The organism is Streptomyces albus subsp. albus (assembly GCF_000725885.1).
In the GTDB taxonomy this organism is placed as follows: Bacteria; Actinomycetota; Actinomycetes; order Streptomycetales; family Streptomycetaceae; genus Streptomyces; species Streptomyces albus.
In genome coordinates this window covers 1-57,671 of the sequence record NZ_JODR01000007.1, presented here as the reverse complement: position 1 = coordinate 57,671, position 57,671 = coordinate 1, and the positions used below count along the sequence as shown (strand labels likewise).

49 protein-coding genes (1 of these 49 running past the window's edge) are annotated in these 57,671 nt (G+C 75.0%); 28 read left to right on the top strand and 21 right to left on the bottom strand.

Annotated elements, in window-relative coordinates:
* The 7 genes from IO40_RS0108565 to IO40_RS0108535 form a co-directional block, all read right to left on the bottom strand.
* Positions 1-1,197, bottom strand: the 5' portion of a protein-coding gene (locus tag IO40_RS0108565) for an FAD-dependent oxidoreductase (RefSeq protein ID WP_031175191.1). It extends 303 nt beyond the left edge of the window; only the first 1,197 of its 1,500 coding nucleotides appear in the window; the start codon lies at positions 1,195-1,197; its stop codon lies off the left edge, out of view.
* Complete coding sequence (locus IO40_RS39660; RefSeq protein ID WP_201777349.1) at positions 1,194-1,949, bottom strand: (2Fe-2S)-binding protein; 756 nt, start codon at positions 1,947-1,949, stop codon at positions 1,194-1,196. The genes IO40_RS0108565 and IO40_RS39660 overlap by 4 nt, the downstream gene beginning before the upstream one ends.
* Positions 1,946-3,172, bottom strand: coding sequence for an NAD(P)/FAD-dependent oxidoreductase (locus IO40_RS0108555; protein ID WP_016468367.1), 1,227 nt, complete (start codon positions 3,170-3,172; stop codon positions 1,946-1,948). Before IO40_RS0108555 ends, IO40_RS39660 begins: the two co-directional genes overlap by 4 nt.
* Before the next feature lie 104 nt (positions 3,173-3,276).
* Positions 3,277-3,897 (bottom strand): helix-turn-helix domain-containing protein, encoded by a 621-nt coding sequence (locus tag IO40_RS0108550; RefSeq protein ID WP_199813901.1) that lies wholly within the window; start codon positions 3,895-3,897, stop codon positions 3,277-3,279.
* A 130-nt stretch (positions 3,898-4,027) separates the two neighbouring features.
* Positions 4,028-6,205, bottom strand: a complete 2,178-nt coding sequence (locus tag IO40_RS0108545; protein WP_031175189.1) for an ABC transporter permease — start codon at positions 6,203-6,205, stop codon at positions 4,028-4,030.
* 137 nt (positions 6,206-6,342) lie between these two features.
* Positions 6,343-7,134 (bottom strand): molybdate ABC transporter substrate-binding protein, encoded by a 792-nt coding sequence (gene modA / locus IO40_RS0108540; protein WP_031175188.1) that lies wholly within the window; start codon positions 7,132-7,134, stop codon positions 6,343-6,345.
* 76 nt (positions 7,135-7,210) lie between these two features.
* Complete coding sequence (locus IO40_RS0108535; protein WP_016468363.1) at positions 7,211-7,606, bottom strand: TOBE domain-containing protein; 396 nt, start codon at positions 7,604-7,606, stop codon at positions 7,211-7,213.
* 285 nt (positions 7,607-7,891) lie between these two features.
* Between IO40_RS0108535 and IO40_RS0108530 the strand changes: the two genes are divergently transcribed.
* From IO40_RS0108530 to IO40_RS0108490, 9 genes are all read left to right on the top strand, one after another.
* Positions 7,892-8,668: an SAM-dependent methyltransferase gene (locus IO40_RS0108530; RefSeq protein ID WP_016468362.1), complete on the top strand. Its 777-nt coding sequence runs from the start codon at positions 7,892-7,894 to the stop codon at positions 8,666-8,668.
* A 95-nt stretch (positions 8,669-8,763) separates the two neighbouring features.
* Entirely contained in the window at positions 8,764-10,029 is a 1,266-nt protein-coding gene (locus IO40_RS0108525; protein ID WP_031175187.1) for a pentapeptide repeat-containing protein, read from the top strand.
* 100 nt (positions 10,030-10,129) lie between these two features.
* Positions 10,130-11,602 carry a tetratricopeptide repeat protein gene (locus tag IO40_RS0108520; protein ID WP_030406209.1) on the top strand — a complete coding sequence of 491 codons (1,473 nt, stop codon included), beginning with the start codon at positions 10,130-10,132 and terminating at the stop codon, positions 11,600-11,602.
* Between the two features lie 506 nt (positions 11,603-12,108).
* Complete coding sequence (locus IO40_RS0108515; RefSeq protein WP_106963686.1) at positions 12,109-13,146, top strand: thiopeptide-type bacteriocin biosynthesis protein; 1,038 nt, start codon at positions 12,109-12,111, stop codon at positions 13,144-13,146.
* Between the two features lie 355 nt (positions 13,147-13,501).
* Positions 13,502-16,924 carry a lantibiotic dehydratase gene (locus tag IO40_RS0108510; protein ID WP_051719245.1) on the top strand — a complete coding sequence of 1,141 codons (3,423 nt, stop codon included), beginning with the start codon at positions 13,502-13,504 and terminating at the stop codon, positions 16,922-16,924.
* Between the two features lie 16 nt (positions 16,925-16,940).
* A complete protein-coding gene (locus IO40_RS37935; RefSeq protein ID WP_016468357.1) occupies positions 16,941-17,096 on the top strand; it encodes a hypothetical protein in 156 nt (51 codons plus the stop codon).
* A gap of 267 nt (positions 17,097-17,363) precedes the next feature.
* Positions 17,364-19,229, top strand: coding sequence for a lanthionine synthetase LanC family protein (locus tag IO40_RS34795; protein ID WP_016468356.1), 1,866 nt, complete (start codon positions 17,364-17,366; stop codon positions 19,227-19,229).
* Positions 19,230-19,326: 97 nt separating this feature from the next.
* On the top strand, positions 19,327-20,289 hold the full coding sequence (locus IO40_RS0108495; protein ID WP_031175184.1) for an urea transporter: 963 nt from the start codon (positions 19,327-19,329) through the stop codon (positions 20,287-20,289).
* A gap of 268 nt (positions 20,290-20,557) precedes the next feature.
* Positions 20,558-21,550: an alpha/beta fold hydrolase gene (locus IO40_RS0108490; protein ID WP_033228556.1), complete on the top strand. Its 993-nt coding sequence runs from the start codon at positions 20,558-20,560 to the stop codon at positions 21,548-21,550.
* 73 nt (positions 21,551-21,623) lie between these two features.
* On the opposite strand, the gene IO40_RS39390 is transcribed toward IO40_RS0108490, so the two are convergent.
* From IO40_RS39390 to IO40_RS0108480, 3 genes are all read right to left on the bottom strand, one after another.
* Entirely contained in the window at positions 21,624-21,914 is a 291-nt protein-coding gene (locus tag IO40_RS39390; RefSeq protein ID WP_240467699.1) for an amidohydrolase family protein, read from the bottom strand.
* Complete coding sequence (locus tag IO40_RS33345; protein WP_262070664.1) at positions 21,818-22,801, bottom strand: amidohydrolase family protein; 984 nt, start codon at positions 22,799-22,801, stop codon at positions 21,818-21,820. The genes IO40_RS39390 and IO40_RS33345 overlap by 97 nt, the downstream gene beginning before the upstream one ends.
* A gap of 318 nt (positions 22,802-23,119) precedes the next feature.
* On the bottom strand, positions 23,120-23,563 hold the full coding sequence (locus tag IO40_RS0108480) for an Rrf2 family transcriptional regulator (RefSeq protein WP_016468351.1): 444 nt from the start codon (positions 23,561-23,563) through the stop codon (positions 23,120-23,122).
* 361 nt (positions 23,564-23,924) lie between these two features.
* Here IO40_RS0108480 and IO40_RS0108475 point away from each other — a divergent pair, with 361 nt between their 5' ends.
* From IO40_RS0108475 to IO40_RS34790, 14 genes are all read left to right on the top strand, one after another.
* A complete protein-coding gene (locus IO40_RS0108475) occupies positions 23,925-25,772 on the top strand; it encodes a glycoside hydrolase family 15 protein (RefSeq protein WP_016468350.1) in 1,848 nt (615 codons plus the stop codon).
* A gap of 312 nt (positions 25,773-26,084) precedes the next feature.
* Entirely contained in the window at positions 26,085-27,866 is a 1,782-nt protein-coding gene (locus IO40_RS0108470) for a fatty acyl-AMP ligase (protein ID WP_016468349.1), read from the top strand.
* Positions 27,866-29,698, top strand: a complete 1,833-nt coding sequence (locus IO40_RS0108465) for an acyl-CoA dehydrogenase family protein (protein WP_016468348.1) — start codon at positions 27,866-27,868, stop codon at positions 29,696-29,698. The genes IO40_RS0108470 and IO40_RS0108465 overlap by 1 nt, the downstream gene beginning before the upstream one ends.
* Entirely contained in the window at positions 29,692-31,503 is a 1,812-nt protein-coding gene (locus IO40_RS0108460) for an acyl-CoA dehydrogenase family protein (protein ID WP_016468347.1), read from the top strand. Before IO40_RS0108465 ends, IO40_RS0108460 begins: the two co-directional genes overlap by 7 nt.
* 10 nt (positions 31,504-31,513) lie before the next feature.
* Positions 31,514-31,876 (top strand): acyl carrier protein, encoded by a 363-nt coding sequence (locus tag IO40_RS0108455; RefSeq protein WP_016468346.1) that lies wholly within the window; start codon positions 31,514-31,516, stop codon positions 31,874-31,876.
* A gap of 2 nt (positions 31,877-31,878) precedes the next feature.
* The gene (locus IO40_RS0108450; protein ID WP_031175182.1) at positions 31,879-34,890 is read left to right on the top strand and encodes a type I polyketide synthase; all 3,012 of its coding nucleotides are present in this window, start codon (positions 31,879-31,881) and stop codon (positions 34,888-34,890) included.
* Complete coding sequence (locus IO40_RS0108445; RefSeq protein WP_031175181.1) at positions 34,890-35,939, top strand: beta-ketoacyl-[acyl-carrier-protein] synthase family protein; 1,050 nt, start codon at positions 34,890-34,892, stop codon at positions 35,937-35,939. The genes IO40_RS0108450 and IO40_RS0108445 overlap by 1 nt, the downstream gene beginning before the upstream one ends.
* Positions 35,932-37,872, top strand: a complete 1,941-nt coding sequence (locus IO40_RS0108440) for an HAD-IIIC family phosphatase (RefSeq protein ID WP_031175180.1) — start codon at positions 35,932-35,934, stop codon at positions 37,870-37,872. Before IO40_RS0108445 ends, IO40_RS0108440 begins: the two co-directional genes overlap by 8 nt.
* Complete coding sequence (locus IO40_RS0108435; RefSeq protein ID WP_030406220.1) at positions 37,851-38,078, top strand: acyl carrier protein; 228 nt, start codon at positions 37,851-37,853, stop codon at positions 38,076-38,078. The genes IO40_RS0108440 and IO40_RS0108435 overlap by 22 nt, the downstream gene beginning before the upstream one ends.
* Positions 38,075-38,941, top strand: coding sequence for a 2-oxo acid dehydrogenase subunit E2 (locus tag IO40_RS0108430; protein ID WP_063830979.1), 867 nt, complete (start codon positions 38,075-38,077; stop codon positions 38,939-38,941). The genes IO40_RS0108435 and IO40_RS0108430 overlap by 4 nt, the downstream gene beginning before the upstream one ends.
* A complete protein-coding gene (locus IO40_RS39655) occupies positions 38,838-40,175 on the top strand; it encodes a 4'-phosphopantetheinyl transferase superfamily protein (RefSeq protein WP_324604491.1) in 1,338 nt (445 codons plus the stop codon). Before IO40_RS0108430 ends, IO40_RS39655 begins: the two co-directional genes overlap by 104 nt.
* Complete coding sequence (locus tag IO40_RS0108420; protein ID WP_031175177.1) at positions 40,165-41,433, top strand: FAD-dependent monooxygenase; 1,269 nt, start codon at positions 40,165-40,167, stop codon at positions 41,431-41,433. The genes IO40_RS39655 and IO40_RS0108420 overlap by 11 nt, the downstream gene beginning before the upstream one ends.
* Entirely contained in the window at positions 41,430-42,560 is a 1,131-nt protein-coding gene (locus IO40_RS0108415) for an alpha/beta hydrolase (RefSeq protein WP_031175176.1), read from the top strand. The genes IO40_RS0108420 and IO40_RS0108415 overlap by 4 nt, the downstream gene beginning before the upstream one ends.
* On the top strand, positions 42,557-42,934 hold the full coding sequence (locus IO40_RS34790; RefSeq protein WP_016468337.1) for a DUF4260 family protein: 378 nt from the start codon (positions 42,557-42,559) through the stop codon (positions 42,932-42,934). The genes IO40_RS0108415 and IO40_RS34790 overlap by 4 nt, the downstream gene beginning before the upstream one ends.
* 100 nt (positions 42,935-43,034) lie before the next feature.
* Here the strand turns inward: IO40_RS34790 and IO40_RS0108405 are convergent, their stop codons facing one another.
* Positions 43,035-44,285 carry a cytochrome P450 gene (locus IO40_RS0108405; protein WP_051173454.1) on the bottom strand — a complete coding sequence of 417 codons (1,251 nt, stop codon included), beginning with the start codon at positions 44,283-44,285 and terminating at the stop codon, positions 43,035-43,037.
* Positions 44,286-44,444: 159 nt separating this feature from the next.
* On the opposite strand from IO40_RS0108405, the gene IO40_RS0108400 reads away from it, so the two are divergent.
* Positions 44,445-45,050 carry a response regulator transcription factor gene (locus IO40_RS0108400; RefSeq protein ID WP_016468335.1) on the top strand — a complete coding sequence of 202 codons (606 nt, stop codon included), beginning with the start codon at positions 44,445-44,447 and terminating at the stop codon, positions 45,048-45,050.
* A gap of 21 nt (positions 45,051-45,071) precedes the next feature.
* On the opposite strand, the gene IO40_RS0108395 is transcribed toward IO40_RS0108400, so the two are convergent.
* The 3 genes from IO40_RS0108395 to IO40_RS0108385 form a co-directional block, all read right to left on the bottom strand.
* Positions 45,072-46,229 carry a sensor histidine kinase gene (locus IO40_RS0108395; RefSeq protein ID WP_157846433.1) on the bottom strand — a complete coding sequence of 386 codons (1,158 nt, stop codon included), beginning with the start codon at positions 46,227-46,229 and terminating at the stop codon, positions 45,072-45,074.
* A 132-nt stretch (positions 46,230-46,361) separates the two neighbouring features.
* Positions 46,362-48,677 carry a TOMM precursor leader peptide-binding protein gene (locus tag IO40_RS0108390; protein WP_031027312.1) on the bottom strand — a complete coding sequence of 772 codons (2,316 nt, stop codon included), beginning with the start codon at positions 48,675-48,677 and terminating at the stop codon, positions 46,362-46,364.
* A gap of 26 nt (positions 48,678-48,703) precedes the next feature.
* Entirely contained in the window at positions 48,704-49,078 is a 375-nt protein-coding gene (locus IO40_RS0108385) for a hypothetical protein (protein WP_030406225.1), read from the bottom strand.
* A gap of 297 nt (positions 49,079-49,375) precedes the next feature.
* On the opposite strand from IO40_RS0108385, the gene IO40_RS0108380 reads away from it, so the two are divergent.
* The 3 genes from IO40_RS0108380 (at position 49,376) to IO40_RS0108370 (ending at position 52,192) form a co-directional block, all read left to right on the top strand.
* The gene (locus IO40_RS0108380) at positions 49,376-50,239 is read left to right on the top strand and encodes an AfsR/SARP family transcriptional regulator (RefSeq protein ID WP_016468331.1); all 864 of its coding nucleotides are present in this window, start codon (positions 49,376-49,378) and stop codon (positions 50,237-50,239) included.
* A 112-nt stretch (positions 50,240-50,351) separates the two neighbouring features.
* The gene (locus IO40_RS0108375; RefSeq protein ID WP_016468330.1) at positions 50,352-51,176 is read left to right on the top strand and encodes a thioesterase II family protein; all 825 of its coding nucleotides are present in this window, start codon (positions 50,352-50,354) and stop codon (positions 51,174-51,176) included.
* A 143-nt stretch (positions 51,177-51,319) separates the two neighbouring features.
* Complete coding sequence (locus IO40_RS0108370; RefSeq protein ID WP_016468329.1) at positions 51,320-52,192, top strand: AfsR/SARP family transcriptional regulator; 873 nt, start codon at positions 51,320-51,322, stop codon at positions 52,190-52,192.
* A 781-nt stretch (positions 52,193-52,973) separates the two neighbouring features.
* Here the strand turns inward: IO40_RS0108370 and IO40_RS0108365 are convergent.
* Complete coding sequence (locus tag IO40_RS0108365) at positions 52,974-53,207, bottom strand: DUF6087 family protein (RefSeq protein ID WP_234029747.1); 234 nt, start codon at positions 53,205-53,207, stop codon at positions 52,974-52,976.
* 190 nt (positions 53,208-53,397) lie between these two features.
* Here IO40_RS0108365 and IO40_RS0108360 point away from each other — a divergent pair, with 190 nt between their 5' ends.
* Positions 53,398-53,607 carry a DUF397 domain-containing protein gene (locus IO40_RS0108360; RefSeq protein ID WP_016468327.1) on the top strand — a complete coding sequence of 70 codons (210 nt, stop codon included), beginning with the start codon at positions 53,398-53,400 and terminating at the stop codon, positions 53,605-53,607.
* A gap of 123 nt (positions 53,608-53,730) precedes the next feature.
* Here IO40_RS0108360 and IO40_RS0108355 read toward each other — a convergent pair whose 3' ends face one another.
* The 6 genes from IO40_RS0108355 to IO40_RS0108330 all read right to left on the bottom strand — a co-directional run bounded on the left by IO40_RS0108355 (position 53,731) and on the right by IO40_RS0108330 (position 57,507).
* Positions 53,731-54,186, bottom strand: coding sequence for an anthrone oxygenase family protein (locus IO40_RS0108355; RefSeq protein WP_016468326.1), 456 nt, complete (start codon positions 54,184-54,186; stop codon positions 53,731-53,733).
* A gap of 11 nt (positions 54,187-54,197) precedes the next feature.
* Positions 54,198-54,578, bottom strand: a complete 381-nt coding sequence (locus IO40_RS0108350; RefSeq protein ID WP_016468325.1) for a SchA/CurD-like domain-containing protein — start codon at positions 54,576-54,578, stop codon at positions 54,198-54,200.
* Positions 54,578-55,354, bottom strand: coding sequence for an SDR family NAD(P)-dependent oxidoreductase (locus tag IO40_RS0108345; protein ID WP_041969158.1), 777 nt, complete (start codon positions 55,352-55,354; stop codon positions 54,578-54,580). Before IO40_RS0108345 ends, IO40_RS0108350 begins: the two co-directional genes overlap by 1 nt.
* Positions 55,351-55,611 (bottom strand): acyl carrier protein, encoded by a 261-nt coding sequence (locus tag IO40_RS0108340; RefSeq protein WP_016468323.1) that lies wholly within the window; start codon positions 55,609-55,611, stop codon positions 55,351-55,353. Before IO40_RS0108340 ends, IO40_RS0108345 begins: the two co-directional genes overlap by 4 nt.
* On the bottom strand, positions 55,608-55,946 hold the full coding sequence (locus IO40_RS0108335) for a TcmI family type II polyketide cyclase (protein WP_030406242.1): 339 nt from the start codon (positions 55,944-55,946) through the stop codon (positions 55,608-55,610). Before IO40_RS0108335 ends, IO40_RS0108340 begins: the two co-directional genes overlap by 4 nt.
* Before the next feature lie 145 nt (positions 55,947-56,091).
* Positions 56,092-57,507, bottom strand: a complete 1,416-nt coding sequence (locus tag IO40_RS0108330) for a multicopper oxidase family protein (RefSeq protein ID WP_031175175.1) — start codon at positions 57,505-57,507, stop codon at positions 56,092-56,094.
* Between the last annotated feature and the right edge of the window lie 164 nt (positions 57,508-57,671).

The following is a 57,671-nucleotide window of genomic DNA, read 5'->3' as shown; positions in this document are numbered from 1 at the left end:
CACCACGGTCTCCGCACGCAGCCAGCCGGACCAGGCGGCGCCGACGGGGTGCGCGCGGGCGAGCCGTTCGGCGAACGCGCGGCCCGCGTCCCGGCTGCGGCGCAGCGCGCGCAGCGGACGCGCCGCCGGATCGCCGCCGGCGGCGGCCCAGCCCGCCACGGCACCCTCGGCGCGGGCCGCCGGGGCACCGGCGATCCCGGTGATCTCCCCCGCGGCGAACACTCCCGGCACACTCGTGCGCTGGTCGTCGTCGACCCGGACGAAGGCGCCCGGCGGACCGCCGGCCACCTCGCCGCGCAGGACGCAGCCGGCCGCCAGCGGCAGCTCCAGCTGCGGGGAGAAGCCGTGGCCCACGCACACCGCGTCGACGGGCACCGTGCGCGCGCTGCCGGGCACCACCGACCAGTCGGGGCGCAGCCGGGCCGTGACGACCTCCTCCACCCGGCCCTCGCCACGTGCCTCCACCACCGTGCGGCCCAGGCGGTACCGCACCCGGTGGCGGGCCAGCAGCGCGACGTACCCGGCGAGTTCGCCCGCCTTGCCGGTGTGCGGGACCAGCTCCCAGGGACGGCGGCCCCATCCGCGGGCCAGCGTGGCCGGGCCGGCGGCCTCCAGCACCTCCAGCACCCGTGAACCGGCCTCCAGCAAGGAGGCGGCCACCGGGAGGAGGAACGGGCCGGTGCCCGCCACCACCACACGGTCGCCCACCACGACCCGCTCGCCCTTGGCCAGTGCCTGTGCGGCGCCCGCCGTGAAGACGCCCGGCAGGTCCCAGCCGGGGAAGGGCAGCACCCGGTCGTGTGCGCCGACCGCCAGGACGACGGCGTCCGCGTCGAGGGTCCGCCGTGCGCGGCCCGAACCGTCGGCCGGGCCGCCGCACAGCAGATGCACCCGCGGCGGTCCGGCCGGCTCGGGGGCGGGAGGCTCCAGCATCCACACCGCGCTGTCCGGCATCCAGGTGCAGCGCGGATGCGCCAGCACGCGGCGGCGGCGCCGCTCGAACGCCGGCCAGTCGTGGTGCAGCCGCTCGGGGTGCTCGGCGGCGTACGCCGCGGGCAGCATGCGGTGGTACTGGCCGCCGGGCTGCTCGGCGGAGTCGACCAGGGTGACCCGGGCGCCGGCGGCGAGTGCCGCGTGCGCCGCGGACAGACCCGCGGGGCCGGCCCCGATGACGGCGACGTGCCGCGCCGCGCTCATCGCCGCTCCTCCCCTGTGGCAGGCCACATGCCGGAAAGGCCGGGACCGGGGGGTGCGCCGGGCCCGTTGGTGGGGCGGGGCCCGGTGGTGGGGCGGGGCCCGTTGGTGGGGCGGGGCCTGGTGGTGGAAGGGGGCTCGGTGGTGGGGTGCGGCTCGGTAGTGGGAGAGGGCCCGTTGGTGGGCCGGGTCCCGGCGGCAGAAGGGAACCCGTTGGTGGGGCGGGGCCCGGTGGTGGGGTGCGGCTCGGTGGTGGGACCGGACCCACTGGCGGGGCGGGGCCCGCTGGTGGGACTGGGCCCGGGTGGGCTGCCGGGTCCGGGGCTGCCGTACGGCGCGGTCGGGGCGGCACCGGCGGCACCGGCGGCGCCCGAGTCGGGGTCCGGGCCGGCGGCGGGGCTGTCGGTGCGGGCGGGGCCGGTCGTGGCCGGTGCCTCCGGGGTGTCCGGTGCGGCGGTGCGGGACTGGGTGGTGACCGTGTCCCCGTCGGTGGCCCGGCGGCGGCAGGCACGCACGTCCCGTTCGCCGTTGACCGTCAGCAGACAGTCGAAGCAGACACCGATGCCGCAGAACACCCCGCGGGGCGCCCCCGCCGGGCCCTGCCGCCAGGACAGCCGGCCCGCGGCGAGCAGCACCCCGGCCAGGGTCTGGCCCGCGACGCCGGTGACCGGTTCACCGTCCACGGTCAGGCGCAGGGGCCGGTCGGGGCGACGGCCGGCGGCATCGTCGTCGGGGCGGAGCAGTCGCGGACTCATGCACCCTCCTTCTGTCGCCCGGTCGTCGCGGGCCGGGACTCTTCGGGATCGCCGAGGACGGCGGGGCGGTCCACCCGGAAGGGCGTGGCGTCCAGGGCGGTGGGCTCCCCCAGCACCAGCTCCCGCAGCAGCCGGCCCGTGCCCACGGACAGTCCGATGCCCGCCCCCTCATGACCGCCGGCGTGCCACAGGCCCGGCAGCCGGGGGTCCGCACCGATGACCGGCAGATGGTCGGGCACATACGGGCGGAAGCCGCCGTACGCCCGCATCACCGGCACCCCGGCCAGTGACGGGAACAGCCGGAGCGCCTTGGCGGCGACGGCGGACAGGGCCTCGGGCCGCAACCGGTCGTCGAAGCCGGCACGGCGGCGTGAGGAGCCGATCAGCACACTGCCGGCGCGGGTGGACTCGACCACCGCCGAGGTCTGCAACTCCTCCTCGCTGCTGCCCACGGCGCCCACGTAGTCGGCGTCGTAGACCTTGTGGAAGACGGTGGGCGGCAGCGGTGTGGTCACCAGGACGTCCCCGCGGCGGGGTGAGACGCCGATCGGTGCGCCGAGGCGGGCGGACAGGGTGCCCGCCCAGGGACCGGCCGCGTTGACGAACACGTCGGCCATCACCTCCCCGCGCACGGTGCGCACCCCGGCGAGCCGGCCGCGCCGCACGATCCCGGACAGCACTTCCCAGCCGGTGCGCAGTGTGGCGCCCGCGGCGAGCGCGTCGGCCAGCAGTGCGGCGGCGGCGCCCGCCGGCTGGACCTGGGCGTCCTCGGGGTAGTGGAAGGCGGCGGTGTGGTCGGGGGTCACGAACGGTTCGGCGCTCAGCAGTTCCCGGCCCGTCAGCGCGTCCGCCCGCACGCCGGCGCCGCGCTGGGCCGCGGCGAACGCGGTGAGCGCCTCGGCTCCGGGCCGGGTGGTGGCCACGACGATGCCGCCCTTGGCGTCCCACTCGGCCGCGCGGGCGGCCCGCGCACCGGCCGCCGAACGGTCCGCCACCCGGGCCAGCACCTCGGGCCACAACCGGCGGGAGAGTCTGGCGAGTTCGAGCTCGGCGCCCGGGCCCTTGTCGGAGAGCAGGATGTTGCCCTCGCCGTGCGCGGTGGTCGCGGCGGCGGCTCCGCCCCGGTCGAGGACGGTGACCTCCAGCCCGGCCAGGGCCAGTTCGCGAGCGCAGGCCGCGCCGAGGATTCCGGCACCGAGCACCACGGCTCGTGTTCCGTTCATCGAACCCTCCTCGTTCGGTAAAGCGAACGAGGGGGACGCTATGTCAGGGGCGGGGGAGTGTCAACGGTCCGCTCACCGCCTGCCCACGCCGCGCTGCGGGGGCGTCACTCGATGCCGAAGACGCCTTCGGTGGGCAGCGAATGCGGGGCGTCGGAGGGCAGCCGCTGGTCGGCGTGGTACTGGAGGAGCAGCACGGAGCGGACCGTCTCCTCCAGTGCCGTGTAGCTGTGCGGCAGCCTCGCCTCGAACCCGACGTAGTCGCCGGGGCCCAGTTCCACCTCGTGGCCCTCGACGCTCACCCCGAGCCGGCCCGCCTGGACGATGGTGTGCTCGATGCCCACATGGCCCAGCGAATCCCGCCGTTCACCCGCCCTGACCTGCTGGTCGTAGACCTCGAAGACGGCCTGGCCGGCCTCGATGCGCTGGAGCGGGCGCAGGTCCACCCCCTCGCCCGTCAGCACCTCGACGTCCTGGGCGCGCACCACCCGCAGCCCGGCCGGGGGCCGTGCGTCGAGGAGGTCGGAGATCGGCACCTCCAATACCCTCGAAAGGCTGAACACCGTCTCGATGGTGGGGTTTCCGGCCCCGGACTCCAGCTGGGACAGCGTCGCCTTGCCGATCTTCGACCGGCGCGACAGTTCCGAGATCGACAGTCCCCGCTGGGCCCGTGCCCGTTTCAGATTGAGCGCCAGCATGCTGCGGACCGACCCCTCAGGACCGCTCACGGCCCCTCCCTTCCGTCGCGGTGCCCCGCGCGCCTCGTTCGCTTTACGGAACGTTCCGATGGTTGCGGGGTCATTATCCCGAACGGAAGGGAGGAGGTGGGGCGCCCGGTCCGGCGCCCCGCCCCGTGCGTCAGCGTTCGACGAGGGTGATCTCGGTGGCCTTGACGCTCGTGAACACCTCGACGCCGTCCCGCAGTCCCAGTTCGGCCGCGGCCTGGGTGGTCACCTCGGCCACCAGATCGGGGCCGTCCGGGCGGCCGACGAGCACCCGCAGCCTGCTGCCGACCGCCGTGATCTCCCGTACCGTGCCCGGCCACACATTGCGCGGACTGCCCTGCGGGCGTGTGCGGTGCAGCGCCACGGCCTCCGGCGCGACGACCGCCAGCACGGCGGCCCCCTCGGTCACCGGGTCGGCGACCACCAGTTTGCCGCCGTCGTCGAGCAGCAGCGTGCCGTCGCCCGCCGCCGTGCCCGCCAGCGCGTTGCGGCCCAGCATCCGTGCCACCCACGGCGACCTCGGACGGCGTGCCACCTCGCCGGGCGGGGCGTCCTGCACGGCCCGGCCGTCCTCCAGGACGAGTACCCGGTCGGCCAGCGAGACGGCCTCCACCGGGTCGTGCGTCACCAGCAGGCACACCCCGCCGAAGCCGGCCAGATGCGTGCGCAGCGTGTGCCGCACGTGCGCGCGGGTCGTCTGGTCGAGCGCTGCCAGCGGCTCGTCCAGCAGCAGCAGCCGGGGCCGGGCCGCCAGTGCCCGGGCCAGCGCCACCCGTCCGGCCTGACCGCCCGACAACTGGGCGGGCCTGCGGTGGGCCAGGTGCCCCACGTCCAGCCGCTCCAGCCAGGCGCGGGCCCGGCGGCGCGCCTCGGCGCGGCGTACGCCCTGCGCGCGCAGCCCGTACGCCGTGTTGGCCAGCGCGCTCAAGTGCGGGAAGAGGGCGCCGTCCTGCGGTACCCATGCCACCCCGCGCCGGTGCGGGGGCAGCGCGCTCGCCTCCGTATCGCCGAGCACCAGCCGCGCCCGGGCACGCGGGGTGAGCCCGAGCAGGGCTCGCAGCAGCGTCGTCTTGCCGGCACCGTTGGGGCCGACGACGGCGACGGTGGTGCCCGGTTCCGCGTCGAGGGGCAGCTCGGTGAAACCGGTGACGGAGGCGTACAGGGGCCAGCGTTCACCGGAGTCGGTGGGCGCCGGCTCCGCGGGGCCGCGCCCGGTGACGTCCTCGGGCGGGACGGTGCCGTATGTGGCCGGTACGGGGGCGTTCTTGGCACGTGCGGGGCTGTTTCCGGCCGGTGCGGGGCCGTCCTTGACCGGTACGGGGCGGTCTTCGGCCGGTACGGGGCCGTTCTTGGCCGGTGCCGGGCGGTCTTCGGGCGGTGCGGGGTCGTTCTTGGCCGGTGCGGCGCCGGCCCCCGCAGTGGCGGTGTCCGTGGGGCGCTTCGGCCGGTCACCGTCCCGGGACGAGCGGCGGTCGCGTGTCCGGCCCCGTACGTCCCCGCCCCGTTGTCCGCCGCCCGCCCACCGGCCGCGCAGTGCCACCAGCACCGCCATCGCGATCACGAGCAGCAGCAGCGAGACGGATGTCGCCGCCTCCGGCTGGTCCTGGAGCAGCAGATACACCTGGAGCGGAAGGGTCTGGGTCGTGCCCGGCAGATTGCCCGCGAAGGTGATCGTCGCGCCGAACTCGCCCAGCGCCCGCGCCCAGGTCAGTGCCGCCCCCGCGGCCAGCCCGGGGGCGACCAGCGGCAGTGTCACCGTGCAGAAGACCCGCACAGGGGAGGCGCCGAGCGAGGCCGCGGTTTCCTCGTAGGCCGGCCGCAGTCCCGCCAGCGTGCCCTCCAGGCTGATGACCAGGAACGGCATCGCCACGAACGTCGCCGCCACCACCGCGCCCGAGGTGTGGAACGGCAGCACGATCCCGAACGTGTCCTCCAGCCAGGGCCCCAGCAGCCCCCGCCGTCCGAAGCCCAGCAGCAGTGCCACGCCGCCGACGGTGGGCGGCAGCACCATCGGCAGCAGTACGAGGGACCGCACCAGCGCCTTGCCGGGGAAGTCCACCCGTGCCAGCAGCCATGCCAGGGGGACGCCGAGGACGAGGGAGAGGGCCAGGGCTCCGCAGGAGACCAGCAGCGACAGCTTGACCGCCTCGGTGACGCCCTCGCTGCTCAGGTGGCTGCCCAGCTCTCCCCACCGGGTGCGCGTCAGGATGCCGAGCAGCGGGACCAGCAGGAAGGCGACGGCGAGCAGCGCGGGCACGGCCAGTGCGACGGGCGTGCGCGGACGGGTGCGGGCACGGGGGCTCCGGCGCAGACGCGGGCGTACGCGCCCCCGCGGTGCTCCGGTTTCTTCGGCGGGCCGAGTGGTGTCGGGCCGAGTGGTGTCGGGCCGAGTGGTGTCGGGCGCGGGTGAGTCCGGGTCCGGGACGGCGGGCCGGTGGTGCGGGCGGTTCACGGCTTCTGGAAGCCGGCCTCACGCAGCAGCTTCTGCGCCTTGTCCGACCTGAGCCACTTCACGAAGTCGGCGGCCCGGTTCGCGTGCGAGGACTGCTTGAGGGTGGCCGCCGGGTAGGAGGCTAGGGCGTTCTGGCTGTCGGGGATGTCCACCGCGTCCACCTTCCCGGGCGCCGTGGCGGCGTCCGTGCGGTAGACGATGCCCGCGTCGGCCTCGCCCAGTTCGACCTTGCTGAGGACGGCGCGCACGTTCGTCTCCCGCGACACGGGTTCGACCTTGAGCTTCTGCGCGTCCAGCACCTGCTTGCTGTACCGCCCCACCGGCACCTCGGGTGCGGCCAGCACCACCTTCAGCCCGCTGTCCGTCAGGTCCTTGAGGCTCTTGACCTTCTCGGGGTTGCCCTCGCCGGTCGCGATGACGAGCCGGTTCCTGGCGATGACGACGGGCTTGCCCGTCTCGGCCCTGAGGCCGTCCATGGTCCTGGTGTCGGCCGTGACCAGGGCGTCGGCGGGTGCGCCCTGCTTGACCTGGGCGGCCAGCTCCTGCGAGCCGGCGAAGGAGAACGTCACCTTCGTGCCGGGGTGCTCCTTCTCGTACTCCTTGCCCGCCGTCTTGAACACGTCGGTGAGGGAGGCGGCGGCCAGCACCGTCAGCTCGGTCCTGTCGCCCTTGCCGGCGCTGTCGCCCTTCCCGGAGCCGTCGTTGCCGCACGCGGCGAGCGGGACGAGAACGGCGACGGTGGCGAGGGCGGCGAGGGCGCGGCGCGGAGTGAGAGGGCTCGTTCTCATGGGACGGGAACTCCAGGTGAGGGCGGGTGGACGGACGAGCGGGGCCCGGGCCCCGTGGGACGGGCGGGGCGGGCGCTCAGGGGGTGTCGATATGGACGCTTGTCGACTTCACTCGGGCGGTGGCCTGCATGCCGACCTCCAGACCGAGCTCCTCGACGGCCTCCCGGGTCAGCAGGGAGACCAGCCGGTGCGGACCCGCCTGGATCTCGACCTGCGCCGCCACGTCGCCGAGCTTGATCGCGGTGACGATGCCGGGGAAGGCGTTGCGCGCCGAGGTGTACGGCTCCTCCTCGTCGTCGCCGGACTGCCGGGCCAGCTCCACGGAGAAGGCCGCCAGGTCCCTGCCGTCGATGAGACGGCGCCCGGTCTCGTCGCGGTGCGTGGCGACCCGGCCGGCGTCCGCCCAGCGTCGTGCCGTGTCCGGGCTGACGCCGAGCAGCCGTGCCGCCTGGCCGATGGTGTACGACTGCATGTGCGTCAACGTATGGCCTGGCAGTTCTCATGTGCAATGTGCGCCGGGGTTTTCCCTCGCATCTGCTAGGTATCTATGAACGCCGCCCGCGCTCTTTGGACGAAGCACCGACGCCCCGCTGCCGCGTGCCGCCCGCCCCGCCGCGCGGAGCCGCGAAGCCTAGACTCGGCCCACGGCTCCCGGCCCAGCGTCCGCTGCCGGAGCCGACCCGTACGCGTGCCGAGGACGCCGACGACGGAGAGGACCCCGCAGGTGAGCGAGAGCAGCGGTCCCGGAGAGGCTCGGATGCCGCCCACGGACGTCGCCCACAACGCCAGGGTGTGGAACTACTGGCTCGGCGGCAAGGACTACTACGCCGTCGACCAGCAGGTCGGCGACCACATCGCCGGCATGTATCCGAGCATCCGCGAGGTGGCCCGCGCCGACCGGGCGTTCCTCGGCCGCGTCGTGCGGTACCTGGCGGGCGAGGCGGGCATCCGCCAGTTCCTCGACATCGGCACGGGACTGCCCACCGTGGACAACACCCACCAGGTCGCGCAGTCCGTCGCACCTTCCTCGCGCATCGTCTACGTCGACCACGACCCCACCGTCCTGATCCACGCCCGGGCGCTGCTCACCAGCTCCCCGGAAGGAGTGACGGACTACATCGACGCGGACGCACAGCAGCCCCGCGCCATCCTCGACGCCGCTGCCGACACCCTCGACTTCCACCAGCCCGTCGCCGTCATCATGCTCGGCATCCTCAACTTCGTCGCCGACACCGACGAAGCTGTCCGCGTGGTGCGTACGCTGATGGACGCCGTGCCCTCCGGAAGCTGTCTGGCGCTCACCCATCCCACCCTGGAGTTGGGCGGCTCCGCCAACGAGGAAGCCATGCGCTTCTGGAACCGGAACGCCACCCCTCCCATCACCGCCCGCACCCGCGCCGAGGTCGCCCGCTTCTTCCACGGGCTGGAACTGCTGCCGCCCGGCATCGTCTCCTGCGCCCGCTGGCGCCCCGGCCGGGTCGCCGAGGACGAGAAGACCGTCGCCCAGTTCGGCGCGCTGGCCCGAAAGCCCTGACCAGGCGCCGGATGCCGCCCTGACCGGCGGTGGGCGGCGCCCGGCGCGGACGGTCGGCGGAACGCGGCCGGTCGGGTTCCGGTTAGGTTGAGCAGGTGAACGAAGAGGAGAGGCCCGGACGGTCCGACCGGCTGCGGGCCGACTGTGAACGGTGTGCCGGGCTGTGCTGTGTGGCGCTGCCGTTCGCCGCGTCGGCGGACTTCGCGGTGCACAAACCCGCGGGTCGGCGCTGCGCCAATCTGACGGCCGAGAACCGGTGCTCCATCCACGCCCGGCTGCGCGAGAGCGGATTCGCGGGCTGCTCGGTCTTCGACTGCTACGGCGCCGGACAGCGGGTGAGCGCCCGGGTGGCCCCGCGGACGCCGGGCCCGCGGATGCCGGAGTCGCTGATGTTCGCCGTCTTCCGGGTGACACGGCAACTCCACGAACTGCTGTGGCTGCTCACCGAGGCGGAGGCCGTCGAGGGCGGCGGGGAGGCCGGCGCCCTGGCCGCCGAACTCGACGCACTGATCGACGAGGACGCGGACACGGTGCTCGCCGTCGACGTGGAGGCATGGCGGGCGCGGGTCGGACCCGTACTGGAGCGGGTCAGCGAACGGGCACGCCGCGGACTCGACGGCCGGGACCTCGCACGTGCCGACCTGATGGGTGCCCGGCTGCGCGGCGCCCGGCTGCGCGGGGCCGGAATGCGCGGCGCTCTGCTGATCGCGGCCGATCTGCGCGACGCCGATCTGCGGCAGGCCGACCTGCTGGGCGCCGACCTGCGGGACGCCGACGTGTGCGGCGCCGACCTGTCCGGTGCGCTCTTCCTGACCCAGCCGCAACTGAACGCCGCACACGGTGATTCCGCCACCCTCGTGCCCGACACGCTGGTACGGCCCGCCCACTGGCCCGACACGTCCTCGGCCGGGCAGCATGATGCCCCGCGGCACAGGCGGGACAGCCGGCGCGGTGCGGCCGGGCCGGCTGGTGGCGGTGGCGGCAGGAGGAGCGGTCATGGGAAGCGCACCGGGCGCGGGGCAGACGGCGAACGGAACGGAACCGGTGCCGCGGGATCCGGCGACGGCGGACCCGGGGACCGCGCACAACGGGGCGCTCGGAACGGCGGGGAACGGGACGGCCGCGAACGCAACGGCCAGGAACGGAACGGCCGGGAACGGGGCGGCCGGGAACGGGACGCACGGCAGCCGGAACCGCAGCGATCCGGCTCCCGGCGATCCGGCTCTCGGAAAGCCGGCCCACGGCAACCGGCCCCAGGGAAACCCGCAGGAAGCGACGCCCCAGGGCGGAACGCGTCGGACCGGCGCGGGGACGGCCGGCGCGACAACGGCGGCGGACCCCGGCGGAGGGGACGCCGCTAGCCGGCAGGCGGCGACCGCGCGGACGGCTCCCGCGGCGCCGCACCTGCCCGGCCCCGGAGCCGCCCCGGGCGGGAAGTCGGGCGGGGGCGCCGCCAAAGCGGTGGGGCGCCGCCGCGACCGGCACGGCCTGGAGCTGAGCGGGCTCGGCGCGGGACCCGGCGCCGAGGAGGCCCTGGCGGCGTACGAGCGGGCCGTGGACGCGCTGCTGTTCTTCCGCGGGGACGTCGCCGACACCGTCACGCTGATGCGGCAGGTGGCGCCGGGCGCACCGATGGGCCAGGTGTTCGCCGCGTATCTGGGAGTGCTCGGTACGGAGGAGAAGCAGGCCAGGAGCGCGCGGGAGGAACTCGCGCGGTTCCGCGCGGAGGCCGACCACGGGCGGTTCACGGAGCGGGAGCGGGCACACCTCCAGGCGGCGTCCGTGTGGCTGGCCGGGGACCTGCGGCGGGCCGGTGAACTGCTGCGGGAGGTCAGTATCAGGTGGCCGGGAGACACACTCGCGCTCGCCGTCGGGCACCAGAACGACTTCTTCTCCGGTGACGCCGCCTCCCTGCGCGACCGCGTCGCCGGGGTCCTCACGGCGTGGGACGAGCAGGACCCGCACCACGGCCCGCTGCTGGGCATGTTCGGCTTCGGACTGGAGGAATCCGGGCACTACGAGCAGGCACTGGAGACGGCGCTGGCCGCGGTGGAGCGCAACCCGCACGACGTATGGGCCGTCCACGCCGTCGTCCACTGCCACGAGATGCGGGGCCGCTTCGCGGAGGGCATCCGCTACCTGGACGCCCGCGTGGCCGACTGGGGCGCCGGCAACATGATGGCCGTGCACAACTGGTGGCACTACGCGCTGTACGCGCTGGAGTCGGGCGACGTGCACAGGGCGTTGGAGATCTACGACGCCGCGATCCACCACCCCGAGTCCGCCGGAGTGGCCCTCGAACTGCTCGACGCGGCGGCCCTGTTGTGGCGGCTGTACCTGGACGGTGGTACGGCGTCCGCGGCCGTGGGCGACCGGTGGGAAGTCCTCGCCGACGCGTGGGCGGCGCGCGCGGACGGCCCGCACTACGCCTTCAACGACACGCACGCCGTGATGGCCTACCTGGGCGCGGGGCGCTTGCGCGAAGCCGAGGAAGTGGTGGCCGCGCGCGCCGAATGGGCGGCGCGCCCGCACCCCGGCGTGACCAATCACGGGATGACGGCCCGGATCGGGCTGCCGGTGTGCCGGGCGCTGATCGCCTTCGCCCGGGAACAGTACGAGCGCACGGTCGAGTTGCTGCTGCCGGTCCGCGGACGGCTCCAGACGTTCGGCGGCAGCCACGCGCAGCGGGACGCCGTTCAGCGCACGCTGGTGGAGGCGGCGCTGCGGGCCCGGCGCACCGGCCTGGCCCGTACGCTGCTGAGCGAACGTCTCGGCCTGCGGCCCACCAGCCCCTACAACTGGCTGGGCCAGGCGCGTCTCGCCGACCAGCTCGGCCGGGCGGCCATGGCCGTCACCGCGCGGGAGAAGGCGTCCCGACTGGCCGCCGCGGGCGCCCGCGCGCTCGCGGACCGGCCCTCCGGAGCCGGGGTCTGAGGGAAGCGGGGGCGGCCACGGCGGCCAGTCGGGACGCACGGCCGCCTGGCGTGCCGGCACACGTGCCGCCGCGTGCCGTGCCGACGTCCCGACGGCTTTCGATCGGCGGCTCCCCGGCCGCGCTCCGCCGTCGGGAATCGCCCCGGCGCACAACCGCCGTTCATATGAAGAACAGCGATTCATTGTTCGATGCCGATAAGGGCGGGAAGTTCCCCTACATGGCGTGATTGCGTCACCGCAATCACTGTGAAGGGGGAGCGGAATTGGCCGAGGAAAAACGGTCTCCGGATTCGCCCCACGGTTCCGCGGGGCGGTTTCCCGAACGATTCACAGGACACTTGCGAGAAGCCGCCCGGCGGGCCGGCGAAGCCGGACGGAGCGGTCGTGCGGCCGGGCGGCGAGGCTGGGCAGCGGTCTCCGCCGGCCTCAGCACAGGGCTCGCGGCCGGCGTCACCGCCGCCCGTGACGCCGCCCGGGCGGCGGACACCGCGGACCACCCCGACACCGTGGCCGGCACGGACACCGCACAGGGCCGGGCCGCGGACCCGGCCGCACCGGGCAGGACGGTCCACGACCTGTCCGCGAGGGCCCGCGCACACGCGGCGCTCCCCCCGTCCGCCGGGCCCGCCCGGGCCCACGCCGGGCCGGCGCCGGCCAACACCGGCGCCCCCTGGGTACAGGTGAACCTCACCCCGGAGCGCGACCCGGACGGCCGGCCCCGCTGCTACGAGGAACTGGCCACAGTGGCACGGGAATTCCTCGCCTCCGACCGTGCACGGAATTTCTTCTTCATGCACAAGGAGCCCGGAATCCGGGTCCGCTTCCAGGCCGTGGAGACGGGCACCCGGCAAACCCACGGGAAACGCGGGCAGACTGCCGCCACCGCCCTCCGCACCGCTCTGCAACGCCGCCTCGGCGAGTGCGAGGGACTGCGGCGCCGGCCGGTGTGCACCGTCTACGAACCGGAGCACTACCTCTTCGGCGGGCCCGCGTCGATGACGTACGTGCACGACCTGTTCACCCTGGACTCGCTCGCCTGGCTCGACCACCACATCAACCACCCCCGCGAGACCGGCCCGTCCGTCGGATGGCGGTTCTCGCTGCTGATGCTGCGGGAGGTGTTCGCCGGACTCGGCATCGTCGGCTGGGAACACCGCGGAGTGTGGGACTTCGTCGCCCGGCAGACCGGGCGCCGGCTGCACGGCGCGACGGCGGACATCGCGCCCCAGGCGCGGCAGCGGGCCGCCGCGGGCATCGTCGCCTACTGGCACGCGCCGCTCGAGGACGCCCTGCGCGCCTTCCCGCAGGAGCGCGCAGCCACCCTGCGGCGGCACGGCGAAGCCGTCCGCCGGGCCGCCACCCGCTGGCGTGAGGGCTATTTCGAGGCGGGAGAGGCCACGATCGGCCCCCGCGCCGCCGCCGGGTACTACACGGTCTTCCACTGGAACCGCGGGCTGCTGTCCCTCGCGCGCCAGAGCCTGCTTGCGGGCGCGCTGTCCGGCGAGGGGAGGGACACGCATGCCGCGACGGCCCCGACCCGCTGACCCGCCCGTCCCCCGGACCCGCCCAGCACCGGCCGCCGGCCCGCACGGTCCCCTCCCGCAGCCCGGCGGGACCGCGGGGTCCGTCGGGTCCGTTGAGCCCGCCGGGTCTGCCGGATCTGCCGGGTCCGTCGAGTCCGTTGAGCCCGTCGGGTCTGCCGGGTCTGCTAGGTCCGTCGAGTCCGCCGAGCCCGTCGGGTCTGTCGAGTCCGTCGGGTCCGGTGACTTCCGCACCGGTGGTGCCGCGGCGCCCCGGAAGACCGCTGAGACCGGGGAGGTCGCGGAGACCGCGGAGACCGGGGAGACCGCAGAGACCGGGGAGGCCGCAGAGCCCGTCGGTGAGCCGTCCGGGAACGGTGTGCCGCTCGGTGCGGCGGCGCTCGTGCGGCTCGCGGGGGTGCCGTTCGCCGTCTGGGCCGGCGCCGGGAGCCCGGCCCTGTTCGTCACGGCGGACCGGCTGGCCGCCCGGCAGAACGCGTTCGCCGTGCGGGCGCACGCGCTCAGCGCGCGGCTGGGGGAGGAGGTCGTGCCGGACGGACGGCTGGCCACGGCGGACCGGCGCGCCGTCCTCGCACTGCGGCGCCGGCTGCACGCGGTCCCCACCGTCACGCCGTCGCCCCCCACCCCGGGCGCCGGCGCGGACACCGCCTCACCGGTGTCCAGGGGCACTGTCGCCACCGTGCAGGGGAGCACGCCCGGTGGTACGGAAGGGAGCGCGGCAAGTGCTGCGGGCGCGGGCGCGGCGTGTGGTGCGGACGGGAGCGCGGTCCATGGTGGTGGCGACGGGGGCTCGGCCGGTGGCGCGGAGGCAGGTGCGCCCCCTGGCGTGAGCGTGGGTGCGGCCGGTGGTGTGGGGGCAGGCGCCCTTGACGTGAGCGTGGGCGCAGCCGGTGGCGCGGAGGCGGGCGTGCCCCCTGGTGTGAACGCGGGCGCGACCGGTGGCGCGGAGGCGGGCGCGGCCCGTGATGGTGCGGACGAGAGTGCGGCCCGTGGTGCGGGCGGGGGCGGCGGCCGTGCCGTGGTGGCGGGCGCCGTGCATGGCGTGGGTCGGGGTGGGGGTTCCTGTTCGCGTGAAGGCGGTGGCGCGGGGCAGGGTGGGGGTTCCCGTCCGGGTGGTGGCGGTGGTGCGGGGCGGGGCGTCGCCGAGGTCTTCGCGTGGGCGACCGGGCGCGGTTCCGGCGGTGGCGCAGGGGGTGCCGGCCTTCTCGGCTGTGTTCCCGTCGCCGATCGCATCGCCGGTCTCGCGCCCGCCCTCGCCGGGGAACTGCGCGCACTCGCCGGGGACGAGGCGGAACTCCGCGGCGCCTACGCGGCGTTCACCCGCCAGGTCGCCGCCGAACGGGAGCGGGCCGGCACGATGCTGCTGGAGACTGCCCGTACCGAACCCGCCCTGCGGGAGTTTCTCCGCAGCGCCGCTCCGCGCGTGGTGCCGGACCTGGAACGGCATGCCGCGGCCGGGGAGCCGTGGGGCGGCAAGCGGCAGCGCAAGGGTGTCGGGTATCTGTGGCGGGCGCTGGGCCGGGCCGCGGCGAAGACGACCCCGCGCGACTGGGCCGGGCAACTGGCCGTGCTGCCGGTGCGGTTGCCGTCCCGTCCGGCACGGTCGGCCGCGTCACCCGGCGGTCCTTCGTACGAGGACGGCACCGTACTGCTGCCGGGGCCCGCGCCGGAGCCCGCGGAGACGGCGGCCCGCCGTACGGAGAACGTGCACCTGCTGTGGTCCCGGCTGCGCGACCTCCACCTGGGCACCGCAGCGCCGCACGTCCTGCTCGCGCCCGCCCCCCTCCACCACGTCACCGGTGACGTGGGCAGCGGGCACCTGCACGTGTGCGTCGTCGACCCGGGCCCCGGGGGCGGACGGCTGCGGTGGCTCACCCTGCGGCGTACCGAGGTGCTGGAAGCCGTCATGGAAGCGCTCGCCGCAACGCCCCGCACGCTCGCCGCGCTGGAGGCGGCCGTGGGTCCGCCGTCCGCGCAGCCGGTGCTCCGTTCGTTCCTGGCGCATCTGCACTCCCTGGGCGTGCTCCAGGTGTGCGCCGCCCCGCACGCGGCCCGGCTGCCGTGGACGCCGACGCGGCGGACCCGGCACCGTACGGCGGAAGCGGGCCCCGGGAGCACCGGCGAACTCCACACGGCGGAGGCGGTGTTGCCCGGCACGGTCGGCCGTGGCGCCTTCCTGGACTCCTACCGCAAGCTGCGACGCCCGCCGTCCGCACGGAAGAACGGCACGGGCGCGGGACACCGCGACGACCCGTACGTCACGAACGTGCCGCAGGTCGCCGAAGGGCTGGCGCTGGCACGGCGGCTGTCGGCGCTGTGCGAGTCCGAACGCCCGTCGGATTCCGGTGGCCGAAGCGAGCTGCCCGAGGCCGCCTCGCTCGGTCCGGCACCTGTTCCGGTGCTCCGGCTGCTGGAGGCCCGCCAGGAGGCGGACGAGGCGGCCGGTGGCCCGCGCCCCCGGCCCGGGCCGCCTCGCGGGTGCTGGGAGCCGGCCCGGTCGCCCGGCTCCGCCTACGCGCGGCTGCTGGCCCACCTGGGCGCACGGCTGGGGGAGGAGCAGATCGACATCGACGGGGCGCTGCTGGACGAGCTGGGCGCCCCGCAGGTGCCCGCGCTGCTGGAAGCCTGGCCCGCCGACTGCCTGCTGCGGCCCCTCCCGGCCCCTGCCGCCCCGCCGTCCGGAGCGGACGGGGCCGGCACAGGCCCGCACCACGGCCGGCACTCCGGACCCCTCGCCGTACTGGAGTCCGCGTCACCCGCCGGTGTGATCGACGCGCGCTTCGCCGAGGCGCTGGACGAACTCCACGCACCCCGTGACCCCTACGCCGGATATCCCGGCCCGGCCTGCTACCGCGACTTCCTCGCCGCGTTCGAACGCCGTGCGGGTGTGCGCTTCGTGGAGGTGCTGGTGCCGCCGCTGGGCGAGGAGGCGGCCAACGCGGTACGCCGTCCCGTCCTCACGAGCTGGTGCACCGGGGACCCCAACACGCCGCTCTACCACGGTCTTGCGCGCAGCGCCGTCGCTCCCGCGGGAAGCCCCGCGGCCACGCCGCTGCCGCCCGTACGCCATCTCCCGCTGGACCGGATCACCCTCCGCGTCGCCGACGGCGCCCTCGTCGCGGAGGCCGACGGCGTACGCCTCCTCCCCGCGCACCACGCCACCCGCACCGCCGCGCCGCCGTACGACCGGCTGCTGCGGCTGCTGACCGCGGCGGGACACCCCGCCACCCGGCACATGGTGCGGCTCGACGGGCTCGCCGGGGCGTTCCCCGACGCGCCGCGCGTGCCCCGGCTGACGGTCGGCGGACTGCTCGTCGTCAGCCCCGCGCAGTGGCGGCTGCCGCGCGCCGCGCTGTGGCGGCCCACGGACCCCGAGCCGGTCAAGGCGGGGGCGCTCGCCGCGCTGCGGCGCACGGCCCGGCTGCCCCGGTTCGGCTATCTGCGCGCCCGCCCGGACGCGAAACCGCTGCCCGTCGATCTGGCGGCACTGCCCGCGCTGCAAGCCGTCGAACGGCTCTGCCAGGCCGAGCCCAGCGACGATCTGATCCTGGAGGAGGCCCTGCCCTCCCCGGACGGGCTGCCACTGACCGCCCCCACGGGCACGGACGGTGACACCCCGCGCGGCGTGGCCGCCCAACTGCTGCTGCGCCTGCCCCACGACCGCACAGCCGAAGAGCTGGCGGACCGAGCGTACGCCGCCTGGTGCGGCGCTCCTGGCCTCCCCGGCCCGCCTCCCTCCCACGGAGGCGGCGGTCCGGGGCGGACACCACATCCACAGTGAACGAAGGGAAGGGACCATGCCCAACGGCAAGACGGAGTTCGAACTCGACGCTCTGATCGACGACCTCGACGCGCGGGTCACCGAGAGCGAGCTGGCAGTGTCCGAGAACACGGGCGCCTACAGCCAGGTGTGCAGCATCGTCGTCTGCAACACCGTCGTCATCTGCGGCTGATCCGTGTGCTCCCGGGGCCGGCCTCGCGGCCGGCCGGCGCGGAGCTGTCCGAGCCGCCCGGCCGCTGGGCCGGGCGGCTCTCCGGTCCTCTCCGGCGCCGGAACCACTCGGCGGAGCGACGCCCCTGACACGGCGGCGCTCCTGACACAGCGACGTTTCTCGTACAGCTCACGCGCCGACGCCTTCGCACCGGCCCAAGCGCCTCACCCCTCCCGCCCCCGGCACGGCACGCCCGGGGCACCCCCGACCCCCGATGGGAGACCCGCCGTGTCCCAGCACGCCCTCACCCACGCCGGAGCCCGTGCGGTCGCACTCCGGCTTGCCGTGGCCGCTTTGGAACTGTGGACCGAACGTGCCAGATGTGCGGCGGCCCAGCGCCCTCCCGACCTGCTGGGCGGCTCCCTCCAGGTGCCCGGCCCGTCCGGGGAAGCCGGACGCGGGCGGCCCGTCGAGTTCCCCAGCGACCCCGGCGTTCCCGTCCTGGCCCGGCTCGTGGCCGCCATGGGCGACACCGAGGCCGCCAATGTCGCGGCCCGCGCCTGCGCGGTGTGGGCCCGCGGGGCGGGCCGCGGGCCCGGACACCGCGGGCTCTACGACGGCGGGCTGGCCGGCACCCTGGTGGGCCTGCGGCAGGGCGCCGTCCTCCACCCGGCGCTGCACCCGGTCGCCGACCGGCTCCGCGAACGGCTCCTCGACCAGCCGAACGGCGCCCTCCGGGGTCGTGCGGAGCCGAACTCATCCGGGCCTCGGCCCGCAGGGCCCGGCCCTGCCCGTCCCGGCGACCGTCCCGGTCCCCCGGGGACCGGTGGTGCGGTACGCCCGGCCGGTCCGCCCGGCCCCGTGCGCCCGCGGACAGGGGGCGACGGGCGTCCCGCCGCGCCCGGTGCGGGGGACCGGTACGCCGCCCCGGGCACCGGCGACCGGCCGTTCCCGTCCGGCACCACGGATCCGTTCCGGCCCGCCAACGGCGGCACGGCACCGTCCGGCAGCGGCGGCCTCCCGCTGTCCGGGACCGGCGGCCCGGCGCCCTCCGGCAACGGCGGCCCCCCGCCGCCCCGCAACGGCGGACCGGCATCCTCCCGCAACGGCCGCCCGGGCGCCGCCGGTTCCGGCGGCCCGGCCCCGAACGGCGCCGACACCGCGACACCGCCCGGCGCCCGCCCCGCACCCCCGCAGGCCACCGGGCCGGGAGCGGGCCGGCCGGCGGGCGGCGGTGACGGGCATCCGGCGCCGCCCGTCGAGAACGTGGCGGGACGGCGGGGCGCGGGGCTCGCCCTCGTGGGGGATGTGCGGTACGGGGCCGTACGGTTCCCGGACTACGACCTGATCCTGGGGCCCTCCGGGCTGCTGCTGGCGTTCGTGGTGGACGACGCGGTGCGGGGTACGGAAGGGGAGGGGTACGGAAGGTACGCCGCGCAGTTGGCGCAGCTGTGCGGGGAGGAGGGGCTGCCCGGGCTGCGGGCGCACTACCCCGACCATCCGCTGCTGGGGTGGCTGCACGGGCGGATCAACACGGGGATGGGGCACGGGGCCGCGGGGGTGGTCGCGGCGCTGAGCGCGGTCGTACGGCGGCTGGGCCCGCGTGCGGACCTGGTGAGCGCGCTGCGGTACGCCTGTCGCTGGCTGCGGGGCGAGTCCTTCGACGACGCGCGGGACATCCGTACCTGGGCCGGCTGCGGGCTCGACGGCGAGAGGCGACCGCCGGGGGCGCACGCCCGGCAGGCGTGGTGCTACGGCACACCGGGTGTCTCCTGGGCGTTGTGGGAGGCGGGTGAGGTGCTCGGTGACCGGGATCTGGCCGACTGGGCGGGGGCGGCCTTCACCTCGTTCGCGGACGGTTTCCACGAGGGTTTCCATCTGTTCGGCGACGATCCCGGTGACCGGCTGGGGCTCTGTCACGGTGCTGCGGGGGTGCTGGCGGTCGCCGACGCGGTGCGGCGGTGCGGGGGCCCGCCCGCCGGTGCGGTGCTGGTGGAGCGGATGCTGTCCCATCTGGTCGCGCACGAGGAGGAGTTGTGGCAGCTCGCGCGGGAGCGGTGCGGGCTGCTGGGCGGGGCCGGCGGGGTGCTGGCGGCGATGCTGACGGCGACCGGCGGCGACCGTTCGTGGCTGCCCTGTCTGGGGCTGCGGTAGTTCCCGGCGGAGGCCGGGCGGGGCGGGCAGGGGAGGGCGAGCGGCCCGGGCGGGCCCCGGGCAGGGGACGGCACCCCGGTGCGTGTACGTTGCACCTATGAGCCGTTCGGTTTCTTGGGACCTGCCCGTGCCCGAGGTGGCGCGTCGGCAGCCGGTGCGTTTCGGGTACGAAGTGCTGCGCGGTTTCGCACAGGTGGACTTCATGCCCAACGCGGCGTGCGGCCTCTTCTTCGTCGCCGCGGTGTTCGCGGCCGGCTGGCGCTACGGGCTCGCCGCGCTGCTGGGCACGGCCACCGCCTATGTGCTGGGGGTGGACCGGGAGCGGATCGCCGCGGGGCTCGAAGGTTTCAACGGCTGCCTGGTGGCGCTCGCCTTCGCGGTGTTCCTCGGCCCGGGGTACGTCTCGACCTGGCTGATGGCGGCGGGGGGCGCGGTGGTCGCCGCCGTGCTGACGGCCGCGCTGGCCAATCTGCTGCGCCCCTGGTCGATGCCGACGTTCACGCTGCCGTTCTGTCTGATGGCCAGTGTGGTGACGGTCGCGGCGCCCGGCTTCCAGCGGGTGTGGCACGAGGGGTCCTCCCTCTCGGCGCTGCCGCGTTCCGCCTCGGAGGACTCGGCGCTGGGAGCCGGTGAGGTGGTGCACGCGTTCTTCGCCGACGTCGGACAGATCTTCCTGATGCCGCAGTGGTACGTGGGGCTGCTCTTCCTCCTGGGCATCTTCGTCGCCGACTGGTTCGCCGGACTGACCGCCTGCCTCGGCAGCGTCGTCGGCATCGTCACCGCCTGGGGCCTGGGCGCCCCCGCCTCCGACGTCGCCGAGGGCCTGCTGGGCTACAACGCGGTGCTCGTCGCCATGGCACTGGGCGCCGTCTTCCTCGAACGCGGCGTCGCCGCCCTCCTGTACGCCCTGGTGGGGGCGGCGGCCTCGACGGTGCTGACGGTGGCGGTCACCTCGTTCTTCGCCCCGTTCGGCGGCCACACCCTCACCTGGCCGTACATCCTCACCACCCTGTTCTTCCTGGCCGCCGTACCCTCCTTCCCCCGGCTGCGCCGCAGCTAGGCCCTGTCCGGCTGATCGATGGCCGAACCGGGCGGGTCTGCCGCCGTGCCGCCTCCGCGCCGGCCCCGGGATCGGGTGCCCGATCCGGCGTCCTCCGAAGGTCCCGCGGTCGCGGTGGGAACGCGCGGGGCGGTCCGGGCAGGCCGGGCGGTCCGGTCGCTCACGGCGCGCGATCGGACCCCGTGAGCCGCACGGCAGGGTGGTTCTGGGTCCACCCCTGCCGGTGGTGCTGGACCGATGGTGGGCCGAACGGGTCCTTCATAGCGTCGTGTTCGTGATGGATGACACGAACGAAGAACGAGAAGGTGCCACCCGGCGGACGGCGCTGCGTGGGCTGGGGGTCGCGGCGGGAGGCATGGCGCTGGCCACCGGGCTCGGAACCCCGCCGGCCGCGGCGGCCCCGCGTCGCGGGCTCACCACTTACGTGCTGGTGCACGGTACCCACAGCGCCGGTGCGTTCTGGATGCCGATCGCACGGGAACTGGTGCTGCGCGGCCACCGCGTCGTCATGGTGGACCAGCCGCAGCACGGCGCGGAGGCTTTCGTGGCGGAGTCGTACCAGCGGCAGGATCTCAAGGCGATGGCGGTCGAGCCCTCCCCGTTGAAGGGCCTCGGGCTGGACGACTACGAGGCGCGCGTCACGGGCATCGTGCGGCAGGCCGCACGGAACGGCCCGGTCGTGCTGGTCGGGCACAGCCTGGGCGGCGTGTCGGTCAGCCGTGTCGGCGACGCCGTCCCGCACCTGCTCCACCACATCTGCTACATGGCGGCCTTCTGCCCCAGCCGTGTCCTGCCCACGGCGGACGCCTGCACGGCGGCACCCGAGAACGCGGACGCCGTCAGTCCGGTGGAACTGACGGTGGGTGATCCGGACCGGCTGGGGGTACTGCGGCTGAACTTCCGCACGGGTGTCAGCGGTGAGTTGGCCCTCCTGAAGGAGATGATCTGCGCGGACCACCCCGACGCCGACTTCCGCCGGATGCTGGCCGGCATGCAGACCGACGAGCCCGTCGCCGCCTATGCGGGCCGAGCGGTCGGGCGGGCCGGTACCTGGGGACGCATTCCCCGCACGTACCTGCGTTTCGGCAAGGACCGTACGATCGCCACCGCGCTCCAGGACAGGATGATCGCGGAAGCCGACGCGTCCACACCCGGCAACAGGTTCCGCGTGCACGATTTCCCCGGGGCGTCACACGTCGGCCCTTTGGATCCCACCCCGGTCGCCGACGTCCTGGACACGCTGGCCGGGCAGCGGGGCTAGGTTCTGTCCGGCGCATCATGTGACCTTCGCCATCGGGCCACGGCTCCGGCATGACCCCGGACGGGACCTGGCCCTACCGCTTGTCGACGGTGATCCCGCCGTTCTGGATCACCATGCGCAGGTCGCGGAGGCTGCCGATGTCCGCGGTGGGGTCGGTGTCCAGCACGAGCAGGTCGGCGCGTTTGCCGGGGGCGACCGTGCCGAGGTCGGGGCGGACGCACTGCCGTGCCGCGCCGCTGGTGCCCGCGGCCAGCACCTGGGCGGGCGTCAACCCGGCCGCCACCATGAGCCCGGCCTCCTCCAGGGTGTTGGCCCCGTACCGGCCCAGACCGCTGAAGGTGTCGCTGCCCAGCGCGATGTGCACGCCGGCCCGGCCACCTTCATCAGATTGCCGCGGGCGTCCGGGTGGGCGTCGTCGATCCAGAGCGTGGGCGTATAGGTGGTGCCGCGTTCGAGCATCAGGTCGATGAGCGAGTGGTCGGTGAGGGGTTCGACGGTGACGCCGTGCTCCAGACCGTCCGCCCCGGCCTCGACCGCCTCACGCGCCGCGACCTGCTGGGTGGTGTGGACGGTGACCCGCAGGCCCCGCTCGTGCCCGGCCTCGATGCCCGCCCGCAGCAGGTCGGGGGGAAGCCGTTCCAGCGCGACACCGTCCGGGAAGGCGGGGTTCCGCCACAGGTACTCCGGTCCGCCGGAGTGTGCACACGCTCCTTCCGACAGGAGCTTGATCGCGTCCACCTCGCGGTCCGCGAGACGGTGCACCAGCTCGCGCATCTGCCGCACGCTTCCGACTTCCCCCGTGAAGCGCTCGCGCGCCCAGGGGTTGCCGCCGAAGACGGTGGAGGCGGGATGCCCGTCGCGTCCGGTGATGCCGCAACCGGTCGCGAGCAGCCGCGGGCCCCGCAGCGTGCCCGCGGCCAGCCTGGCCCGCGTGGCCAGGATGCCGTCCGTCGGGTCGCCCACCGACTTGATGGTGGTGACCCCGTGGTCGAGGAACAGCCCGAGTTTTCCGGGGAGTTCCCTCTCCTCGAAGGCCCGCATCGAGTCGGCGTCGGAGACGGCGCTCACGTCGTAGAAGTGGATGTGCGTGTCGATCAGCCCCGGCATGACCCACCGTCCGGCCGCGTCCACCTGCCGCCTGCCTCTGAGCGGCTCGGCCGAGACGGCGGCGATCCGTCCGCCGTCGACGGCGATGTCGTGGGGGCCGTCGAGCGCACGGTGGCCGTCGAAGACGTGTGCGCGGCTGATCACGAGGTCGTGGGTCACGGGGGCGTGGGCCGCGGGGGTTGCGGGGGCCCGGGTCGCGGGGCCGCGGACCTCGTTGCTCGTGTGTGCTGCGGATTCCTGGGGCACCGCTCATCACTCCTGGTACGTGCTGGGTCGGTCGGGCCGTGGGGCCGTGGGGGCGTGGGTGTGGAAGGGATGTGGGGCGTGGGGACGTGGACGGGGCGTGCGGCTGCCGGCATCGGGAGCCGGGAGGGGCCGGAGCACGGGGGGTTAACTGCAACCGATGCGGTTACAGTTTGGGTATGCGTCATGGCGCGGAGCGCCGGTACGGCGCCCGCTCGGTCAGTGGCTCCCCGCTCCGTTGCCGGAGGCCAGGATGCGCTGGAGCAGGCCGGCGATCGTCGTCCTGCCGAGCTGTTCCTCCAAAGCGCGTTCCGCGCTCCGGAACTCGTCGTCGAGCAGGACGCCGATGGTGCGTCCGACCTCGCACGCCGAGCTGGGCGGATGGGTGTGCCGCGAGAAGATCTGCCCCTCCTCGACGGCGGTGTACGCGTCGTACAGCGTGATGTCCCGGGGGGCGCGGGCGAGGGACCAGCCGCCCCCGCGGCCCTCGGTGGAGCGCACCAGTCCGGCGTCCCGCAGGCGGCCGAGGACGCGTCGTACGAGGACCGGGTTGCTGCCCAGGCTGTCCGCGATCTCCGCGGAGGTCAGCGAGCCCCCGCGCCGGTTCGCCAGCATCGCGAGCGCGTGGATCGCCACCGCGCTTCTGCTGCTGAGCCCCGCCATCCGCGCTCCCGCCGTCACCGTCATTGGAACTGCAACCAACTTAGTTGCAGTTCCAAAGACGGTCAACAGGTCAACAGGTCAACAGGCAACAGGTCAACGGGCCAGCCGGTGAGCCGGTCAGCCAGTCAACCGGCCAACCGCGCAGCCGCACCCCCCGACCGGACCGGATGCCCGCGCACCGACAAAACCGCGTGCCCGCGCACCACGGCCCCTCGCCCCCGCCCCCGCGCCCCGCGCGGCGGACCGCGCCCGTGGCCGAGCCGGCCTCCAGCGAGTCTCCAGCCCAGCCGTCTGTGCTGGCGGCAGCCGTGGGCCGTGCAGGGCCCGACGCGGACCGGCGGGCAGCTCGCGGGGAGGCCGGATGGCGACGCTGATCGAGGACTACGCGCTGATCGGGGACATGCAGACCGCGGCGCTGGTCGCCAGGGACGGTTCGGTGGACTGGCTGTGTCTGCCCCGCTTCGACTCGCCCGCCGTCTTCGCGGGCCTGCTCGGCGGCGACGAGCACGGCTGCTGGCGGCTGGCGCCCGCGGCCGTCGGTGCGGGTGCCGCGAGCGCCGCCGCACGACGCCGCTACCGCGGGGACTCCCTCGTCCTGGAGTCCGAGTGGGACACACCGGAGGGCACCGTACGGGTCCTGGACCTGATGCCGCCGCGCCAGGACGCCGCGCCCGTCCTGGTGCGGATCGTGGAGGGCGTGCGCGGGCGGGTCACCATGCGGTCCGCGCTGCGGCCACGCTTCAGCTACGGCCGAGTCGTCCCGTGGGTGCGGCGGGTGGACCCGGACGGAACGGGAACGCCGCGGCGCACGGTCGCGGTCGCCGGCCCCGACTCGCTGTGGCTGGACACCGACGCGGAGACCTACGGCGGTGACCTGACGACCTACGCCGACTTCACCGTCGCCCCGGGGCAGCGGGTGGCGCTCACCCTCAGCTGGCAGCCCTCGCACCGCCCGGCCCCGCCCCGCCCGGACGCGGCCCGGCTGCTGGCGGGCACCGAGCGGTTCTGGGCCGAGTGGACCGCGCGGTGCCGTTACACGGGGCCGTGGCGGCAGGCGGTGATGCGGTCACTGATCACCCTCAAGGCCCTCACCTACGCACCGACGGGCGGGATCGTCGCCGCTCCCACCACCTCGCTGCCCGAGGAGATCGGCGGCGTCCGCAACTGGGACTACCGCTACACCTGGCTGCGGGACGCGGCCATGACCCTGGGCGCGCTGCTGCGCACCGGCTACCGCGAAGAGGCCCGCGAGTGGCGCGAGTGGCTGCTGCGGGCCGTCGCCGGGGACGCGCAGAACCTCCAGATCATGTACGGGGTGGCCGGGGAGCGGGAGCTGGCCGAGTCCGAACTGCCCTGGCTGCCCGGGTACGAGGGCTCGCGGCCCGTCCGTATCGGCAACGGCGCCGCCGCCCAGCTCCAGCTCGACGTGTACGGGGAGGTCGTCGACGCCCTGTGGCTGGCCCGCACCGCCCGGCTCACGCCCGGACCAAAGGCCGGCGACGACGGGACGCACATCCTCCAGATGAAACTCATGAACCATCTGGAGTCGCACTGGCGCGACCCCGACGAGGGCATCTGGGAAGTGCGCGGCCCCAGAAGGCACTTCACCCACTCGAAGGTGATGGCGTGGGTGGCCGCCGACCGTACCGTGCGGCGGCTGACCGCACTCGGGTCGAGCGGCCCCGTGCTCGCCCGGTGGCGGGCGCTGCGCGACGAGATCCACCAGGAGGTGTGCGCCAAGGGCTACGACGCCGACCGCAACACCTTCACCCGGTCCTACGGTTCGCGCGAGCTGGACGCCTCGCTGCTGCTCATCCCCCAGGTGGGGTTCCTGCCGCCCGGCGACCCGCGGGTGGCCGGCACCGTGGAGGCGGTGCGCCGGGAGCTGTGCGAGGACGGTTTCGTCCGCCGCTACCCCCTGGCGGACGGCCCGGACCGGGGCGGTGGCGCGTCAGGCGACGGGCTGCCCGGCGGGGAGGGCGTCTTCCTCGCCTGCTCCTTCTGGCTGGCGCACGACCTCGCCCTCATCGGCCGCCGGGCCGAGGGACGGCGGCTGTTCGAACGGCTGCTGGAGCTGCGCAACGACGTGGGCCTGCTCGCGGAGGAGTGGGACACGCGGCGCGGGCGGCTGGTCGGCAACTTCCCGCAGGCCTTCAGCCACGTCCCGCTGATCGACGCGGCGCTGCGGCTGGGAGGGGACGGGGCCTGAGCGGCCGTCGAGCGGCGGCCCGCACGCTGGCCGCCCGGAGGACGAGGCGGGCCCCGCGAGGGGCCGGGCAGTGGGGAGGCCGGTGTGTGGGTGCGCAGGGCGTTGGCGGCGGTGTGGCGGGCGCTGTCCACGTACGGACAGCTGTGGCTGATGCCGTACAGCGACATGGGGCAGCAGCAGGAGGGGCGGTCCACGGTGAATAGAGGTGGGCTTGAGAGGCCGGAGTCACCCTCTGCCCCACGATGACGGTTCGTCGGTCATCCGAGAGGGCCCGCACTCTGGCGGGTCGCCAACGGGGCTATGGGGGCGATGATGGCTGTGCCCGGGAATTTCACGGAACTCGCGCTGTGCAGAATCCACGAGCGGCCCGATGCGACCGCGTACCAGTTCGTCCGGGCGGGCCGCGAGGGGGTGCTGGAGGCGGACCCCCTCAGCTACGGCGAACTGGGCAGGCGGGCCCTGCGGCTGGCCGCCTGGCTCCAGGAGCGGGGCTGCCACGGGCAGCGGGTGCTGATCCTGCACTCCGACGGCGAGCAGTTCGTCACCAGCTTCCTCGGCTGCCTGTTCGCCGGCGCCGTGGCCGTGCCGGCGCCGCCGCCCGGCGGTGCCCGGCAGAACGTGGAGCGCGTCGCGGCCATCGTGCGGGACGCCGCCGTCAGTTATCTGATGACGGACTCGGACAACGCCTCCGCCGTCTCCCAGCTGCTGGCCACCACCGGCCACGCGGACGTGGTGTGCCTGGCCACCGACCGTGCCACGCCGAGCGCCCCCGACGACTGGCGGGAGCCGGGGCTCTTCCCCGACGACGTGGCCTACCTCCAGTACACCTCGGGGTCCGTCAGCGAACCCAAGGGCGTGATGGTCACGCACCGCAACATGCTCGCCAACCAGGAGGCCGTACGGCAGGCGATGCGCACCGGCCCCGACTCGGTGGTCGGCGGCTGGCTGCCGTTCCACCACGACATGGGCCTGGCCGGGCATCTGCTGCACCCGCTGTGGCTGGGCGGCAGAGGGGTGCTGATGTCACCGGTCGGCTTCGTCAGACGCCCGGTCAACTGGCTGCGCATGATCGACGAGTACGGCATCACCACCGGCGGCGGACCCAACCTCGGCTACGACCTGTGCGTGCGCCGCGTCACCGACGAGCAGCTGGCCGGGCTGGACCTCGCACGCTGGGAGACGGCGGTCAACGGCGCCGAACCGGTGCGGGCCGAGACGCTGGACGCGTTCGCCGAACGGTTCGCACCCGCCGGGTTCCGCCGCTCCGCCTTCTACCCCTGCTACGGGCTGGCCGAGGCCACCTTGCTGGTCTGCGGCGGGGTGCCCGGCGTCACCGCGCGGGAGCGCACCGTGGACGCCGGGGAGCTGGAGCACCACGGGCTGCGCGGGCCCCGGCCGGGCAGGCCGACGCGCCGGCTGGTCAGCTGTGGCATCCCGCGCGGCTGCGAGGTGCGGATCGTGGACCCCGAGAGCCACGCACAACTGCCGGACGGGCGGGTCGGCGAGGTGTGGGTGCGCGGCGACAGCGTCGGGCACGGCTACTGGAACCGGCCGCTGGAGAACGGGCAGGCGTTCCGCGCGGTGACGGCCGACGGCAGCGGCGGCTTCCTGCGCACCGGGGACCTGGGGGCGCTCGACGGCGGCGAACTGTTCGTCACCGGGCGGCTGAAGGACCTGATGATCGTCGCCGGGCGGAATCTGTACCCGCAGGACATCGAGCGCAGCGTGCAGCGGGTCAGCGCGCTGTTCGGGTCGAGTGCGGCGTTCTCCGTGGAGTCGGACCGCGACCATGTCGTCGTCGTCCAGGAGGTGCGCACCGGTCGCGACTTCGAGACGGAGCTGGCCTCCCTGGCGGCGGCGGTGCAAAGCCGCGTGGCCGAGGAGTTCGAGGTGGCGGCGGAGAACGTGCTGCTGGTGCGGCCCGGTACCGTCCGCCGCACCACCAGCGGCAAGCTCCAGCGCGGCGCCATGCGGCAGATGTTCCTGGCGGGGCAGATCCGCCCGCTGCACGAGGTCGTCGCCCCCGAGGTGCGCAGACTGGTCGCCGGCGGGACGGACGCGCGGCCCGCCGGCCGCGGCGCCGGGGAACGCTGATGACGACGGCACGACAGCGGCCCGGCGAAGGGGGCGCGCCGCCCGGCCGGACGCTGGGGGAGGAGCTGGACGCCCGGCTGGGCGACCCCACCGGCCCGGCCGGACCACTGGGGTACGCGGCAGCCGCCCGCCAGGACGCCGCCGAAGCCTTCCCCGCCGACGCGTGCGCCGCACTCGACCGGCTCGGGCTCCCGCACTACTACGTGCCCGCCGAGTACGGGGGCGCGCTCACCGAGATGCCGCAGCTGCTGGAGATCGTCCGCACCCTGGCCCGCCGCGATCTGACCGTGGCCGTCGGCCACGGCAAGACGTTCCTGGGCGCCGTGTGCATCTGGGTGGCCGGGGACGAGCGGGGCGCCGGCCGGCTGGCGGAAATCGTACGGGCGGGCGAACCGGTCTGTCTCGGACTGACCGAACGCACCCACGGCAGCGACCTGATGGCCGGCGAGGTGGTGGCCGAACCGCTCGCCGGCGGCTACCGCGTCACCGGCGAGAAGTGGCTCATCAACAACGCGACCCGGGGCCGCCTCGTGTGCCTGCTGGCCCGCACCGACCCCGGCGGCGGGCCCCGCGGCTTCAGCCTGCTGCTGGTCGACAAGGACCGGCTGCCGCCGGGCAGCTACCGCACCCTGCCCAAGGTGCCCACCCTCGGCATCCGCGGCGCCGACATCAGCGGCATCGCCTTCGACGGGGCACCCGTGGGAGCCGACTGCCTGGTCGGACGGGAGGGCGAGGGCCCCGAGACCGTGCTCAAGGCGCTCCAGATCACCCGGTCGCTGTGCACGGCACTCTCCCTGGGCGCCGCCGATCACGGGCTCCGGCTCACACTGGGCTTCGCCCGGGAACGGCGGCTGTACGGGCGGCGGATGACCGAGCTGCCGCTGGTGCGCCGCACCCTCGCCGAGTGCTACGCCGACCTGCTCGCCGCCGAGGCGCTCAGCACCGTCGCCGCGCGCAGCATCCACACCCTGCCGGGCGAGCTGAGCGTCACCTCCGCCGTCGCCAAATACCTGGTGCCCACCCTCGTGGACCGGCTGCTGGAGAGGCTGCGCGGGGTACTGGGGGCCCGCGCGTACCTGAGCGACCACTACGCGCACGGCCGGTTCCAGAAACTGGAGCGCGACCACCGCATCGTGGGCATCTTCGACGGCAACACGATGGTGAACCTGTACGCGCTCACCGCCCAGTTCCGCACCCTGGCACGCACGTTCGCCGCCGGGCCGCTTCCCGCCCGGCCCGGACGGGAAGCGGAGCCGGACGGGAGCGACTGGCAGGCGGCCACCTTCGGTCCGGCCGGCCCGCTGCCCGCGCTGTCGCCCGCACGGCTGCGGCTGTTCGCCCGCGACGGCAGCGCCCTGATGGGATCGCTCCCGGCCGGCGCGGACGCCCTCGCCCGGGCCGCGTCCTGCGACCCCCGGCTGGCCGGTGCCGCCCGCAGCGCCCGCACCCTGACGGGCGCCTGCCGCGCACTGCACACCCGGATGGCGGCCGTGCGCCCCGCCCCGGCCGGGCCCCCGGCGGACGCCTTCGAGCTGGCGCGCGGCTACAGCGCCTGCTTCGCCGCCGCCTGCGCCGTGGGCCTGTGGCGGTACGGCGACGGGGGCGGTCAGCCGTCCCCACTGTGGCTCGAGGCCGTACTGGACCGGCTTTCGAGCCGCCTGGAGGAATCTGTGCCCGGGAGCACGGGGGCGCTGCCCCGGGCCTGGGGGGTGGAGGAAGAGATGCGGGAACCGTTGTACGAGCGACTGCTGGAGCGGATGGCCGCACAGTACGCGGCGGGGGAGCTGTTCTCCCTGTACCCGCGCCGCACCGCGGAGGGACCGCCGTGCTGACCCGTACCGGACAGGACACGGCGGCCACCGGCGCTGCCGGGCCGGAGGCGGAGGAACGGGCCGTCCAGCGGCGGATCGCCGACCTGGAGCGCCGCTTCGGCGACCCCTCGGACCCGGACAACCCGCTCGGACTGGCCGCGCTGCTCGCCGCCGACGAGCGCGGCGAACTGCTCGCCGAGGCCGAGGAGATGCTGACCGGCTTCGGCCTCAACGCCGAGTTCGTGCCCCGCGCGCTGGGCGGCAGGCTGGAGCGCGTCGACACCCTGGGCCGGGTGCTGCGCACCGTCTTCCGGCGGGACGCCAGCCTGGGCCTGGGCTACGGCGTCACCTCCTTCCTCGCCGCCGTCGCCGTATGGGCGGCCGGTACGCCCGAGCAGCGGCGCCGGGTCGCCGATCTGCTGCTGGGCGGCGGCCGGCTGGCCATCGCCTACCACGAGCTGGCGCACGGCAACGACTTCGTGCGCAACGAGTTCCGCGCCACCCCGCTGGCCGACGGCTCGTTCGTGCTGGACGGCGCGAAACAGGTCATCAACAACGTGGTGCGGGCCGAGGCGCTGGTGCTCTTCAGCCGCACCTCGCAGGAGCCGGGCAGCCGCAGCCACTCGGTGCTGCTCGTGGAGAAGGACCGGCTCCCCGACGGCGGGCGCCGCCACCTGCGGTACCTGCCGCGCTACGCCACCGTCGGGGTGCGCGGCTGCCAGAACGCGGGCGTGGAGTTCAGCGGCTGCCCCGTCGGGGCCGACGCGCTCGTCGGCGGACCGGGCGACGGCGTCGAACTGGCGCTGCGCTCCTTCCAGATCACCCGCAGCGTCGTCCCCTCGATGATCCTGGGCGGCGGCGACACCGCGCTGCGCACCGCGGTCGGCTTCGCGCTGGACCGGCGGCTGTACAACCGGTCGGTGCTGGACATCCCGCACGCCCGCGCCACGCTGGTGGGCGCCTTCGTGGACCTGCTGGTGTCCGACTGCCTGGCCCTGGCAGCCACCCGCGCCGTCCACCTGCTGCCCGACCAGACCAGCGTGTACGCCGCCGCCGTCAAGTACCTGCTGCCCAAGCTGCTGACGGAGACGACCTACGACCTGTCCATCGTGCTGGGCGCCAACTTCTACGTGCGCGGCGGCGAGTACGGCGCCTTCCAGAAACACGTACGGGACCTGCCGATGATCAGCCTGGGCCACGCGGGCACCGCCGCCTGCCAGGCCACGATCATCCCGCAGCTGCCCCGGCTGGCCCGCACCGCGTGGGACGGCGGGCAGCCCGCGCCCGAAGCCCTCTTCCGCGTCCGGGACCCGCTGCCGCCCCTGGACCCCTCGCTGCTGGGCCTGGTGGCCACCGGCGACGGGCTGGCCTGTTCGCTGGCGGGCGCCGCCGACGCACTGGCGGGGCGGCACGCCGCACGGGCGGGGGAGTACGCGGAGGCGCTGGGCGCGCTGGCCGGCGAGATGGCGGCGGAACTGCGCAGCCTGCGCGACGAGTGCGCCGCCATGCCCGCCAGGGACCGCACCGTGCTGGCCAACCCCCGCGCCTACGCCATCGCCGACCGGTACGCGCTGCTGCTGGCAGCCGCCGCCTGCCTGGGCGTGTGGTGCGGCCAGGAGGGCGACGCGCCGGGCGCGGGCGGCCCGTCGGGGTTCCTCGCCTCGCCCGTTTGGCCCGCGCTCGCGCTCACCCGCCTCGCCAGACGGCTGGGCCGCCCGCTGCCGAAGCTGCCCGACGGCTGGGAGGAGCACCTGCTCGACGAGGTGCTGGCCCGCTTCCACGAGGGCCGCAGCTACGACCTGTACGACACCCCGCTCGCCGGCTGAGGAGCTTGACATGGTGGCGCAACAGACCGGGGCGCAGCCCCCCGAGCCGTCCGCGGGCAGGCCGCCGGCCGCACCGGACGGGCCCGGCGCCGGGTGGGGGCCGGGCGCCTTCGCCGACTGGCTGACCGCACGGCTGGCCGCGTTCCTCCAGCGGCCCGCCGGCAGCATCGACCCGCGGACCCCGTTCGCCGAGTACGGGCTCGACTCGGTGGCCGCGCTCAGCCTCTACGGCGACATCGAGGAGGAGTTCGCCCTCTATCTGGAGCCCACCGTCGCCTGGGACCACCCCAGCGTCGAGGCGCTGGCCCGCCACCTGGCTGACGAGTACGCCCGGCGCGGCCCCGGCGCCGCCCACGGACCGGCGGAGGTGTGACCGTGCCACAGGAGCAGGCCACGGGCCCCGACGGCGCGGGCCCGCGCGCCGTCGCCGTCGTCGGGCTCGACTGCGCGTTCCCCGGGGCGCCCGACCCGGCGGCCTACTGGCGGCTGCTGAACGGTACGGCGCACCCGGCCGGTGACCCTGCGCCCTCCCGGTTCCGCCCCGGCCACCCGGGCGCCTTCCTCGCCGACGCGGACGCCTTCGACCCCGGCTTCTTCGGCATCCCCACCGCCGAGGCCGCCGCCATGGACCCCCAGCAGCGGCTGCTGCTCCAGTGCGCGTGGCGGGCCGTCGAGGACAGCGGGCGGTCGCCGTCCGAGCTGGCCGGCAGCCGCACCGGCAGCTACGTGGGCGCCATGTCGGACGACTGGACGCGGCTGGCGCTGGCCGACCCGGAAGGCATCACGCCGCGCACCGGCACCGGTAGCGGACGCGCCATGCTGGCCAACCGGCTCGCCTACCAGCTCGATCTGCGCGGGCCCAGCCTGACCGTGGACACCGCCTGCTCCTCGTCCCTGGTCGCCGTCCACCTGGCGTGCACGGCGCTGCTGGCCGGCGAGTGCGACCTGGCGCTGGCCGGCGGGGTCAACCTCGTCCTGGGCACCGCACTGGACCGGATCTACCAGCTCGCCGGGCTGGCCGCCGCCGACGGGCGGTGCCGGCCGTTCGCCGCCGGGGCCGGCGGCATCGGCCGCGGCGAGGGCGTCGGCGTCGTCGTCCTGCGCCGCCTGGCGGACGCGGTGCGTGACGGCGACCTCGTGCACGCCGTCGTGCACGGCAGCGCGGTGGGCCAGGACGGCCGCAGCAACGGCATCATGGCCCCGCACCGCGCGGCACAGCGCGAGGTCGTCACCGCGGCGCTCGAGCGGGCCGGCGCCGCACCCGGGCAGGTGCGCTACGTCGAGGCGCATGGCACCGGCACCGCGCTGGGCGACCTCATCGAGGTGCTGGCCCTCGACGACGCGCTCGGTGCCCGTCGCGGACCCCGCACCACTCCGCTCGCGCTCGGCTCCGCCAAGGCCGCCGTCGGCCACACCGAGGGCGCGGCCGGTGTCGCCGGGCTGATCAAGGCCGTACTGGCACTGCACCACGGCACCGTCCCGGCCGGGCCCGTGGACGGCCCGGAGAATCCGCAACTGGGGCTGGCCCGGCGCGGGATGGAACGCGTGACGGCACCGCTGGACCTGGCCGCGGAAGGGCCCGGCTGCCGGGTGGGCGTCTCCAGCTTCGGCATGGGCGGCACCAACGCGCACCTCGTACTCGGCCCGCCGCCGCGCCCGGCCGGGCCCCCGCGGGACGGCGGCGGCACGGCGGCCGGCGTCTTCACCGTCTCCGCCGACACCCCCGACAGCCTGCGCGAGAACCTGCGGGCCCAGGCGGCGGCGGTCCGCGCCGTGCCCGAGGACGATCTGGCCGCGCTGTGCCGCACCAGCAACCGGGTGCGGTCCGCTCGGCCCTACCGGTTCGCCGCGGTGGCGGGCTCGGCCGGGCAGGTGGCGGACGAGCTGCTGACGGCCGCCGAGGCACCGCTCGACCCGGCCGCTGGCGGGCCGAGGCCCGCCGTGGCCTTCGTCTTCACCGGCCAGGGCGCCCAGTACCCGGGGATGACCGCAGCGCTCTACGCGGGCTCCCCGCTCTACCGCCGCCATCTGCGCGAGGCGTCCGAGGCGCTGCTGCCCTGGCTCGGGCAGCCGGTGCACCGGCTCATCCTGGACGGCGGCGACGTGCACCGCACCGGGCTGACCCAGCCCGCCCTGTTCGCCGTCGAGTACGCGCTGGCCGCCACGCTCGGCGGCCTGGGAGTGCGGCCGGTGGCCGTGCTCGGGCACAGCATCGGCGAGTTCGCCGCCGCCGTGTGCGCCGGGGCACTGCGGCTGCCGGACGCGGCCCGGCTCGTCGCGGTGCGCGGCGCCCTGATGGAGCGGCTGCCCGAGGGCGGCGGCATGCTCGCCGTGCGGGCGTCGGCACCGCAAGTCGGCGAGCTGGTGGCCGGGGAGCCGCGGTGCGCCGTCGCCGCACTCAACGGGCCCGGCGCCACCGTGCTGTCGGGCGAACTGGCCGCGCTGGAGCGGATCCGCGGGCACCTGGAGGACGAGGGCGTCGGCTGCACCCGGCTGACGGTCTCGCACGCCTTCCACTCCCCGCTGATGGAGCCGGTGCTGGACGCCTTCACCCACGCGGCCGGCACCGTCGGGGCGGCCCGGCCGCGGGTACCGTTCCACTCCACCGTGCGCGGCGGCCGGCTGCCCGAGGGCGTCCCGCTCGACGCCGCGTACTGGCGGGAGCAGATCCCGGCGACCGTACGGTTCGAGGAGGCCGTCGGCTCGCTGTGCGCCGAAGCCCCCACGCACCTGGTGGAGATCGGTCCCAAACCCGTGCTCACCCGGCTGCTGCGGCGCATCCCCGCGGCCCGCCGCATCCCGGCCCTGCCCGTGTGCCGGGGCGCCGACGCGGGGCCCGCGGACCTGGCGGGGCTGGCCGCCCGCCTCCACCAGGACGGGCTGGACCTCGACTGGGACGCCCTCTACGCGCCGGCCGACCGGCGCACCGTGCGGATGACGCCGCACCTGTTCGCCACCCGCTGGCGCTCCTGGTGCCGGCCGCCGGACGGGCCCGCACAGCCGTCCACGCAGCCGTCCGCCCAGCCGTCCACGCAGCCGGCCGCACAGCCCGAGCACCGGCAGCCGGAGTCCGCCCCGGAGACCGGACGGGGAGCGGGACCGGCGCCGCAAGCGGCGGGCGCCGGGCTCGACGCCCTGGTCGGCGCCGGGGTGCGGGAGGTCGTCGCCGACATCCTCGACACGGCCCCCGGCGAACTCGACGAGGAACTGCGCTTCTACGACGATCTGGGCTTCGACTCCGTGATGCTGATGGAACTCAAGCACCGGCTGGAGGCCCGGTTCCCCGAAGTGGGTGAACTCTCGCTGCCGGAGATGCTCTCCAGCCTCGTCAGCATCGGCTCCCTGGCCGGCTATCTGCGCGGCCTCCTCACCCCGGCGGTGGTGTGATGAGCGGCCTCCACCTGCTGGGATGCGGCAGCGCCCTGCCGGGCGAACCGGTCGGCAACGAGCGGCTCGCCGACCGCCTGGGCCTGTCCTCGGCCTGGGTGGAGACGTTCATCGGCACCCGCACCCGGCACTTCGCCGTGGACCTGGACAGCGGCCGGGTGCGCTGGACGCTGGAGGACCTGTGCACCGACGCGGCCGACCGGGCACTGGCCGACGCCGGGACCGAGGCGTCCGAGGTCGCCTTCGTCGTCCTGGCCACCGCCACCCCCGACGCGCTGATGCCCACCGTCGCCGCGCTGCTCGCCGACCGGCTCGGCCTGGACGGCGCCGCCGCCTACCAGATCCAGTCCGGATGCAGCGGCGCGCTCCAGGCCCTCGCCCTCGCCGACGCGCTGCTGGCCGCCCGCCCCGACCGCGTCGGGCTGGTCGTCGGCGGAGACGTGTGCAGCAAACACCTCGACCTGGACCAGGACTTCCACCGGCTGCCGCCGGACGCCCTCGTCAACCACGTACTGTTCGGCGACGGTGCGGGCGCCGTCGTCGTCGGCGGCCGGCCCCGCCCCGGCAGCCGCGCCGTCCTCGGCCACATCGAGCACCGCCTGGCCGGCCCGGGACTGCCGCCCGGCCAGCGCGTCGAGTGGTACGGCACCGCCGAGCTGAGCGGCGCCCTGCGGTCGGGCACCCCACCCGGGCCCGCCGTCACCGAGGACTACAAAGCCGTCGAACACCGGGTGCCGCTGCTGGCCCGCGCCGAGCGCGACGATCTGCTGGCCGCCTCCGGCTGGCCGCCCGAGACGGTCGGACACCTGCTGCCGCCGCAGCTGAGCGGGTGGATGACCGCACGGCTCGCGAGCGAACTTCGGGCCGGCTTCGAGTGGGAGCCGGTCTCCTGTGTCGCGGAGACCGGCAACAACGGCAACGCGCTGGTCCTGCTCCAACTGGAACGCCTGCTGCCGAAGCTGGACCCCGGCCGGCGCGCGCTCGTCCTGGCCGTCGAGTCCAGCAAGTGGATCCGCGCCGGCTGCACCGTGGAGGCACCCCATGGCTGAGCACCGCCCGGAATCCCCGGCCGACCTGCTGCGGGCCCTGCACGAACGGGGCGGCACGGCCGCCGCCCACCCCGAGCTGCCGCGGCTGCTGGCCCGGGCCGGCGCCGACGACCTCGCCGCGGCCGGCAGACTGCTGGCCGGCCTCGACCCCGACGAAGTGCTGCGCCACCACCCCGGCACCCCCACCGTGCGGATCGCGGTGACCGGGCGCGGCACCGTCACCGAGGCGGTGCCCCCACTGGCCGCCGAACTGGCCCGGCACGGACTGCTGCCCCGCTTCCACCTGTCCGGCTCCGGCACCTACGTCGGCGACCTGTCCGACCCGCACTCCGCGCTGTACGCGCACCGCCCCGAGGTCACCCTCTGCCTCCTCGACCCGTGGACCGTGTGGGACGCCGTACCCGTACCGTGGCAGCCCCTCGACGTGAGCGTCGCCGCCGAACGGCAACTGCGGCTGCTGTCCCAGCTCGCCGAGGCGCACGCCGCGCACGCCCCCGCCGGGGCCGTCCTCGTGCTGAACACCGTGCCGCTGCTGCGCCGCCACACCCACCAGCTCACCTCGCACGCGCACCGCGCCGAACTGGGCGGCCTGTGGCGGCAGTTCACCGCCGACCTGCTGTTCCTGGCCCGCCCCTCGGCCGGGCTCGCCGTCCTCGACCTGGAACCGGTCACCAGCGCCGGGGCCCGCGCCGACGACCCCCGCCTGGGCGCCTACGCCGACGCGCACTGCGCCGGCCCGCTGCTGGCCGGCTACGCCCGCGAGGCCGCCCACCTCGTCCGCGGGCTGCGCGGCGCCGCCAAGAAGTGCCTCGTCCTCGACCTGGACGGCACCCTGTGGGACGGGGTGCTCGCCGAGGACGGGCCCCGGGGGGTCAGTGCGGCGGGCAGCCTGCGCGGCGCCGCCTTCGGTGCCTTCCAGCGCACCGTCAAACAGCTCGCGTCCCAAGGGGTCCTGCTCGCGGTGTGCAGCAAGAACGACCCCGGCCCGGTGGCCCGTGCCCTGGCCTGCCACCCGGAGTTCCCGCTGGGCGCCGGCGACTTCCAGACCGTCGTCGCCGACTGGGGCTCCAAGGCGGAGGGCGTGCGCACCATCGCCGCCCGGCTGGGCATCGCGCCGGAGTCCGTCGTCTTCGCCGACGACCTGCGCTTCGAGCAGGAGAGCGTCGCGGCGGGCGTCCCCGGTGCGGCCGTCCTACCGCTGGACGGCGAGCCCGCGCTGCACCCCGAACGGCTGCTGGCCGACGGCTGGTTCGACACCCCCGACCTCACCGACGAGGACCGGCGGCGGCCCGCCCGCTACGCCGAACGCGCCGCCCGCGACCGGCTGCGGACCAAGGCCGTGGACCACCACGCGTTCCTGGCCGGACTGGGCGTGCGGGTGGAGGTGGGCCCCGCCCAGGACCACGAGACGGCCCGGGTCTCCCAACTGAGCCTGCGCACCAACCGGTTCAACCTGACCGGGGCCCGGCTGAGCACCGAAGAGGTACGCCGGTACGCCGCCGCGCCCGGCGGACTGGTGCTCGCCGTCCGGGTGGCCGACCGGTTCGGTGACGACGGCGTCGCCGGAGCGGCGCTGGCCCGCACCGGGGAGGGCGCATTGCACCTGGACGCCCTGCTGCTCAGCTGCCGGGTGCTGGGCCGCGGCGTCGAGGAGGCCGTACTCGGCGGGCTGCTGCGGGCCGCACGCGGCACCGGGCACACCGCCGTGCACACCTGCTGGCGCCCCACCCGCGCCAACGCGGCCCTGCGCGGGCTGCTGGAGACCCACGGTTTCCGGCCCCGCACCGCGCCGGAGGCCGGCGGTGGCGCCACCGGCTACACGCACCCCCTCGGCCACATCGGTGACCTCCCCGGACACGTGGAGCTGCGCCTGCGGCTGCCGCACCGGGACGGCGAGACGGAGGTGAGCGCATGCGCACCGTCGAGGAACTGATCGAGCTGGCCAACACCGAACTGGGTACGGCGCTGCGGCCCGCGGACGCCGCCGTCGAGCTGGCACAGCTCGACGGCTGGGACTCGGTCCACCTGCTGCGGCTGGTCGCCCTGCTGGAGACCGCGCTGGGCCGCCGGGTCCCCGTCGACCGGATGCTTGAGGCCCGTACCCTGCGCGAGATCTGGGCCGTGGCGGTGCACCCGTGAACCGGCCCGCGCCGACGGGTTCGGCGGCCCGCCGGCCCACCCGCTACTTCCTGCGCTGGGCCGCTGCCGCCGCCCCCGTGCACCTGGGCGCCGAGGTGGACATGACCCGGGTGGCGGCGCACCGCGCCGCCGCCCGCGCCCGGGGCCGCCGCTACGCGTACGTGACCTACCTGCTGCACGCGGCGGCCCGGGTGGTGGCCGCGCACCCCGAGGCCCGCGCCGTGGCCACCGGGCTGCTGCGCCCGCGCACCGTCCCCCTGCCGGGGCCCGGGGTGTCCGCGAAACTGGCGCTCGACACCCCCGCCGAGGACGGCACCCGCACGGTGCGCACCGTCGTACTGCCGGGGCTGGAGAGCCTGCCCCTGGACGGTGTGCAGGACCTGGTGGACCGCTACCGGCGGGCCGCGCCGGGCGAGTTGCCGGGAGCCCGTGCGGTGCGGGCGCTGTGCGTGCTGCCGCCCCCGCTCGGCGAACTGGCGTTCCGCCTGGGGATGCGGGGGCCGGCCGCGCGGGAGCGGCGGATGGGCACCTTCGCGGTCAGTTCGCTGGGCCACCGCGCGGTGGACGTCTTCCACGCGTACGGCGGTGCCGCCGTCACCTTCTGCGCGGCACGGGTCGTCCAGCGGCCCCTCGTGCGGGGCGGCCGGGTGCGGGCCGCCCCCGTACTGCGCCTCTCACTGACCTTCGACCACAGGGTGCTCGACGGAGCAGCGGCAGCGGACGTACTCGACGGCGTGGTGACACGCCTGGAGGGCTGGCATGGCGATCTTCCTGGGCCCCGCGACGGACGAGCGGCAAGCGGAGCCCTTCGCCCGCCCGGTGCGGATGAGGGGGCCGAAGGGACCGTGGGATCAGGTCCGTGAGGCGGTCGAGAGCCACGGCAGCGTCGTCGTGCACGCGCGGCTGGACGACTGGCTGCCCGCGGACCTGGACGACCCCGGGCTGCGCCCGCTGCTGGGCCGCGACCACGCCCGCTTCCGGGCGATGACGCACCCGCAGGTCAGGTCCCGTTTCGTGGCGTCACGGCTGCTGCTCAAACATGTCGCCTGCGCCGTCATCGAGGCCGCCCCCGAGACGGTGGAGCTGGCCTACAAGCCCGGTGGCCGCCCCTATCTGCGCGGGCTCGACCAGATCGACATCAGCCTCAGCCACACCGAGAACCTGCTGCTGGTCGGCCTCACCCGGCGCGGCTGGATCGGGGTGGACGCGGAGGCCAAGGACCGGCCCATGCTGGGGCTGGGCACCGAGAACCAGGTGTGCACCCCGTACGAGCGGCGCACCCTCGCGCAGATCGCCGAGGAACGGCGGAACGCGGCGCTGGTGCGGCTGTGGACGCTGAAGGAGGCGTACAGCAAGGCCATCGGGCAGGGCATGCGGTTCCGCTTCACGGAGTTCGGGTTCGGCCCGCAGGACCGCGACGTCCAGGTGCTGCGGCCGGACGGTTCCCCGGGCACGGGGGAGGAGTGGACGTTCCACACCTGCCTGGTCGACCGGGCCTACACCGTGAGCGTCGCCCTCTTCGACGCGGGCTTCGGCGACACCGCGGACACCGCGGCGGCCACCATGCTGGACGCGGGCCTCATCGCCGCCCTGGCCGACGACCACCACGAGACCGACGACCACCACGAGACCGACGACCACCACGAGACCGACGACCACCACGAGACCGACGGCCCCCATGCGGCCGACGGCCGTCATGGGGCCACCCGGACCGCCGGGGCCACCCGGACCGACCGGACCGGCGACGCCCGCCGGACCGACGATGCCCGCGGGGCCGGCAGTACCGCTGGGGCCGCCGGGGCGGATGCAGCCCGCGAGGCCGACGCTCCGCAACGGATCGACGGCCCCCACGGAGCGAACGGGACCCATGGGAGCGCCGGGGCCGGCAGTTCTCATGGGAGCCACAGGACCGACAGGGCTGCCGGGGCTGCTGGAACCGGCCGGGCCGACGGCCCCCGTGGAACCCCCGGCGGCCTGGGCGCGACCGGCGGCTCCGCAGAGACCGGCGGAAGCGACGCCCCCGGCGCGGGCGGCGTCGGCGCGGGCGGGGCGTGGGCGGTGCGGGAACAGGGGGAGGGAGGCGGCCGTGCCGGATGAGACGGTGGAGGCCGAGGTGTGCGTGGTCGGCGGCGGACCCGGCGGCCGGGCCCTGGCACTGGCGCTGGCCCGGCTGGGCCGCAGCGTGGTGCTGCTGGAGCGACGCGACCCGGGGCGCGGCGCGGGCCCGGTGTTCCGCGGCGAGTCCGTCTCACCGGACGGCGTGCGGCTGCTGGACGGGCTCGGCGCCTGGGAGCAGGTACGCGGGGCCGCACACCGGGTGGACCGGCTGGAGATCGAGGACGCCGGGCGCCGTGTCCTCGACGTACGGTTCGCCGACTTCCCCTACCGCTACCGGCACCCCGTGGAGCTGCCGCAGCCGGCCCTGCTGTCCGCACTGGCCGAACTGACGGCCCGCCAGCCAGGGCCGTGCACCGTGCTGGCGCCCGCCACCGCCGTGGCGCTGCTCGGTGCGGGCCCGGCCGTCACCGGGGTCCGGGCGGTCACCCCGCACGGCACCGTGCGGGTACGGGCCGCGCTGACCGTCGGCGCCGACGGGCGGCACAGCACGGTGCGCCGCCTGTCCGGGCTCGGCGAACGGGCCCGGCGCACCCCGCTGGAGCGGGACGTGGTGTGGCTGAAGCTGCCGCACCCCGCCGACTGGGACCGCCGCGCCTACCGGGTGCGGATCGCGGGCGGCAGCCACGCCCTCTTCCTGCCCTGCGCCGACGGCAGGGTCCGTGTCGGCCTCAACGTCCCCAAGGGCGGACTGCGGCAGCTGCGGGCGCAGGGTCTCGACGCGCTGCGCCGGCGGCTGGCCGCGCTCGCGCCGGAGGTGGCCGACGCCGCCCGGGAGGGGCTGCGCGGCTGGTCGGACACGGCACTGCTGGACATCTTCACCACCGAGGTGCCCCGCTGGTCGGCGCCTGGCGTCGTCCTCCTCGGCGACGCCGCGCACACCCTCTCGCCGGTCCTGGGCCAGGGCGTCAACCACGCGCTGGCCGACGCGGCCGAACTGGCCCCGTTGCTCGACCGGGCCCTGGCGGAGGGGCGCGGGGCGGGCCGGGCACTCGGCGCCGCCTGCGAGACCTACCAGCGGCTGCGGGAGCCGGCCGTGGCCCGCTCCCGCGCCCTGCAACTGCGCCAGGAGCGGCTGTTCACCCTGGCCGGGCCCGGCGCGGCCGTGCTGCGCCGGGCCCTGTACCGGACGGTCGGCGCCAGCCCGGCGCTGCGCCGCCGCGTACTGGCCCCCGCCTACTTCCCCGGACAGCGGCCCGGTGACCGACACCGCCCGGCCGCGGAAGCGAGCCCGGTATGACCTCCACCGCCCAGCCTGCGGTCGCCCGCCGTCCGCCGTCCCTCGCCGAACTGCGCGAGTTGGCCCCGCTGCACGCCCGCGCCCAGGGCATCCCGGCAGCCCGCTGCCGCGCCCTGCTGGCGCGGATCGGCACGGCGCACGGGGACGGGCCCGACTCCTGGCCTGCCGTCTGGAGCCGGGCCGGCGACCGACTGGCCGCCCGGGGCCGGCACCTGGCGGCGGCCCGCCACTACGCGCTGGCCCGCTTCCCGTACGTGGACGGGCCCGCACGCGAGCGGGCGCAGCGGCTGGCGGTGCGCTCCTTCGACCGGTGGCGCACCACCCGCCCCGGCATCGACCGGGTGGAGGTCGCCCACCGGGACGGCCGGTTCGCCGCATGGGCGGCGGGCCTGTCCACGCGCCGGCCGCGTCCGCTGATCCTGGTGTGCGGCGGCATCGTGTCCGTCAAGGAACAGTGGGCGCCGCTGCTGGCGCGGGCCGAGGCGCTGGGCACCGCCGTCGCCGTCACGGAACTGCCCGGCGTCGGCGAGAACACCCTGCCCTACGACGCCGCCGCCCCGGCCATGGTGACCGCCCTGCTGGACGCGCTGGCCGGCCGCGCCGACGTGCGCCGCACCAGCGCCGTCGCGCTCAGTTTCGGCGGCCACCTGGCGTTGCGCGCCGCCCTCGGCGACCCCCGCATCGCGGGTGTGGCCACCGTCGGCGCCCCCGTCCGCCACTTCTTCACCGACTCGCTGGGGCGGCCCGGGCTCCCGGCCACGACCCTGCGCACCCTCGCCCGGCTGACCGGGCACCCCGAGGACGGTCTGGCGGCGGCGCTGGGGAACTGGGCGCTGGACGACGCGGAGCTGGCCGCACTGGAGCGGCTGCCCGTCACCTACGTCGCGGCCCTGCGGGACCGCATCGTCCCGCTCAGCGACGCGGCGGTGCTGCTGCGCGACGCCCGGGCGCCCCGCCAGGTGCTCTTCGCCGACGACGAGCACGGCACACCCGCCCGACTGGCCCGGGTCCGCCCCCTGCTGCTCGCCGCCGCGCTGGAGACGCTGGAGGTGCACCCGGCGCGGCGCACCCTGCTGCGGACGGCCGCCGGGCTGGGCGGCGCACGGAAGGGACGGGTACGGATATGAGACGCCGCACGGCGTGGACCTACCGCACCCCGTGGGGCAGAACGCTGAGCGCGACAGCGGGCCTGGCCGCCCTGTACGCGGGCGTCCGGCTGGGCGGCCCGCGCGACCGGCTGCTGTGGACCTGCGCGGTGCTGCCGGACGTGGCCCTGCTGTACGGTGCCGCGTCCGCGCCCACGTTCGACCCGCTGCCGCGCTACGCGGTACGCCCCTACAACGTGCTGCATTCGCCGGGCGTGCCGCTGGTGCTCCTGGGGGCCGCCCGCGCGGTGCGCAGCCGCCGGCCCGCGGTGGCCGCCTGCGGATGGCTGGCGCACATCGCGGTGGACCGGGCCTGGGGTTACGGGCCGCGGGCCGCGGACGGCTCCAGGCTGTGACCCGTCCCGGTGCGCGGCACGGCCGTCCGCCGCGGCTTCCCCGGCGCCCGGCGGGCCGGCCGGCGGGCGGTGCCCGGTGTGCCGCGCCCGCCGGGCGGTGTCAGTCCCAGGTGACCGGCAGCCGGGTGAGCCGGTTGACCAGCAGACCGGTGTGCATGGTGACGTCCTCGACGGGGACGGCCAGCCGCAGGGTGGGGAAGCGGTCGGCCAGCGTCCGCAGGGCGACGGCGAGTTCGGCACGGGCCAGCGGTGCGCCCAGGCAGTAGTGGGGGCCGTGGCCGAACGCCAGGTGCCCGGCTGCCGTGCCGGTGCGGGCGCGGGCGGGGTCGAAGCGGCCGGGGTCGAAGCGGTCGGGCTCGGGGAACCGGCTGCCGTCCCGGTTGGCCGAACAGACGGAGGCGATCACGGCGCTGTTGGCCGGCAGGGTGTGGCCGGCCACCTCGACGGGCCGGGTGGTGACGCGCAGCGGGCCGCCGTCCCCGAGGGGGTTGATCCGCAGCAGCTCCTCGACGAGCGCGGACAGTTCCTCCTCGTCGTCGGGCACCCGCGCCATCCCGCCGGGGTGCCGCAGCAGGGTGAAGACGGAGGTGCCGAGGACACCGGCCGTCGTCTCGTGGCCGGCGATCAGCAACGTCATGGCGAGGGTGAGGAGTTCCTGTTCGGTCAGCCCGCCGTCCTCGTCCCGTACGGTGACCAGGGCGCTCAGCAGGTCCTCGCCGGGCTCCCGCCGTTTGGCGGCGACCAGCCGCGCCAGGTAGGCCAGCAGCGCCTCCTTGTGCCGCAGCATCTCCTGCGGGGTGTGCGCGGTGAGCGAGAGGACGGCGTCGGACCAGGTGCGGAAGCGTTCCCGGTCGGCGTAGGGGACGCCGAGCAGTTCGCAGATGACGGCGACGGGGAACGGGAAGGCGAAGGCGGCGTTGAGGTCGGCGGGCGGTCCGGCGTCGGCCAGGGAGTCCGCGAGCGAGCCGGCCAGCTGCACCAGCCGGGGCCGCATCCGTGCGACGCGGCGCGGGGTGAAGGCGCGGGAGACCAGGGCCCGCAGCCGGGTGTGTTCGGGCGGGTCCATGGTGAACAGGCCGCCGGCGTCGAAGGGCACGGCGGTCAGTTTCGGCGCCTCGGGCCGTACCGTCGCCGCCCGGGAGCAGCGGGGGTCGGACAGGACGGCCCGTACGTCCTCGTAGCGGCTGACGAGGTATCCCGCATCGCCGCTGGGCAGCACGACGGGGGCGAGAGGTTCCTCGGCGCGCAGCCGTGCGTACTCCTGGGGCACGTCGACGGCGTTGGGGCGGGGCGGCGGATAGCGGTGCGCACGCCGGGCAGGCGGGGGCATGGCGGACAACTCTCCAGACATGCACGCACTGTTGTGCCAGAGCCTTGATTCGTGGTCGAGTCGCTGTGGGGACGGACGGGCGGAGGTATCCTCACGTTCGGTAGTACGATTTCGTACTACCTTTTTGACGCGCGTCACTCCTGTCCAGCACAACGGCCGAGTCCGCGGGGGAGCTCGACGATGATCTCAGTGGTGCTCGCCGAGGACATGCACATGGTCCGGGGGGCTCTGGTAGCGCTGCTCGACATCGAGCCGGACATCCGGATCGTGGCGGAGATCGACTCGGGCACCGACATCCTGCCCACCGTCCTCGCCCACCGCCCCGACGTCGCCGTCATCGACATCGACCTGCCCGGCGTCGACGGGCTGACCGCGGCGGCCGAGGTGCACCAGAAGCTGCCCGCCTGCCGCACCCTGATCCTCACCAGCCTGGGCCAGCCCGGCAATCTGCGCCGCGCGCTGGAGGCCCACGTATCCGGCTTCCTGCTCAAGGACGCCCCGCCCAGCAGGCTGGCCGACGCCATCCGCCGCATCAGCGCCGGGGAACGCGTCATCGACCCCGAACTGGCCCTGGACGCCTGGTCGGCGCGGGCGAACCCGCTCACGGCACGCGAGACGGAGGTGCTGCGGCTGGCCGCCGAGGGCGCCGAGGCCACCGACATCGCCGGCCGGCTCTTCCTCTCGGTGGGCACCGTGCGCAACTACCTGACGGCCGTGGTCATCAAACTGGGCGCCCGCAACCGGGTGGACGCCCTCCGCATCGCGCGGGAGCAGGGCTGGCTGTGAGACGGCCCGGCCCGCGCCCGGTCACCGCCGCGGTCCGGCCTGCCGCTCCAGCGGCACCAGCGCCTCCAGATGGAAGCAGCCGTCCTCCCGCACCCCGGCCCGCAGGGTGCCGCCGATCGCCGCGACCCGGGCCGCCAGATTGCTGATCCCGCTGCCGCCGTCCGCTTCCGCCGGGGGCGTGGTCGGGTCGTGCGGGTCGGGCCGCGGCTGCACCCCGTCGTTGAGCAGCCGCAGCACCGCCGACCGGCTGCCGCCGTAGACCGTGATCTGGCAGTGCCGCACCTTGCTGTGGCGCAGGATGTTGGTGACGCCCTCGCGCAGCACGGTGGCCAGCACCGTGCCCACCGGCTCGGGGATGCCCTCCAGGGTCGTGTCGACCTCCGCCTCGATCCCCGCCGCCTCGAACACCGAGACGGCGGAGGAGATCTCGGCGGGCAGCGAGATGTTGCGGTAGCTGCGTGCCACGGCCCGCACGTCGGACAGCGCCTGGCGGGAGACCTCCAGCACCCGCGTGACCTCGTCCTTGGCGCGGGCCGGGTCGCCGTCCACCAGCCGGTGCGCCAGCTCGCTGCGCAGTGTGATCGCCGAGAGGCTGTAGCCCAGCAGGTCGTGCAGGTCACGGGCGAAGCGCGACCGCTCCTGCTCGACGGCCAGCCGCGCGATCTCCTGCTGCGCCGCCTGGAGTTGGTGAACGATCTCGGAGAGTTTGGTGAGCCCGTAGACCACGGCGCAGGTCGTCAGCGCGGAGACCCCGTTGTAGGCGACGCGCAGCGGCGCCCAGCCGGAGACGGAGGTCACCACCACGACGCTGGCCACGCACCCGGCCACGCCCAGCCACGACCAGGGGGGCCGCAGGACGAGCAGCAGCGAGCCCGCCAGCAGTCCGGGCAGGCCGATCCAGGCGGTGCCCAGCAGCAGCATCGGCACGAAGGTGCACACGGTCTGCACGCCCAGCACGCAGAACTGGAAGGTGCGGCCCAGCCGCATGCCGCGCTGGGTGGAGCGGGCCACCTGGGCGCAGAACATGACCGCGATGGCCGTGCCGCCGACGAGCACCTGGGCCAGGCTGTCGCCGACGGTCAGCAGGTGCAGGACGGCCGCGCCCATGATGCCGACGAGGGCCACGACGAAGACGGTCAGGACGATCCGCGGGGCCATCGCGGCGTCGACTCCGCGCACAGGGGGCCCGGGTGGCTGCCGCCGTCGTCCCCCCGAAGACGGTAACTGTCCCCCAGTGTCCACTCCCCGCCTCCCCCTCGCCCCGCCGAAGGTGTGCACAGCATAGGCGAGGGGACCGGGTGCGACCATCGGCTAGACGAAGACGGGGATCGGGTTCAGTTCCCCGTACGGCAGCGGCGTGGTGCGTCTGCCCAGCCGCACCGGTACGTCGTAGAGCCGGCCCGGTGCGAACCGCGCCCAGAAGTGCCGCAGTCCGGGCACGATCACCTTCACCACCGGTATGCCCAGGTCGGGTCTGGTCTGGTCGAGCACCAGGACCTCCATGCCGTGCCGGCGCACGAGGGCGACCGCGTCCTCGATGTCGTCGAGCAGATCGGCGCGCGGCTCGTACGGGTAGTCCGCCGGGCCGAGCACCGCGGCGGCCGGGTCCGGCGCCAGGTGCGGCTGGTCGGCGAGGGTGTGGTGGGTGCACCAGTCGCGGAAGACGGGGTCCTCGAAGCTGAGGGCGGTGTCGACCGCGGCCGGCAGCATCTGGGTCATCTCCGTCAGCGCCCGGCGCAGCGCCAGTGCCGGGTCCGGATGGCAGCCGAAGCCGAAGACGATGTCCTCCCGCCGCCCGGACCCGTCCGCGCCGCCGGTGCGGGCCGCCGGTTCCCTGCGGGAGACGGCGCACATCACCGGGACGCCCAGGTCGGAGGTGAGGTCCAGCACCCAGAAGGAGCGGCCCAGCCGCGCGTAGGAGGCACGCATCCGGGCGATCCACTCCTCGCCGAACGACTCCGGGTCCACCTGCGGCTGCCGGGTGCGGTTGTACCACCACAGGGCCACCGCGTCCCGCTCCACCAACTCCCAGAAGCCCTGCAGGATGGCGTCCTCCAGGCTGCTGCCGGCCGCGTTGCCGTTGGAGTCGGCGCGCGCGAACACCGGTCCGGGCGGTTGCGGGGCGGCGAAGTAGAGCAGCGAGGTGGGCAGCAGCCGGTGCCGCCGCTCGGTCAGCGACCACACCGGCGTCCAGTCCAGCACCGCCTCGGTGTCGAACGGGTCGCACACGAACTGGAACGAAGAGTGCCGTGCGTTCCACTCCCGCCGTCCCGCGAACTGCCGCGCGTCGTACAGCTGGCAGCTGTTGGGGTGGACGGCGTCCCCGCCCAGCTCGGAGAACCGGCCCCGGACGCGGGCCTCGTCGCCGTGGAAGGTCCCCGAGTACCGCTCCAGCGCCTCGCACAGCGCCCCCACCTTGGCATCCAGTTCGGTGACGCCCTTGCCCGCGCTGTGGCTGCGCAGCGCCGAACGCAAGGAGCGCACCCCGTTGCCGAGGAGGGCCGGATTGGAGCCGGACACATAGGCGTTGAGGCCGGCCGGGCAGCGCGGGTCGCGGGCCAGCAGCCGCACCACCCCGGTGACCTCGCCGACCAGGTGCTCGTACCGTTCCAGCATCTGCCGTGCGTGCAGCGCGCGGTGACCGCCGCCGGCGGTGACCTTCGGCCGGGAGACGGGCACCACCGGCTGCCCGGCCCGTGCCGCCACCAGCGTCGGGTCGCCGCAGGCCGGGCACTGGGGCCGCTGGTGCACCGGGTGGTGGCGGCCCCGGCCGCGCAGGCTGTCGAGGGTCCACACCGCCGACTGGCCCGCGTCCCGGAACCCGCCCAGCCACGCCGCCACCTGGAGGGCCAGCAGATGCAGGGCGCAGGCCCGGCTGGCGGGAATGTGGGCGCGCGGCGGGGTGAGGGGCGCGGCCAGCCCCAGCGCGGAGCCGACATAGCTGTGGGTGCTGCGGTGGTGGCCGAGCCGGTGGGCCAGACAGTGCCAGCAGGCGCCCTCGCCGGGTTGGAAGACCGGCCCGATCCACGGCTGGGTGCCGTACGGCTTGGCCAGCAGCCAGGGCCGGCCGGTGCGCCGCTGCGCCGCGTCGATGTCGGCCAGCGGCGGGGCCAGGTAGTCCTCGCACAGCACCACGGTGAGGGTGTGGTCCTCGTGGTCGGGCCCGGCCAGTGCGATGCCGGCGGCGCGGAAGGCGTCCCGCGCGGCGTGGCCGGCCTCCGGCGCGCCGGCCGACAGCAGCCGTACCCGTCCGGCGGACAGCCGGGCGTCGGCCCGGGGCCCGTCGAGACCGGCCGACTCCCAGAACGCCGAGGTGGCGTCGTCCTCGTCGTCCTGCTCCCCGGTGCGGCCGGCGTCCGCCGTGCCGGGGGTGAATCCGGCGACCAGATCGGCCTGCGTGAGCTGGCCGAGCAGCCGGCCGAGCTGGCCGGGCGACAGGACGCCGTGCATCTCCCGGGCCAGGGCCGGCAGGTCGCGGCTGCCGTCCAGCAGCGGCGCGAGCGCGGCGATGGCGGCGCCCTCCAGGGCCGTCACCCCGTGTTCGGAGATCAGATAGGTGGCGTCGCCCGGTACGACGGCGGGCCGCAGGTGCTTGCGGAAGCCCAGTCTGGGCAGTGCGCTGTCCATGTGTGCTCCCCCCCGTTCCCTCGGTCTCACATGGACGGCAGGGAGGGGGTGGCCCGCACGGCCGGGGCGGCGGGAACGAGGGGGATCGCGGGCTCGTTCGGCGGTGCGTAGGTCCAGCTGGAGCAGTCGGTGGTGCGGCCGACCGTCTCGCGGGGGTCCAGGCTGGTGATCGTCACCTCGGCGCCGCAGCCGGTGGGCAGCGCCGGAATACGGGTGTCCGCGTCGGTGGGGATGCCGAACTCGGCCAGCACCCGTCTGGGTTCGGCGGTGTACCGTGCCGCCAGGGCCGGGTCCAGGAAGCACTGGGCGGACAGTTCGGCGAACCGCCAGTCCTGTTCGACGGTGTCCTTCGCCCGGTGCGCGGCGGTGAGGGTCACTCCGGTGAGCGCCTGACCTGTCATCGTGACGTTCTCCCGTCTCAGAAAGAGGTGCCCCCGGGTCCCCGCAGGAGACCTGGGGCGACATGTGGTGTGGGGAGCGGCCTGAACGGAGAGCCGTGTGCGCAGGACAGCAGTGTGGGCGGGGCGGCCGGGCCTGGCCAGTGGGGGCGTCACGACCCTGTGTGTGAAGAATTCATGACTGTGGCGGCCCGATCTCCGCGCGAAGATTGTGAGTTGCTCACTGTTTCCTCACGTCCCGCGGGTGCGATCCTCCTTTTCGTTCCTTACGCATCGCGAACCGCCACGGGAGAGGGTTTGATGCACATCAAGTTGCTGGGAACTCTGCACGCCGAGCGGGCGGGCGTCCCGATCGTGCCGAGCGCGGCCAAGCCGCGGCAGATCCTGGCCCTGCTCGCCCTCCACAGCCGGCACATCGTCCCGGTCGCCGACCTCATGGAGGAGGTCTGGGGAGCCGGCCCGCCGCGCAGCGCCCCCACCACCCTCCAGACCTACATCCTGCAACTGCGCCGCAGGCTGCGGGCCGCCCTGGACGGCTCCGGACAGCTCGTCCCGGCCCGTCCCGCCGTTCCGCCCGGCCCGCCGCAGCCCACCGACAAGGAGATCCTGGCCACCCGGCACGGCGGCTACCAGTTGCAGCTCGCCGACTCCGCCGTGGACGCGCTGGAGTTCGAGCGGCTGACCCGGCTGGGGCATGCCGCCTTCGAGGGGGACGACATGCACACGGCCGCGCGGCTCCTGGCGGAAGCACTCGCCCTGTGGCGCGGACCCGCCCTCGCCGACGTGCCGCACGGCAACCACCTGTCCATCGAGGTGACCCGGCTGGAGGAGAGCAGGCTGGGCGCGCTGGAGCGGCGCATCCACGCCGATCTGCGGCTGGGCCGCCACCGCGAGGTGCTGGCCGAACTGTGCGCGCTGCGCGGACGCCACCCGCTCCACGAGAATCTGCACGCCCTGCTGATGGTCGCCTACCACCAGGACGGCCGCTCCTCGGACGCGCTGATCGCCTACCGGCGGCTGCGCGGCACCCTGGTCGAGGAGCTGGGCCTGGAGCCCTCGCCCCGGATCGACCGCCTGCACCAGGCCATTCTCCGGGGCGAGGACGCACTGGCCGCCTGGCGCGGGCCCGACCCGGCGGGTGCCAGGACCGGTCTGGCGGGGTGAACCGGCCCGGTGCACGGCGTGTTCCACCTCACTTCGAGCCGTCGTCCAGCACCGGTCGTGAGGATCTGGCCCTCGACACTGACCTCACCACGGGGGACGGGAAGGGGGAGGCATGAGTGCGTACCTCGCGGCAGCCCCCACCACGGACGGCCCGGACGCCGGCGCGCCGCGGCTGTTCTGCTTCCACCACGCCGGCGCCGGAGCGCTCACCTTCGCCCGCTGGCCCCACGCCTTCGCGCCGGGCGTGTGCGTCCTGCCGGTGCGGCTCCCCGGCCGGGAGACCCGGCTGCGGGAGCCGCGCATCACCGACGCACGCCGGCTGATCGCGGAGCTGGAGGCCCAGCTGGGGCCGCTGCTGACCGCGCCGTACGCCCTGTACGGGCACAGCCTCGGCGCGCTGGTGGCCCACCGGTTCGCCCAGCGGCTGGCGCACACGGGACGTCCGGCGCCGGTGCTGGTCGGACTGGGCGCCTGCCCGCCGCCGCACCTGCCGATGCCGCTGCGCGGCCATGAAGAGCTGCCCGACGCGGCGCTGCTGGCGGCGCTGGAACGTTTCGGCACCCTGCCGCCCTTCCTCTCCGCACGGCCGCACCTGCTGCGCACCCTGCTGGCCACCCTGCGCGACGACCTGCGCCTGGCCGCCGGCCTGCGGGCGCTCGGCGGCGGGGACGGTGCCGACGGCCAGGGCTGGGACACCCCGCTCGCCTGTCCCGTGCACACCTACGCGGGCGAGGACGACCAGGCGGCACCGGCCCGGGACATCGCCCAGTGGTGCCGCTGGACGCGCGGCGACTTCGTGCCGCACACCCTTCCCGGCGGGCACTTCTTCGTCCGCGACGCCGCACTGCCCCGCCTGCTGGCGCGCCGGCTCGGCAGTGCGGTCCGCCGGGAGTCCGCGACAGGCAGCCGCGCCGTACCGCACGCGCACAGCGGATGACGCGGAAGAGCACGCGCAGAGACGCGCGCCAGAGCACATGCGCAGAGCACGCGCAGAGACACACGCAGAGCCGAAAGAGCGCCGTACGCACGGAGTTCCGCAACGGTACACACAGCTCATGACGCAAGAGAGGGGAGCGAGAGATGGACATCAGCGTGCTGGGACCCTGCCGGGTCGTCCAATCGGGGGTCTCCGTCGTCCCGACCGCGGTCAAACCCAGAAAGGTGCTGGCACTGCTGGCACTCCATCCCGACCAAGTCGTCTCCGTCTCCTCCCTGGTGGAGGAGCTGTGGGGCGAGTGCCCGCCGCGCAGCGTGCAGACGACGCTGCAGACCTACGTCCTCCAGCTGCGGAACCTGATCGCGGCGTCGCTGGGGGACAGACCGCCCGCCCATCTGCCCAACGGCGCCAAGAGCGTGCTGGTGACCGAGTCCGGCGGCTATCTGCTGGACACCCAGGGCGGCATGGTCGACGTCAGCGAGTTCGAGCGCTACTCCGGCGCCGGGCACCGGGCGCTGGAGGCCGGTGACCTGGTGGGCGCCTCCGCCGCGTTCCGCAAGGCCCTCCAGCTGTGGCGCGGCCCCGCGCTGGTGGACGTGCAGTGCGGTCCGCTGCTGGAGATCGAGGCGACCCGCCTGGAGGAGTCCCGGCTCGGCATCCTCAACCAGCGCATCGAGGTGGACCTGAGCCTGGGCCGCCACCACGAGCTGCTCGGCGAACTGTCCGGGCTGGCCGCACAGCACCCGCTGCACGAGGGCATCCAGGCCCAGCTGATGCTGGCGCTCTACCGCTCGGGGCGGCGCGGCAACGCGCTGGAGGTCTACCAGCGACTGCGCGGCGTCCTCTCCCGGGAGCTGGGGCTTGACCCGTCGCCGGACCTCCAGCGCTTGCAGAGCGCCGTACTGGACTCGGCCGCCGAGCTGGAGCTGAGCGGCGCGGCACGCGGCCTGGTGTCGGTCGGCGGCAGGCTCGCGGCAGCCGGGCCGCGCCCCCAGGTCACCGGCGTCGCCGGCTAGGACGTGTCGGGGCGGGCCCGTCACTGCCCACTGTCCGCGCAAGAGCCCGGCGGCTGGGCGGCCTGGCGGCCGAAAGCGAAGGACCCTGCCGCGGGTTCCTGCGACGGCGGGGTGCCCGCCGCACGATCCCGGGAGGGGCGACAGCCGGTCCGCCCGCCCGCGGGAAGGAGGCTCGCGCGGTGGCCGACCGCCCGGCTCCGGCGTAGACCGCCGCGAAAAGCGCGACACCGTCGGACGGGCGAATCGGCCGCATGAAGTCGCACGGGCGAATCGGCCGCATGAATCAGTCCGGCCGCAGCCACGGCCGGTACGGCGGTCGGCTTCACGGTGCGAGGCCCCGGCCACCTGCACGGGGCGGCGGGTGGACGGGGCGTTGCCGCCTGCACACCACCGTGCGCACGGACGGGGTTGTCCGGAGACGCTCGTTCAGGTGGTCAGCGGTGGGTGGGGATGCCTCCAGCGGAGGGCTGCTTCTTTCCCTCCGAGCCAGTACGACCGTCGGCCGTCGCCGATCTGCCGGCCGCCGATCCAGTAGCAGTGCGCATCCGACACGAGGACGCCATCAAGGTCCTGGTCCGTGAGTACGGCATGAGCCGCGAGGGCAGAGCGGCCCGCCGGCGCCGGATCGATCTCGACTGGCTCCGTCGAGCAACGGGCCGCCGGATGCACCTGCCGCGAGCTCGCCGAGGAGACCGGCTTCTCGCTCGGAATGATCAGCTACCTGGGCCGACGGCATGACATGTCCGGCCAGCGCCCCGCCCGGGAGGGCTGACCTGCCGCGTTACGCGCCGGAGTCGTCATCGAGCACCAGCTCAGTAACCCATCTCTGGGCGGCGGCGAGGTCCGGCGCGGTGCCGGCCACCTGGTAGGTGAAGTCGTCCCACTCCTCCAGGACCCGCGGCTCGTCGGGCCGCAGGTGGCCGGCGCCGCCGTTCACCGGACGGTGACGGCGCCAGATGTCCATCGGCGGCCGACGCCGCTTGTTGTACGCGGCGAGCGGGTCGTCGGCATCCACGCATGGCACAGCGCGGGACGGCTGGTTCGGTGGCCCGGGACGGGAGTGCTTGCCCATGCGCCCGATGCTCTCAGGCCGCGACCGTGGTCGGGCGGGCGGCGATCTCCTTTGCCTACGATGCACTCACCAGCGACGCACTGTCGCCCAGGGAGAGTGCGCACCTGATCGCAACGCAGATGGAGACCCTGTCATGAGGATCGGACCGGCCCAGTGGGCCAAGTCGAGCTACAGCAGCCCCGAGGGCGGCAACTGTCTGGAGTGGGCGCCCGGTGTGGCCCGGGTGGCGGGTGTCGTCCCGGTGCGTGACAGCAAGGTGCCGGAGGGTCCCGTCCTGTCTTTCCCCTCCGGCTCGTTCGTCCGGTTCGTCGCGGGTGTGAAGGCCGGGGAGTTCCCCGTCTGACCGCGAGAAGATCCCGCCGGTCCGGCCGGGCGTGAGCAGCGGTGCGGCCCTCTCGTCGGTCGGACGAGGGGGCCGTAGGTGTTCCGGCGGACTCCGCGGTCGGGGGCGGCGCGGCGGGCGGGCTCACAGCACCGTGACCGCCGCGGCGTTGAGGCACAGGGCGAGGACCGCCAGTGCGGTGCGCAGCAGGTGCCAGCGCCGCCACACGGGGCGGGGGTCCTGCCAGTCGGCGGGCAGCGCGGTGGGGTCCTCGACGGCCTTGACCCGCCGGTTGATCGGCACGTTGCACAGGTGGGACACGGCCGAGACGCCCAGCAGGAGGACTGCGGCCAGGGCGAACAGCACCCGGGCCGGGGCGGTGTCGGCGAGTACGGCCAGGGCGAGGGCGAGCACCGTGGAGGTGAGGACCACCACCGGCATCGTCGGGTCCCAGTTGCGTCCCAGCAGCTTGTGCGCGTACACGTAGGTCGCCGTCTCCATGGCGAACAGCGCGGGGAGCACGCTGAGCGCCACGGCGAAGAGGACCCCCGCCGTGACGCCGCTGCCCAGGAGGACGGCCACTCCCAAGAGAGCGTCCATCTCCATCCGGCTCACCCCGCTGCGGGGTGCGTGTCCACCGTGAGCTGGGCGATCGAGCGCATGGTCGCGTCGCGGAAGTAGGCCGCGAACGCCTCCGGTGACGCCGTGTCGCGCGGCTGCGCCAGATAGGGCTGGAGCTTCTCCTCCAGGAGGTGGACGCCTTTCTGCCGGGCCATGTGCTTGCCGACCTCGGCGAAGTCGCCCTCGTAGTGGATGACGCGGACCATCACGTCGTCCTTGATGAACACCCCGGTGCCCAGCAGCCGGCCGGCCGCGGCCCCGTCCTCGCGGGCGAGATCGGGGGTGTCCACGCGGGTGAACTCGGAGAAAATCTTCGCGATCTCCTCCTCGTGGCCGGGCTTGACCCGGTAGGTGATCGCCGCGTACGGCATCAGATACCTCCGTCGACTGTGATCGTGGCGCCCGTGACGTAGCGGGAGGTGTCACCGGCGAGGTAGAGGACGGCGCCCGCGACGTCGGCCGGGGTGCCCAGCCGGCCCAGTGCGGTGAGGGCGGCGAGCCGTTCGGCCACCGGGGGCGCGGGCCCGGCGCCCGGTTCGTCGTCCGCGGTCACCCCGGGGGCGACGGTGTTGACGCGGATGCCGCGCTCCCCGACCTCCTTGCACAGCGCCCGGCCGAAACCGATCAGTGCCGCCTTGGACGCCGAGTAGTGGGTGCCGAAGGGACGGCCGCGCAGGGCGACCGAGGCGCCGACGTTGACGATCGAGGCGCCGTCGGCGAGCAGCCCCAGCACCGCGCGGGTCACCAGGTAGGCCGAGGTGACGTTGGCGTCCAGCAGCCGGTGCCACTCGTCCTCCGCCAGATCGGCGAGCTTGCTGTGCCCGTCCACGCCGACGTTGTTGACCAGGACGTCCAGCCCGCCCAGGTGCTCCTCGCACACCGCCGCCAGCCGTGCGGCGTCGTCGGCGCGGGTCACGTCGGCGCGCACCAGCCGGTGGTCCGGGCCGTGGCCGGCCAGCTCCCCGGTGAGGGTGCGGACGCCGTCATGTTCGGTGCGGTGGGCGACGACGAGCCGCGCACCGGCCCGGGCCAGGGCGAGCGCCGTGGCCCGGCCGATACCCCGGGTGCCACCGGTGAGCAGCACCCGTTTGCCGGCCAGCGGGGCGGCGGGCACAACGTCGGCCGGGGATCCGCCCGGGGCGCTCATGCCGCATCGGGCAGGTTGGTGTTGATCATCTTGAGCAGCAGCCGCGGTGTCTCGGCCTCGACCACGGCGTCGTCGGACAGTTCGACGCCGTACTCGCGCTTGATGACGCCGGTCACCTGGAGCAGCGCCAGCGAGTCGTAGCCGAGTTCGATGAACGGGGTGTCCAGGGCCGCTTCGTCGGCGACGTCCATGCCCTCCGACTCGCCGGCGCACTCCCGCAGCTTGTCGGCAAGCTCGCGCTGGGTGAACTCGCTCACCGGATTCTCCCTCCGTCTTTCGTCCACACGTAGAACGGGTCTGCCATGGCGTCCTTGGGTTCCCGCCAGTTCGGGTCGTAGGGCGACACGCACTGCGCCAGGCGGCTGTTGATGTCCGCGTAGAGGGGGTGGCTGCGCGCCCGGTAGAGGCTGGGGGTGATGTCGCCCTCGGCCTCGACGAGGTGGAAGTACAGGTCGTGGAAGGTGAAGAGGGTACGGCGCGACACCCCCACCATGTGGGGGAGTTCGGTCGCGTCCGACTCCTCGAAGATCTCGGCGATGGAGTCGGCCTTGTCCGGCTTCATCCGCGCGACTATGAGCGTCCGGTGTGCCACCGTCGGCCTCCTTGGGAAAGGTGTGGAGCCCGTCCGCCGCCTTGTCGGTGCGGCGGACCCGGGCGCAGCGTGCCAGCGGGCTCTACAGACCCGCTCGACCCGCCGCGGGGAATCGTGGGGGCGAGGGGGAGGGCCGGGCGCGGGCTCAGCGGACGAGCTCCATCTGGCCCATCATGCCCATCTGCACGTGCCCGAGCATGTGGCAGTGGTACATGAACAGCCCCGGGTGGTCGGTGAACCGCAGCTGGACGCGGGCGGAGGAGCCGGCCGGCAGTGCCAGGGTGTCCTTGAGCCCGGCCTCGCCCGGTGCGGGCGGCTTCCCGTCCCGGTCCAGAACGCGGAAGAAGTCGTGGTGGACGTGCATCGAGTGCGGGATCCCGAACTGCGTGTCCGCGTTGACGATCCGCCATGTCTCGGTGACGCCCAGCCGGGTGCGCACATCGACCCGGTCGACGTCGAACGGCTTGCCGTTGATCAGGTGCTGCCCGGTGGAGGGGTCGAACGCCATGACGAACTCCCGCTCCACCGCGGAGGCGCCCAGGTCCGGGAGCGGGCGCAGCCGCTCGGGCACCCGGCTGTGGTCCGCCGCCGGGCGCACCACGTCGAACCGCATGATCTCCGGCGGCTCGCCCCCGTAGGGCGCCGCGTTGTTCAGCACCACCCGGCGGCCCACGCCCCAGCGGGCGAAGTCGACGACGATCTCCTGCCGCTCGCCGGGCCACAGCGCCAGCTTCCGGACGGCCACCGGGGCGGGCAGCAGACCGCCGTCGGAGCCGATGTGCGTGAACTCCTCGCCGTCGCCCAGCACCAGCTCGAACAGCCGCTCGTTGGAGGTGTTGATCAGCCGCAGCCGGTAGCGGCGGGCCGCCACCTCGAAGTACGGCCTGGGCCGGCCGTCGACCAGGACGGTGTGCCGGTCCTCGAACCCGTGCGCGTCCCACACCAGCGTGCCGTCGTCCTCGAAGCGGGCGTCGCGCAGCTGGAGCGCCACGTCGTAGGGGCCCTTGGGCAGTGGCAGCCGCCGCTCGAACGCGTCGGTGAGCAGATAGGTGGCCGCCAGCCCGCGGTAGACGTTCTCCGCGTGCGTGTGGTGCGAGTGGTCGTGGATCCACAAGGTGGCCGCGTCCTGGTCGTTGGCGTAGTGGTACCGCCGCCGGCCGCCGGGCTCCACCTGGTACTTGGGGTGACCGTCGGACCGTTCGGTGGTGTGTCCGCCGTGCAGATGCATCGCGAACGGTACTTCCAGCTCGTTGACCTGCTCGATGACCACCGGTCTGCCCCGCTCGGCCACGATCAGCGGGCTCATCCGCCCGTTGAGGGAGCGGATGCGGGTCGTCGTGCCGGGCAGCAGGCTCACCCGCGCCTCGCGGGAGGTGAGCCGGTAGAAGTCGTGCCCGGCCAGCCGCACGGGGCGCAGCGGCCGTCGGGGCCGCAGCGGCGCGGTGAAGGGTGCCGCGGCGGCCCGCCGGGCGGCCGGCGCCCCCGCGGCCCGGCCGCCGGCCAGTACCGCCGGCACGGTGGCCAGCGCACCGGCCTTGAGCATGTCGCGTCGGGTGAGCACGTGGAAGAACTCCTCAGCACATCGGGGATCGCCGTGCCGCCGGGCGGCGCACGGTGCGGGCGGTGCGGTCAGGCGGCTCTACCTTCTTGATCGGGTTGATCGAGCCATTCGTAGGGTTGGGTCGCCCAGGGGTGCTGGGTGTGGCTATCAGGCGGCTGCCGTCT

Excerpts from the sequence above, each read along its gene's own strand:
- IO40_RS34790 (WP_016468337.1), top strand. The coding sequence starts at position 42,557 with ATGAGACGCCGCACGGCGTGGACCTACCGCACCCCGTGGGGCAGAACG.
- IO40_RS0108405 (WP_051173454.1), bottom strand. The coding sequence starts at position 44,285 with ATGTCTGGAGAGTTGTCCGCCATGCCCCCGCCTGCCCGGCGTGCGCAC.
- IO40_RS0108480 (WP_016468351.1), bottom strand. The coding sequence starts at position 23,563 with ATGGCGGGGCTCAGCAGCAGAAGCGCGGTGGCGATCCACGCGCTCGCG.
- IO40_RS0108530 (WP_016468362.1), top strand. The coding sequence starts at position 7,892 with ATGCCGCCCACGGACGTCGCCCACAACGCCAGGGTGTGGAACTACTGG.
- IO40_RS0108400 (WP_016468335.1), top strand. The coding sequence starts at position 44,445 with ATGATCTCAGTGGTGCTCGCCGAGGACATGCACATGGTCCGGGGGGCT.
- IO40_RS0108350 (WP_016468325.1), bottom strand. The coding sequence starts at position 54,578 with ATGCCGTACGCGGCGATCACCTACCGGGTCAAGCCCGGCCACGAGGAG.
- IO40_RS0108345 (WP_041969158.1), bottom strand. The coding sequence starts at position 55,354 with ATGAGCGCCCCGGGCGGATCCCCGGCCGACGTTGTGCCCGCCGCCCCG.
- IO40_RS0108355 (WP_016468326.1), bottom strand. The coding sequence starts at position 54,186 with ATGGACGCTCTCTTGGGAGTGGCCGTCCTCCTGGGCAGCGGCGTCACG.
- IO40_RS37935 (WP_016468357.1), top strand. The coding sequence starts at position 16,941 with ATGCCCAACGGCAAGACGGAGTTCGAACTCGACGCTCTGATCGACGAC.
- modA (WP_031175188.1), bottom strand. The coding sequence starts at position 7,134 with ATGAGAACGAGCCCTCTCACTCCGCGCCGCGCCCTCGCCGCCCTCGCC.
- IO40_RS0108385 (WP_030406225.1), bottom strand. The coding sequence starts at position 49,078 with ATGACAGGTCAGGCGCTCACCGGAGTGACCCTCACCGCCGCGCACCGG.
- IO40_RS0108475 (WP_016468350.1), top strand. The coding sequence starts at position 23,925 with ATGGCGACGCTGATCGAGGACTACGCGCTGATCGGGGACATGCAGACC.
- IO40_RS39660 (WP_201777349.1), bottom strand. The coding sequence starts at position 1,949 with ATGAGTCCGCGACTGCTCCGCCCCGACGACGATGCCGCCGGCCGTCGC.
- IO40_RS0108360 (WP_016468327.1), top strand. The coding sequence starts at position 53,398 with ATGAGGATCGGACCGGCCCAGTGGGCCAAGTCGAGCTACAGCAGCCCC.
- IO40_RS0108380 (WP_016468331.1), top strand. The coding sequence starts at position 49,376 with ATGCACATCAAGTTGCTGGGAACTCTGCACGCCGAGCGGGCGGGCGTC.
- IO40_RS0108555 (WP_016468367.1), bottom strand. The coding sequence starts at position 3,172 with ATGAACGGAACACGAGCCGTGGTGCTCGGTGCCGGAATCCTCGGCGCG.
- IO40_RS0108415 (WP_031175176.1), top strand. The coding sequence starts at position 41,430 with ATGACCTCCACCGCCCAGCCTGCGGTCGCCCGCCGTCCGCCGTCCCTC.
- IO40_RS0108535 (WP_016468363.1), bottom strand. The coding sequence starts at position 7,606 with ATGCAGTCGTACACCATCGGCCAGGCGGCACGGCTGCTCGGCGTCAGC.
- IO40_RS0108470 (WP_016468349.1), top strand. The coding sequence starts at position 26,085 with ATGGCTGTGCCCGGGAATTTCACGGAACTCGCGCTGTGCAGAATCCAC.
- IO40_RS0108445 (WP_031175181.1), top strand. The coding sequence starts at position 34,890 with ATGAGCGGCCTCCACCTGCTGGGATGCGGCAGCGCCCTGCCGGGCGAA.
- IO40_RS0108465 (WP_016468348.1), top strand. The coding sequence starts at position 27,866 with ATGACGACGGCACGACAGCGGCCCGGCGAAGGGGGCGCGCCGCCCGGC.
- IO40_RS39655 (WP_324604491.1), top strand. The coding sequence starts at position 38,838 with ATGGCGATCTTCCTGGGCCCCGCGACGGACGAGCGGCAAGCGGAGCCC.
- IO40_RS0108455 (WP_016468346.1), top strand. The coding sequence starts at position 31,514 with ATGGTGGCGCAACAGACCGGGGCGCAGCCCCCCGAGCCGTCCGCGGGC.
- IO40_RS0108375 (WP_016468330.1), top strand. The coding sequence starts at position 50,352 with ATGAGTGCGTACCTCGCGGCAGCCCCCACCACGGACGGCCCGGACGCC.
- IO40_RS0108390 (WP_031027312.1), bottom strand. The coding sequence starts at position 48,677 with ATGGACAGCGCACTGCCCAGACTGGGCTTCCGCAAGCACCTGCGGCCC.
- IO40_RS0108435 (WP_030406220.1), top strand. The coding sequence starts at position 37,851 with ATGCGCACCGTCGAGGAACTGATCGAGCTGGCCAACACCGAACTGGGT.
- IO40_RS0108370 (WP_016468329.1), top strand. The coding sequence starts at position 51,320 with ATGGACATCAGCGTGCTGGGACCCTGCCGGGTCGTCCAATCGGGGGTC.
- IO40_RS0108495 (WP_031175184.1), top strand. The coding sequence starts at position 19,327 with ATGAGCCGTTCGGTTTCTTGGGACCTGCCCGTGCCCGAGGTGGCGCGT.
- IO40_RS0108440 (WP_031175180.1), top strand. The coding sequence starts at position 35,932 with ATGGCTGAGCACCGCCCGGAATCCCCGGCCGACCTGCTGCGGGCCCTG.